This is a genomic window from Methylosinus sporium (assembly GCF_003113265.1).
Classification (GTDB): Bacteria; Pseudomonadota; Alphaproteobacteria; order Rhizobiales; family Beijerinckiaceae; genus Methylosinus; species Methylosinus sporium.
On the sequence record NZ_PUIV01000002.1, the window covers coordinates 1 to 57113 of the forward strand.

The window sequence follows — 57113 nt, forward strand, 5'->3', positions numbered from 1 at the left end:
ACCCCGGACCGCCTATGGCGGTCCGACCCTCCCCTGGAGGGGAGGGGGAAGCGCGTCACGCGATTTGGAAGGGCCGCTCTGGCGCCTCTTTCGGGAAGGTTTCGATCGTCGGACCGAGGCGGATGTATTTCAGCATCAGCCAGACTTCGACGATCGCCAGCGCGCTGTAGAAGAGCACGAAACCGCCGAGGCTCAGCAGAACATTATAGGCCGGCACATTGGAGGCGCCGAGGAAGGTCGGCAGCACGCTGTCGATGATCCAGGGCTGGCGGCCATATTCGGCGACGATCCAGCCGAGTTCGGCGGCGATCCAGGGCAGAGGCAGGCTGTAGAAGGCGAGCTTCAAGAGCCAGGGATTGTCTCTGAGGCGCCGGCGGCTGGCGACGAGGAAGGCCGCCGCGAACAGGAAGATGAAATAAAATCCCAGCGCCACCATGATGCGGAAGGCAAAGAACAGCACCGGCACATTGGGAATGGTGGTGAGCGCCGCTTCACGCACCTGCGCGTCGGTGGCGTTCTCGATGTCTGGCCGGATCTGCTTCAAGAGCAGCGAATGGCCGAGGTCCTTGAAGGCGGGCAGCAGCTCGTCGGGAATGGGAGCGTTCGGCCCGTCGGGACGCGCGGAAAGCCATTCATAGGCGGGCATTCCGGCGCGAATGCGCGTTTGCGATTTCTCGACCAGCGATTTTATGCCCTCGACGGGCGTATCCAGCGAGCGCGTCGCGATCAGGCCGAGGAGATAGGGCGCCTCGACCTTCAAATGCGTCGTCTGCTCCTTGACGTCGGGAATGCCGAAAATGGTGAAGGAGGCCGGCGGCGGCTCCGTCTCCCACATGGCCTCGATGGCGGCGATTTTCATTTTCTGGTTGAAGCTCGCCGTATAGCCGCTCTCGTCGCCGAGCACGACGACGGAGAGCGCCGAGGCGAGGCCGAAGCTCGCCGCCACATTGGCGGAGCGCCGCGCGATCTCGCGATGCTCGCGCTTGTAGAGCAGGTAATAGGCCGAGATGGACAGCACGAACATCGCGCCGGTCACATAGCCGGCGCTGACGGTGTGCACGAATTTCGATTGCGCGACGGGGTTGAAGAACACTTCTGCAAAGGAGGTCAGCTCCATGCGCAAAGTCTGCGGATTGAACGCCGCCCCGACCGGATTGAGCATCCAGCTATTGGCGATGAGAATCCACAGCGCCGAGAAATTGGCGCCGATGGCGACCAGCCAGGTGACGGCGAGATGCGCCACCTTGCTCAGCCGATTCCAGCCGAAGAAGAACAGGCCGACGAAGGACGCCTCGAGGAAGAAGGCCATCAGCCCTTCGATCGCCAGCGGCGCGCCGAAAATATCGCCGACATAATGCGAGTAGTAGGACCAGTTGGTTCCGAACTGGAACTCCATGGTGATGCCGGTGGCGACGCCCATCGCGAAATTGATGCCGAACAGCGTGCCCCAGAATTTGACCGCGTCGCGCCATATGGTGCGGCCGGTCATCACGAAGACGCTCTCCATTATGGCGAGGAGGATCGACAGTCCGAGCGTCAGCGGCACGAAGAGGAAGTGGTAGAGGGCGGTCAGCGCGAATTGCAGTCTTGAAAGCGTCACCACGTCGAGTTCGAACATCATGCGCTCCTGAAAGAAGGATCAGCCGCGGTCTCGAGCGAAGAGCTTCTCCGCCACGGCGGCCGGCGACATATGCGGCCGCTGCGAAGGGGGGAAGAAAAGGACATAGAGCAGGGCCAGGGCCGCGATCTTGAGAGCGATGGCGACGGCGATTTCTCGCCCGAGCCGATGCGTCGCCGAATTGGCCGACATGCGTTTCTCCCCGCCCGAAGCGCCGGGCCGCCGGACACACTATCCCCGAACGGCCTCGCCTTCATGACCGGAAACTCCCTAAAGCCCCTAGGTGGTCGCCGAAGGCTCCGGTCTCGCTATAAAAAGCACAGGACCGCCGCGATTCGAAGGTTCGAACTGTCGCTGTGCGGTTTTGTCGCCGCTGGCGCGGACGGCGGTCCTGGACAGATCCCTGACAAATCCCGCCGCCATCTTCCTTGACTTTGGCCGGCGCGTGCCTTATTCGGCGCCTCTCGCTAGCGCAATGCGTTGCGCCGCGCTCGCGGGGGAGTAGCTCAGTTGGTTAGAGCGCCGGCCTGTCACGCCGGAGGTCGCGGGTTCGAGCCCCGTCTCTCTCGCCATTTCGAATCCGTCGTCCTCATAGCGTCGTGGCCATGGCCCGAGTTCGTCGATTGATCCTGGCCGGGGCTGCGCCTATTCAATGAGCATGACCTCGTCGGCGATAACCTTCGATCGTCTCGCCTATATCGATCGGCTGAAAGAGGCCGGCTTCGACGATAAGCAGGCGCGCGCTCAGGCCGATGCGCTGGACGCGGCGCTGCGCGATTCCGTCGCCACCAAAGCGGACCTCGAAGAGCTGGCCGGCGAGCTGCGCACGGAAATGGCCAATCTGAAGGTGATAGTCTCCGCTGGCTGGTCGTCACGCAGATCGCGCTCGGCGGCGTCATTCTCGCCGCCGTCAAATTCGTGAAGTGAGCGGCGGTCTGTCCCTTCGGCTCCCCAGCAGCCAGCGCGCGCAATCGCCCCGATAGGGCCGGCCCGGGTCACGGAAAAAGCCGAAATGGCCCATGCCCCGCGCCCCGCCCCTCGGCGCGCCATCCGGGAAATGCGCGCGCAGCCGCGGGCGCGCGGTCGATCTCCAGCGCCTCGGAGTCCGGCCGGGATCGAGAATGCAAGGGCGGTTTCCGCGTGTTTTCGACGCCGCTCAGGCCGGCGCGCTGGTCAGCAGAGCGTCCAGGGTCGCGCATTCCTCCGCGGTCAGGGAGAAGTCGAATATCGCCACATCGTCGCGCATGTGCTCTTGCGAGGACGTCCCGGTGAGGCACAGAATGTTTTGCTGCGTCAGGAAGCGGAAGAAAATCTGCGCCCGGCCGCGCCCATATTTTTCGGCGAGAGCGACGAGCTCCGGCTTCGCCAGCGTTTCGGGATTGGCGGTGAGCGTCCAAAAGCTCTGGTAGAAAATCTTGTGCTTTGCGCAGAAAGCGCGAATCTCGCGGTCATAGCCGGTCTTGGCGTAGAAGCGGTTCTGGATCACGGCGGGCTTCACCCGCGCCCTCTTCCACAGCATCTTCAGCCGCGCAGGCTCGTAGCAATTGCTGACGCCCAATTGGCGCACGCCGCCCTGCGCCGCCAGGCTCTCCATCGCGCGCCAGGCTTCCAGAGTGTCCTTGTCCTCTGGGTAGGGGGAGTGCAGCACCAATCCGTCGAGGCGATCCACGCGCAGATTGCGCAGCGAGACCTCGAAGGATTGCCGCACCTGCTCGCCGATCGGAGCGGAGGCGTCATAGGGGATGTTCTCGGGGTCCTGCCCGCCGAAGGGCGTGAATTTGGTCTGCAGATAAATATCCGCGCGGGCGAGCCCGGCGCCGAACGCCGCCGCCAGACCTTCGCCGACGCCCGGCTCATTGTAATGCTTGGGCTGGCAGGCGGTGTCGATCCCGCGAAAGCCGGTCCGCAGCGCTTCTTCCACCAGAGCGGCGGTGCGCTCCTTCTTCCAGGCCGTCCCATAGATGACGCGGGGCATGACGACCCCAAAGGGCGAGACGATCCGGCTCGGATCCTCGCCGCGCGGCTCGGCGCTCATGTTGGGGCTTCCTCTTTCTCAGGCTCCGGCGAAAACCGTCAGCACGCCAGTATAGCCGTAGAGATGATGGCGGGCGATCTCGCCGCCGGCGAAAAAGCCGATCAAGGGCGTCTCGCCTCCCAGCGCCTCGTGAACCATGCGGAATTCGGCGTTGGGCTCGCCGAAATGCGGGCCGCCTCGCCCCGAGCAGCTGATATAGAGCGCGCCTCTCATGCCGCCGGCCGCCTCCGCCTGGGCGCGCACTTCCGCGACGATGCGCAGCAGATCATGCTTGGCCGCCTCGGCGTTGCGCTTGCAGAAGGCGAGCCGCATTCCGTCCTTTATCTGCTCGGCGATCATCAGCAGCCCGCCCTTGCGGCCGACGCCGACAATGTGCCGCACTTCCGTATTGGCGCCGAACTGGCCGGGCTTGGCGGAGACGTCCTCGCCAGTGGCGACGATTCCGGCCAGAGTCTGCGCCAGCTCGAGGCGCAGCGCGGCGTCGTCTATGTCGAGCGTATGCCCCATATCCTCGAGCACGCAGTCGAGCGCGCGCTTTTCGTCCAGGGTCACGAGGTAATTGCCCTGCGCGCGTGTGACCGTGCGCAGCGGGCCGATCGGCTGGCAGCCTTGGGTGACGCGCGAGAACACGGTCGCCTGCGGTCCGAAGGCGACGCCGGTGAGGCCGCCGGGCAGCACATCGTTGGCGAAGCACAGAGCCTTGTTGCGCGCCGAGGAGAGGCCGCCGAACAAATAGCCGGTGGCGAGCCTGGCGCTGGCGGCTTCGAGCTCGGCCTGAAGATCGGGGGTTCCGCCGCTGGCGTGGACGAGCGCCGTGAAGGGCTCGAAACCCTTTGCGGCGCCGTCGAGCTGCGCCGGCGCCGAGAACAGCTCGAAGGAGCCGGCGGGAAGATCTGCCAGCATGATCGCGAGGCCCGGCGCGTCGAAATATTCCACCGCCTCGGCGCCGACGCCGACTCCGACCGTCCCCACCCAACGCACGCCGGGCAGGCGTGCGCGCAGCGCTGACAAAATATCGTTCGCGGCCTGGGTGAAATAATCGGTGAGATAGCACCAGCCGAGATTGGGCGCGGGCGCGTCCGCGAGCCGCCGCTCGATCTGCTCGAGGCAGGAGGCCAAGGCGCTCTTCCAGTCGGCGTCGCCGGCATGGGCGTAAATGAACTTGCTCATGGTCTCGTCCCCCGCGTCCCGACGAGGGTAGCAACGACCGTGCCGCTCGCCGTGTGCATGAGCGCCAAGGTCGCTGGAGCGCTCCAGGGCGGCCGAGCCGGGCGGGAGAGCGGTTCAGAGCGGGTCGTTCAGAAGCAGGTCGTTCAGAAGCAGCCTTGGGCCTTCAGCTGAACGAGCCAAGCGTCGCATTCCGAGCCGCGGCGGCGGCGCTCATGCGGCCTGTGGCCCCACTCGCGCTCATAGGGCCCGCGGCCCCACTCGTCCTCATATTCGTGACGGCGCCGCTCCCGCGCACGCTCGCGCCGCACGCAATCATTGTAATTGTTCTGCATCGCGAAGCACAGCGGCACATTGGGCCCGGCGAGGGCCGCCTTCGGCGCGAGGCCGCCGAGGAAGGAGACGGTCCCGGCCACGAGCAGGAAGAGGAGAGAGGTGCGCGCCATTTTCGAAAAGCCTTTCTGTTGGATAGCTTCTAGCAGATTTGCGCGCGCCGAAACAGCGCCGCGTCGTCCGCGGCGAATTGCTGCGCCCGGACGTCGCGACCATGCGCCTTCGTTCGATCATTGCCGAAAGGATTGCAAACGCAATTGTTCTGAGCCAGTCTTGCGGCGTCGCATTCGTCGATTGTCGGAAATTGCTAGTGCCGAGCATGAGGATTCGTCGGGGGTTGCAGGAGCCTCACGACTTATGAGCGCAGCCGCCGTCGCCGGGCTCCGCGCTCTTTGGAGTCGTTTTATCCGATGTCGCGAATTCGCCATGCGTCGGCCGATCGGTTTCGGCGCGACGCTCGCGGCGATCGTGGCGCTGGCGCGTTTCGCATTGGAGGCGACGATCGGAACGCAAGTGGCGTCGGCGTCTTTTTGCGTCGCCATGCAATTCGCCGCTCTCGTCGGCGGCCTCGCCGCAGTGGGATCGGCGGCGCTCGCCTCCGGCCTATTGGCGCAGATTTTCTTCGAGGCGCTCGACGCTTCCGCTCTGGCCGGACTGGCCATCGCCTTCGTTCTCGCCATTCTGACGGCCGTGATCGTCGACGCTTTGCGCCTTCGCTCGCGCGGCGACGCGCGCGCCGATCGCTGCGCCGACGAGGCCTTGCGCGCCTTGTGGGAGAGCGGGCCGATCGGCGCCTTTTGTTGGGGCGTCGGCGGCGAGGTGACAGAGGCCAATGACGAATTCCTCCGAATGACCGGCTACGGTCGCGACGATCTTATGGCCGGCCGCATCGATTGGCGGAAGGCGACGCGGCTTCGATCGCCGGCCGCGAGCGCGACCGAGACGGAGTTCGCGCGTCGGGACGGCGCGAGCGTCCGGATGCGGCTGCGCTTCGTCGCGCTCGACGAAGGGCGCGCGCGAGGCGTGGCTTTCGCGCAGGATGTCGCGGAAACGCAGGAGCTGCGGCGTCGCGCCGAGCGATCGGGCGCACTGGCGCGGGAGGCGGTCGGCTTCGCCCATGACGTCAATCAGCCGCTCACCGCCGCCGCCGCCTATCTCCAGGCTGCGCGTCGGCGGGCGACTCTCGGCGGCGGCGCGGGATCGGAAGAGCAGCTCGCCGCCATGGATCGCGCCGGCGCGCAATTGCATCGCGCCGCGCGGCTCGTCGCCGAATGGCGCGAGCTGTGCGCTCGGGAGGCGCAGGCGTCGATCGCGCTGCACGCGGCGATCTGCGACGCATGGGAGAGAGTCCGTCTCGATTGCGGCGATAGCGTTCGCGCCGAGCTGCGCCTTCTCGCCGAGCGCGATCTCGTGATCGGCGATCCTCTGCAAATCGAGCGGGCGTTGGTGGATTTGATGCGCGCCGCGGTCGCGGCGGCGCTCGCTGCGCCGCACTCGGGATTGATCGTCGCGACCTCGGCGAGTGGCGACGCGATCGCGGTCGAAATCTACTTCGTCGGCGCGCTTTCCACAGAGACGGGCGGCGCGGCCTTCGAGCTCACCCTGCCCCTGATCGCCGAGCCCTGTGGATAACGGGAGTCTTCAGCGGCCACAGCTGGCGTGTCATCGACAAATGAGCATAATTTCCGGCCCTCGACCGAATCGGTAACGGGGGAGCAACGAATGGCTGCGTTGAAGCATCGTTTCGCCCGAGTGCAAGCGATTGAAAGTAAAACTGCTTATGGCTTCGATTAGTATTAGTACCAAGAAAGATCACTAAAAGTAATTATCCGATCGTATTAGTACTAGTGTTACCTACGAGCCACAGGCGTCGTCTTTCTGCTCGAGATTTATATTAGGTTGTTTCCTTTACGATCGGGGCGCGCTAAAGAAGAGACGTTGTCGATCGATAGTGGATCAATTATTCCCCGACGGAATTTACAACGGCGCAGGGGTTCGGCGTCTGCCGGACCCCTTTTTTCAGACGATCCGTCGGGCGCCGCGAGTAGCGGCGCCCGTTTTCTTTTCAGAAGATCGCTGAATCGATCCGACTATGCCAGCAATGCGCTCCGAAAGGCTCGCGGCCGTCCTTTCGCCGTCGAAAGGCGGAGACGGCGCTCAGAGACCCTGCGGACGACCGGCGATCGACACCAGCAGCTCGCCGTCGCCGAGCAGGCGCTTGGCGACGCGGCGGGCGTCGTCGAGCGTCACCGCCTCGATTCGGCCGTTGCGCTCGTCGAGATAGGAGGGCGCAAATCCGTCGAGCTGGAGATTGACCAGCTGGCCGGCGATCTTCGTCGATGTGTCGAAGCGCAGCGCATAGGAGCCGGTCAGATATTTCTTCGCCTTGTCGAGCTCGTCCGCGCTCGGCCCCTCATTGGCGAGATCGACGAATTGGCTCTGGATCACCTCCAGCGACTCGCGGGCGCGCTCGTTCTTCGTCGCCGCGCCGCCGACCAGCATGGCGCATTTGTCATATTCGTTGAGATGCGAATAGACCGAATAGGCGAGGCCGCGCTTCTCGCGCACCTCGTTGAAGAGCCGCGCCGTGAACGCGCCGCCGCCGAGAATGTGGTTGACCACCACCGCGCCGAAATAATCGGGATCGTGGCGCTTCATGCCCGGCCGGCCGAAGCGGATCGCCGATTGCGGCACGTCGAGATCGATGATGCGGCGCTCTCCGAGCGCGTGAATGCCGATCTCGGGCACAGGGGTGAGCAGGCTCTGCGCCCGCAGGGCGCCGAAGGTCGCGTCCAGCTCGGCGGCGAGGGTCTTCGCGTCTATGGCGCCCACGACGGCGATTTTCAGATCGCTGCGCGCCAGTAGGCGGGTTCTCAGCGCGTCGAGATCATCGCGCGTCAGCGTCTCGAGGCTGGTCGCGTCGCCGCGCACCGGCAGGCCATAGGGATGGTCGGGGAAGGCCGCTTCGCGGAAGGCCTTGGCGACCAGCGCGTCCGGGTCGTTGGCGTCGCGTTTCAGCCCGGCGGCGATCTGGCCACGCACGCGGTCGATCGCCGTTTGCTCGAGCCGCGGCTCGCAGAGCGCAAGGCGCAGCAGCTCGAACGCCTCGTCGCGATTGCGGGCGAGCGTCTGCATATGGCCGGAGATCGAGTCCCGGTCGCAGCCGAAGCCGAGACGTATCGCCAGATCCTCGATGGCGAGGTGGAAGGCGCGCGCGTCAAAGGGTCCGGCGCCTTCGTCGAGCAGGCCGGCGAGCAGCGTCGCGAGGCCGGCCTTGCCGGCCGGATCCTGGGCGGCGCCGCCGCGCATCGCGAATTCGAGCGCGATGAGCGGAACGGCGTAGCTCTCGACCAGCCAGGCTTCGATCCCGCCGGGCGTGACGACGCGCTGAATGGTCTCGGCGCGGCTGCTCGCAGGCGCGATGGCGTGGGCTGTCATTGATTTTGGCTCCGATGTCAGGCGGCGAGCTCGGCGTCTTCGGCTTCGTCCTCGGATTCGAGGAAGCCCGTGACGGCCCGGCGCTTCTGCAGCCATTTGCGGGCTGCGGCGGCGATGTCCGCGGCGGAGACGGCGTCGATGCGGTCCGGCCAGGCGGCGACGTCTTCCACCGCGAGGCCGGTGGCGAGCGATTCGCCATACCAGCGGGCGAGCGAGACCTGGCTGTCCTGCGCATAGACCGCGTCGGCGACGAGGCGATTCTTGGCGCGTTTCAGGTCGGCCTCGGCGATTTCGGCGGCGGCGAATTTATCGAGCGTCGCCTCTATCGCGTCGTCCAGCCGCTGCAGCGAGACGCCCGGCGCCGGCGTCGCGAAGACCCAGAAGCGCGTATCGTCCAAAGCCGAGCCCATGTAATAGGCGCCGGCGTTGACGGCGAGCTTCTGCTCCACGACCAGCGAATCATAGAGCACGCTCGACGGCCCGCCGCCCAGCACATGGGCGAGAACTTCCAGCGTCTCCGCCTGGCCGGGCGCGCCGGTCGTGTAGGAGGGCACGAGGAAGACGCGCTCGTGCGTGGGCTGTTCGACCTTCTCGTCGGCGAGCGTCACCAGGCGATGGGCGCGGGGCTCCGGCTCGCGCGGGCGCTTGCGGCTCGGCGCATCGTCGCGCGCGGGGATGCGGCCATAGGTTCTCTCGGCGAGCGCGCGCACCGTCTCGAAGTCGACGTCGCCGGCGACGATGAGTATGGCGTTCTCGGGCGTGTAGAAGCGATGGTAATAATGCAGCGCATCCTCGCGGCCGAGCGTCTCGATCTCATGGCCCCAGCCGATGATCGGCGTGCCATAGGGGTGATGCGGGAACAGCGCCGCCTGCACCGCCTCGTCGAGCTGGGCGGAAGGATCGTTCTCGGTGCGCATACGGCGCTCCTCGAGCACCACCTCGCGCTCCGGCCCCACCACCTCGTCGGAGAGCACGAGATTGGTCATGCGATCGGCCTCGAACTCCATCAGCGTGCCGAGATGCTCCTTGCCGATGCGCTGGAAATAGGCCGTGTAGTCATAGCTGGTGAAGGCGTTTTCCTGGCCGCCGAGGTCGGAGACGAGATTGGAGAATTCGCCCTGCGGATGCGCATGTGTGCCCTTGAACATCAGATGCTCGAGAAAATGCGCGATTCCCGACTTGCCGCGCGGATCGTCGGCGGAGCCGTTGCGATACCAGACCATATGGGTGACGACCGGTGCGCGGCGGTCGGCGATGACGACGATCTCCATCCCATTGGCGAGGCGCGAATGGACCACTCCGGCGGCGCTCTCGCTTTTGGCGGTCCCGGCGCGCGCGGCGTCGGTTTTGGCGGCGGCGGAGCTGGCGGCATGATCGGCCGCGATCGCCTCGGCCCCCGGCTGTGTCATCGGCATGATAATTTGTCCTCGCTATAGCGCGTTCGACCGCGTCCGGCGCCCGGGCGCGCGCCGGCCAAGAGAATTCGGCGCCAGTTCATCCTCGGGGTCTCGCCCATACGCTTCGACGCGAGCATTCGATCTATATAAGCATGAAAGCGTGGCCTGTCAGGCGCCGCGAAAGCTCGGCCCTCGGCGCCGAGCGTGTCGCCTGGAGCGTTGCCGTAGCCGCGGTTCACAGGCATTATTCGGCGATCCGAATCGTCGGCGCGAAACCCGAGCGCCGCAAGGGGGATCGCATGGCTTTCACGAGACGTTCTTTTCTGGCCGGCCTCGCCGCCTGCCCGCTCTGCGCCGCTGCGGCGCGCGCGGAAGGGGCGCATTGGACCTATGACGATCCGGAACATTGGGGCGCGCACGACGAGACCGCCAAGGCCTGCTCGCTCGGCGCCGAACAATCGCCCATCGACCTCACCGATGCGGTGAAAGCCGACACTCGCCCGCCCAAGCTCGGCTGGAAGCCGCAGGCCTTCGAGATCGTCAATAATGGCCATACGATCCAGGCCAACGCCGCCGGCGGCGTCGCCGAGCTCGGCGGCCGCAAGTTCGAATTGAAGCAATTCCATTTCCACACGCCGAGCGAGCACGCCCTCGGCGGCAAGCGCCTCGCGATGGAGGCGCATTTCGTCCACGCCGGCGACAATGGCGATCTTCTGGTGGTCGGCTCCTTCCTCGTCGCCGGCGCGCCGAACAAGGCGTTTTCCGCGGTGATGGCCGCCGCGCCGAAGGAGGAGGGCAAAGCCGCGCTGAAGGCGCCGCTCGACGCCTCCGCTCTGCTGCCCAAGGGAAAGAAATTCTTCCGCTACGAGGGCTCGCTGACCACGCCGCCCTGCTCGGAAGTGGCGCATTGGAACGTCTTCGCCGAGCCTGTGGCCGTCGCCCAGGCGGATATAGACGCCTTCAAGACGCTGTTCCCGATGAACGCCCGCCCGCTGCAGCCGACGCATCGCCGCATCGTGCTGAGCGGCGGCTGAGCGGCGGGGCGCGAGATCGGCGGCTCAGGAGCCGCCGAAAAGGCTGCCGATCATGCCGATCGGATTGGTCCAGCCCGGCTTTTCTTCCTGTTCCTTGGCGCCCTTGCCGCCCGCGACCTTCTGGCGATAGGCCTGCGGCGGCTCGGTCAGATAGGAGCGGGTCGAGCTCTCTCCCGCGCCGCGGGTCTTGGCCGCGCCGGCGGCGCCGGGCTCATCGGCGTCGGTGGTGACGGTGCAATGGCCGTCCGCCGCCGCGACGAGACATTTGCGCGGGCCGTCATGCTCGCCATTCTTGGAGCCGGCGACATTGGGATTTTCATTGAGCCCCGGCTGGCGCGCCGGCGCCTGGGAGCCTTTGCGGCGGGCGATCTCCTGGTCCACCGGCCAGGAGGCGGGCCGCGCGGTCTCCGCCTGCGGCGAGGGAAGGGCTTGTCGATTGGGCGGGACGACGATCTTGGGATGCTCGCGGAAGACGATCTTCTGATTTTCCTCATCGTCGGAATAGACGCCGATGAAGCCCAGCACCGAAGTGACCGTCGATTTGTCGTCATAGGCCGCGGCCGGCGCGACCCACGCTCCCCCGAGAAGGACGAGCGTGAGACCGACGCATGTCGGCGCCCGACGCAGAGAGGCTGTCGCCCGTTTCATCGCCCAGAACTCCTCCCTTGTGCGCGCCCCGGGACGAAGCGCGCGCGATTCTGATGAGCCGCATTGTTACGGCCCGCTTAACGGCATTTTAGAGGCGCGCGCGCCTCCGGGCCAGCCGAAATCGTCGCTGCGGATCAACCAGCGATCGGGGTGGGCCGCGCCGCATCGGCGCGAAGGCTCTCGAGCAACAGCAGCAGCACCCCGATAAAAATCGCCGCATCGGCGACATTGAAGACGTAATTGGCCAGCGGCCCCACCGGCAAGGCTGTGTGAAAGAAGAAGAAATCGGCCACCGCGCCGCGCGTCAGCCGATCCGCGACATTGCCGAGCGCCCCGCCGACGACGAGGCCGAGCGCTGCCGCGGTGAGCCGCCGCGGCGCCCGCCACAGCCAATAGGCGAGACAGGCGACGATCGACAATTGAAAGGCGATGAGCAGCGCCCGCGTCGGCTCCGTCTGCGAGGAGAGCAGCGAATAGGAGACGCCGAAATTCCACGACAGCACCAGATCGAGAAAGGAGGTGACGTGGATCGGCTGGCGCAGGCCGATGTCGAAGACATGCAGCATCCAGAATTTATGCGCCTGATCGAGCGCCAGAGCGAGAACCACGGCCGCGAGGCCGCAAGCGCGCGGGATGGAAAGCCAGGGGCGATAGATCAAGACATTCTCTCCCGCCATCGGCGCGCCGGCCTCCTCGCTTCGACGATATCGTCACGCCCGCGGCGCCGACGAACGGATGGGCGCGCCGCGCCTCGCCCTCGATATAGAACGAGTTTTTGGCGATTCCAGAAAAATCCGGATCGTCGTCGCGCTTCGGCGAGGCGTTCACCCGTCAATATTCCCATTCGACGCCGACGCCGAGCGAGGATTTGCCGTCGACCTTGGTTTCGCCCTTCACGCGGACATTCTTGGTGACGTCCACGCCGACGCTGACGGCGGTCTGCTCCGGCTTGGCGCCCGTGCGCACGCCGACGCTGATATTGTCGGAGATATAGCGCGAGGCGCCGACCGTCGGCCCGCTGGAGCCGCCGGCCTCGAGATCGAGCGAGTCGACGCCGAGCGCCTTGCGCATTTTCTCGAAGGCGTCGACGCCGGTTCCGGCGCCGGAGAATTGCGCGAGAGCGGTGGCGAGCTGCACCGCCTGAAAGGCCGACAGAGAGCCCGACGCCTTGGCGAAGAGCAGGCGCGAGAGCACCTCGTCCTGCGGCAGCTCCGGCGAGGAGGAAAAGGAGAAATTCGGCAGCGAGGCGGGGCCGGATACTGTGATCTTGGCGGTGACGTCGCTCGCCGTCGTCTCGGCGGTGAAATCGAGCTGCGGGACGAGGCCGCCCGCGAAACTCAATTTGCCGCGCGTGAGATCGATACGCTGGGTCAGCAATTGCAGCTTGCCGCGGCGCAGTTCGAAAGCGCCATTGACGGCGGGCTTTTGGATCGTGCCGTTCAGTTTCAGCTCGCCGCCGAATTCGGCGTCTATGCCGCGTCCGCGCACGAAGATGCGATTGGGCGCGGCGAGCGTGAGATCGATCGTCGCGTCGAAGGGCGAATGCTTGGCGGCGCGGGCTTTCTCCTTGGCTTCCAGCGCCAGCATCTCCTTGGCGAAAGCGCGTGGCGAAATATGCACCGCGCCGCGCGGCGCCTGAAAGGAGGCCGGCAGGCGATCGGGGACGTTGACCTCCATCGTCGTCAGCGTCACGCGGCCGGAGACTTTCGGCGAACGTGCGAGCGGACCGCCTATGTCGAGATCGAGATCGGCCGTGGCGGAGACGAGATCGCTGCTGACGAGCTGCGCATTCTTGGCCTTGATGCGAATGGCGCCGGGCATTCCCGCCTGCGGCTCGACGGCGATACGGCCGGTCGCGGCGATCTGCCCGCCGTTCTTGGTGAGCGCGGTGAGCCGTGTGATGGCGATCTCGCGTCCATGTCCGTCGAGCCTCGCGTCTATGTGGTCGAGATAGACGCCGTTCAGCGGATCGGCGAAGGAGCCATTGGCCAGCGTGACGCCGCCTTCGATCGCAGGCGCTGAGACGGAGCCGGCGATGCGCAGATCGACATTGGCCTTGCCGCGCAGGCTCTGGCCATTAACGGAGAGCGCCGTGTCGGCGAGCTTTGCGTCCGCCTCGCCCTTCACTTTCAGATCGAGCGCGCCGGCGGCGTCGATCGGCGCCGAGCCGGTGATGGCGAAGCGCCCGCCGGCGCCGAGCGCGATCGTCGCGTCGAGGCTGGTGCGCGCGCCGGCGAGCGCGCCACGCGCGTCTATGTCCAGCGGCGGCAGGCCATTGCTGCGCAATTGCGGCGCGGAGAGCTTGGCGATCTTGATCTTCCAATCGCCGCTCGGCGCTTTCTTGTCGCCGGTAATGCGCGCCTCGGCGTCCAATGCGCCCTCGAGCGCGAGGCTGGCGTCGGCGATGGAAGCGATGGAGAGTGGCACGCTCCGCGCTCGCGCGGTGAGATCGAGCCGCTCGCCGATGGTTCCGTCTATGTCGAGCCGGCCTGCGCCGACAGCGAGGGCGACGCCTTTCAGCTCCACCGCGCCGCCGCCGAGGGTGACGCTCGCCGGAGCGGCGAGGGCGATGCGCTTGCCGGCGCGTTGCGCCGAGAGCGTTTTGATGTCGAGCCGCGTCTTTTCGCCCGGCGTCAGCGCGGCGCGGCTCGCAATGGCGAAGCCTTCCGCATCCACGGTCAGGTCGAGCGCCGTGGCGGCGCCGGCGGGCGTCGCGGTGAGACGCGCTTTGGAAATGGTCTTGCCGCCGACATGGAGCGCATCCACGGCGATGTTTCCGTCGAGCGCCGGTCGGCGCAGCAGATCATGGCCGGAGAGCTTGGCGCTGAGCTTCTCGATCGTCGTGTCGGCGGCGCGGATGCGCGCGCCCTGCGCGTCGATCGATATGTTCTGCGCGCCTTGCGCCGCGTCGAGGATGATATCGGCCTTCAGCGCGCCGGAGAGCTTGCGCAGAGTGAGCGCCGAGAGATCGTCGAGATCGGGCGCGGCGAGAGAGAGGCGCCCGCTGGCGAGATTTTGCGCGTCGAGCGTGAGCGCGCCGTGGAGCGCCGCGCGGCCGACCGAAAGATCGAGATTGTCGATCGTCCAGCCGGCGTCTTTGCGCGCATTCAGCTTGCCGCGCGCCGGGGCGCCGTCTATGGCGCCGTCCAGCGTCGCGGTCGCGGTGAGCGCGCCGGTGAGATCGCGCGCGGCGCCGTGCAGCGCGAGCTTTTGGATCGCATGGCCGTCGAGATGCGCGCCTTCCAGCAGCGCCTCGAAATCGGCGTTGGGCTTGTCGGCGGAGCCGGTCGCCTTCACCGAGATTTCCGCGCGGCCGGCAAGGCGTGGGTCGGCGGGCTTCAGATCGGCGATCGAGACCTTTGCGCCGACATCGAGCGCCTCGCGCATCGCGGCGCCGTCGATCTTCGCGGAGAGATGCGCGCCGCGCAATTCGAGTCCGTCGAAGCGCAACCCGCCGCCGGGCAGCGAGGCGACCGCGCCGCCGAGCGTGAGGCGCTCGCCGAGCAGCTTCTCGAGCGCGGGCGCGGAGAGCGCTGGGGCGGCGAGCGTTCCGCTCAGCGTCGCGCTGATGCGCTCGTCCTTCGGCACGCCCTTCAGCGCAATGGAGAGATCGAGCGGCCGCGGCGTATTGTCGGAGCGGCTGCGAATGGCGACATCGCCCTCGAGCGCGCCATCGTCGCGCAAAGTCGCGGCGCCGGCGAGCTGCGTAACTCCTTCGAAGAGCGGTGCTGCCGCCGGCGGCAGCAATGACGCGACACGGACGCCCATGTCGAAATCGAGCCGCCGCGCCGCATCCTTGTGAATAATGCGCGCTGCGCCTTCGGCGTCGATCTTCTCTCCGGCCTTGGCGGCGAGATGCGCGGCGAAATCGTCGAGCGTTCCTTCGCCGGTCAGCGAAATATCGACCGGCGGCAGGCCGGGCAGAGCGGCGAGGCGGGCGATGGCGCCGCCCTCGGGCTCCTGCGCCGTGAGGGCGAGCGTGATCTTTTGGCCGCCCGTCGCGACATCGGCTTTCGCCGTAATGGCGCCCGGCGCGTCGAGCCGGCGAATGTCGAGCGCAAGATGCGCGCCTTTGTCGAGCGCCGCCTCGCCGGTCGCGGTGAATTGCGCCGCGGTTCCGAGAACGGGCGCGCCGAGCGACAGCGTTTCCAGCGCCAGCCGGCCGAGGCGGATGCGAATGGGCAGATCGGGTAGCGCGAAGCCGCCGCCGCTTTTCGGCTTCGTCGTCGTAGCCTGTGCGGGCGCTGGCAGGCGGGCGATGTCGATCGCGCCGATGGCGAGCTTCTCTATATCCAGGCGCAGCGAGAAGAGCGCGGAAGGCGACCAGTCCAGCGCGATCTGGTCGATCTTCAGATAGGGGCCGTCTCTATCGGCGATGGAAATATCGCGCAGCAGCGGATGCGCCGACAGCGGGTCCTCGAAAGCGCCTATGTCGACCTTCATATCGGGCGAGGAGGCGGCGCGCGAGACGAGATCGGCGAGGAAGCTCTTGCCCTCGCGCGTCTGCATACGCAGCGCGAGCGTTCCGGCGACGGCGAGCAGCGCCAGCGCTCCGAATCCATAGGCGAGAATGCGGCGAAAGCGCATCAGAACGACTCCCCGACGCCGATGAAGATCGCGAATTTATTCTCGCCGGGACGCCGGCCGAGCGGCGTCGCGAGATCGAGGCGCACGGGGCCGATGCCGGTGTAATAGCGCAGGCCTATGCCGACGGAGGAGCGCATGGACGATTGGAAGTCGGGGAACGGCGACGAAAAGGCGGAGCCGATATCGTAGAAGGGCACGATCCCAATGTCGCGCGTGACCTTTATGCGCGCCTCGGCCGAGCCTTCGAGCAGGCTGCGTCCGCCGACGGGAAAGCCGAGGCCGGCGTCCGGGCTCAGCGAGCGATAGCGATAGCCGCGCACCGAGCCGCCGCCGCCGGCGAAGAAGCGATGGCTCGCCGGAATATCCTCTATGCTCGCGCCGACGATGGAGCCCGCCGCCACGCGGCCGGCGAGCACATACCAGCCGTCTTCATCAAGAGATTTGTAGCCGGAAATCTGCGTCTTCGATTGCACCATGCCGACGCTGTCGCCGAAGGCCTTCACATAGGGCGTGACATTGGCGATGGCGCGAAATCCGTTGGTGGGCGCGAGGAGATCGTCGGTTCCGTCGTAATTGGCCGAGAGCGGAAAACCGAGCAGCGAATAGTCGTGCGGGCCGAAAGCGTCGAACGTATGCCCGCGCTCGAATTCGAGTCCCGCCTGCACGGACGCCGTATCGCTGAAGCGATGGCGGATCGCCGCCGAGCCATTGCCGTAATAGGCCCAGTAATAATCGGTCTTCTCGCGCACGAAGCCGGCGTCGAGCAGCAGATCGTTGCGCGAGCCGAACAGCGCCGGCTTCACGAAGCTCGCCTTGGCGCGGCCGATGACGTCGTTGAGGCGAATGGAAGAGAGGCCGTTATAGGTCGCCGAGCTGCCGAAGGGCGCAAGGCCGCCTTCGACATCGAAGCGCAGCCGCTCGGCGCCGCCGAAGAGATTGCGATCGGTCCAATAGGCGCGCAGCCCCGGCCCGTCGACATTGGAGAAGAAAGCGTCGGCGCCCACCGCATGGCGCTTGCGCTCGGCGGTCTGCACGAAGATCGGCAGATTGCCATTGGCGTCGAGCTTCTCGCCATCCTCCGCCTTCACCGAGCCGACCGCCTCGAGGCGGCCGATGGATTTGCGCAGCTCGGCGAGCTTCTTCGGACTATAGGGCTCGCCTTGCTCGAGATAGATGTAGGAGCGAATGACGTCCGGATCTATGCCCGGCGAGCCGCTGGTTCTCACTTCGCCTATGCCGGCGCGCGGGCCGGGATCGATCGTCACCACCACATCCATCGCCTTTTCGGGATGGATGATCGTCGGCTTCGCTGTCGTCACTTTGGCGAGCGGATAGGAATTGGCGCGCAGCGCGTCGATCCAGCCGGCCTGCATGGATTGCAGGGCGGCGGCGCGGGCCGGCTGCTCGGGGTCGCGCTCCAGCGATTTTTTCGTGAGCAGCGCTTCGTCGAGCGGCTGGCCGCTACGCGCGTCGAGAAGGGCGACCTTGCGCAAACGGAACAGCGGGCCGGGGGTGATCTCTATGCGGATGGGCGCGAGCGCCTGGCCGCGCAGACGCTCGGCGGCGGCTGCGGCGGCGTCGGCGCCATGCCCGTCCGGCCGCACCGGGACGCCGGCGACCGTCGCCCTTATCTCCGCGTCATAATAGCCGCTCGCCCACAGCGCCTCGGCGAGCTTCGGGAAATCGGCGACGACGCGCCGCGCGAGGCCAGCCCCCGTGGGTGGAGCCTGCAGCCGCAGCCGCCATGCGCTGGAGACGTCCTGCAGATTGCGCGCGAGGCCCTCGGCCTCGTCGAGGCCGGCGAATTCGATGCGATAGGGCAGGGCGTCGCTGCTCGGCTCCGGCGTCTCCTCGGCGGCGCCGAAGAGGCCGAAAAAATCGAATGCGCGGGCGGGCGAGGCCGCCTGCGGGGCGCCCAAAGCCAGGAGCGCCGTCACGCCCAGAAAACGCTTCACATATTTCACTTCGCCAACGACCCGAACCGAGGATTGCCGCACCATAAGCGGAGCTTGGCAAGCGGTCCATCGCGTTAAGCTTAACGATACAACCTATGGTTAAGCCTGTCTTAATGCGCCTCCTCGCGCATCTCAGAATTTGAAGCCGACCTTGGCGAGCACGGTGCGCGGCGCGCCCGGATAATAAATGCCGTTGGCGGAGGTCTGCTGATAATAGCCGCTGCTGATCTGGCCGATATAGGCGGTGTCGAACATATTCATGCAGGTGACGCTGGCGGTGACCGTTCCCCAGTCGATCTTGTGCTCATATTTCACGGTGAGATCGAAGGTGGAGTAGCCGGCGAGCGGCTGATAGCCGGATGTATCGCCGGCGCGCGAGCCGACGATATGCAGGATCGGCGTGATGGTGAATTCCTCTATGCGCAGATCGCCGCCGATCGTCGAGATGAAATAGGGCACGTCCGGCAATTGCTTGCCCTTCACCCGCGTCGACCAATAATTGGCCGCGGAGGCGCCGGGCAGCAGCGGCAGGTCTTCGACGAATTCGGCGCGCTGATAGCCGAGCGAAGCGAAAAGGCCGACGCTCTCCAGCGGGGAATAATGGACGACCGCCTGCGCGCCGTAATTCTGGCTCTCGCCGACATTGGCGCCATATTGCGTGCCGATGCCGGGATCGTAAGAAACGAGCTTGTTGTGATTGCGGGAGTAATAGATCGTCGGCTCCACATAGCCCGAGCCATAGGCGCCGTCGAAGGACCAGCGCAGGCCGAGATCGAGCTGCGTCGAGGTCTCCGGCTTCATCGAATGCCAGAATTGATCGGCGGTGATTCCCTTGGCGAGGAAGGTCGCCGAATTCTGCTGGAACACCGGCCAGGCGTCATAGCCCGGTCCGCCATAGCCGCCGCCGCCGCTGAATTTCAGCAATAGATCGTCGGTCAGCCGATAGGTGAGCGCGCCGAAGGGCAGAAAAGTGCCGATGGTGAAGGGCTTGACGCTGCGATTGGCGATGACTCCGGACGAGAGCGCCAGCGCCGTGTCATAGGGGACGTCGCCTATGCCGGTCGAATTATAGGCGTCTATGCCCGCCATGCGTTCCCAAATATAGCGCGCGCCGGCCTCCACATGCAGCGGACCGAAGTCGCGGCTCGCGATTCCATAGGCGGAATCGAACACATGCGGCGCGGTCTGCTTGCCGAGGATCGCCCAGCTCGGATTGATGAGGCCGCCGCCCGCATTGGGAGCGAAGACTTCCCAGGCCGTCGGCGGTCCGGGGGGATTTTGCACGCCATGCCAGAAGCCGAGCTTGGCGTCCGTGTCCAGCACGCGGGTCTGCAATTCGCTCACCACGCCCCACATGTCGTGGTCGATGATCCATTTGCGGATGCGGCCATTGTTCTGGCCATCGAGATAATAGCCGTCCTCGCGGAAATAATAGGGCTTGAAGACGAAGCGCGTCGTCTTGTCGACCTCTATGGCGATATTGCCGAATGCGGTCCAAGAGTCGAAATGCTGGAGATTATAGCCGTAGTAATTGATTTGGCTGGCCGTCGTCGGGCCTGGATAGGCGGCGAAATCATAGCGGCGGAAGGCGCCGAGATTGCTCGCCTGCTGATAATTCAGTCCCTGATAGCTGTGCTGGTCGAAGCTGCTCTTGGCGACGAAGAATTTCGCCTCCAGCCCATCGACGGGCTTGGTGTCTATGCCGACCGCAAAGCCGGATTTGCCCTGCGGGTCCTTGCCGGAGCCGCGCCATTTGTCGGCGTCGGTGAAGGAGCCGGAGACGAAGAGCTTGGTCGTGCCGTTCAAAATTTCGCCCGAGTCGATGCGGGCGAAAGTGCGCAGGAAGGAGAAGGAGCCGACGCTCTGCGAAATCTCGCCGCCGAATTTCTCCGCCGGCCAGCGCAGGCGGCTGTCGAAACTGCCGCCGGCGGTGAAATAAGAGTTCACATCGGAGGGCATGGGACCCTGCCGCAGCACGATCTTGCTCAGATTCTCATTGTCGATGAGCCAGGTGACGCCGGGCCCGGGATTTATGCCGGAGAGCGGCAAGCCCTCCACTGTGCCGATGCTGTTGCCGTGCTGGCTGACCTCGCCGCGAATGCGAATGCCCTTATTGCCGCCGGGAAGATTGGCGAGGCCATAAGGATCGATGGCCGGCGCATCGACGGAGGGGAGCCAGGAGATGCCGCGGATGGGATTGGAGCCGCCGCCGCCGCTGGCGAGATCGAGCCCGCGCGCATCCGCGGCATAGGCGGTGGATGAAACGGAGTCCGAGCCGATGACGCCGGGCTCGGGCTTTTTCTTCGGCGCGGGGGCGGTCGCCGCGCCGATCGAAATGTCCGGCAGCAGCGTGAAGGGTTCGGCGCTCGCGCTGTCGAGGGCGCCGAGCAGCGCGGCGAAAGACGCGCCGCCGAGAAGAAAGGAGAAGCCGCGTTTCTCGCGCACGCACATCGTCATTGCCGTCAGCCTTTCACCGCCCCGGGCCGACGCGCCGCTCGTCCGCCGCTCGATTCGTGATGTAAGACGATTACGTAATCAGATGCGCTCGTGGCGGCAAGTCTAATCTATTGGCAGATCGACGCATATTGCGTCACCATACGTGATATAGACTGCTTGTCGCATTTGCGATCATCGAGATTTTTTCGGCGTCTCGACGCCGATGGACTCCCATTGTCCATCGCCGATGCGGCGCAATGGCAGCACGGCGCGCCCCGCCGCGAGCTGCGGCCGCAGGCGACCATGGGTGTCGACCCAATCCTGCGGCGCCGGCGCCTCGGCGTCCGTCTCCAGCGAGACGGGAATCACGCCCATCGCTTTCAGTTCTCGCACTTGCACGGCGCGTTCGACGCCGCGCAGCCCGCCGGCGAATTCCAGCCAGCGCCCGGACCATCCGCGCGCTGTCAATCCGACGGCCGCCGCGGCGCCGATGAGGCCGCGGCGTGTGCGCGAGCCCGTGGCCCGCATATCTGCGAGCAGGGGCTCCAGCTCGTCGAAACGAACTTCACGCCGGCTCGCCTCGCAGCCGAAGGCCGCGAGGCTTTCGGCCTCCCCGCCGGCGGCGACGAGGATTCCGGAGGCGCTGGAAGGGGCGGCGTGTGTTTCGACATAGGCGGCGGCGCGCGCGAGGAGAAAGTCGCGCGCATCGGCGCGCTCGCTTTCGACGACGAGGCAGGAGGCCTTGTTGTTGGTCGTCGCCGCGACGCCGGCAAAGAGAATATGGCCGACCGAGCCGATGAAGCGCGCTTCGCCGTCCAGCGTGTCGCCGAATTCGCGCGCCAGCCGCGCCGTGCTCGCCGCCCAGCCGGCGCCGTCGGTGTCGTCTATGCCGATGAGAATGCGCATCAGTCGGCGACCTCCGCATCGCGCGGGCGCTTGCCGAGGGCGATCAGGCGGCCGTCCTCCTTCTCCTCGATCGGCGCGACGGCGCGCCCGCCCCACAGCCGCGGCGACAGCCAGCCGCCCGTATGGATCAGCGCTCGCGGGTCGAGCGCCTGCGCCTTTTTGTCGATCGCGACCGCCTCTATGCCCGCCTCCGCCAGAGCGGCGACCGAGATCGGATCGGGCAGGCGGCGCAGCCTTCCATATTCGAGAAAACGGCCGGACCAGCCATAGGCGGAGAGCCCGACCGCCGCCAATGCGCCGATGATTCCGTCATTGGTTCCGCCGAGGCCGAGCAGCGTGACGCCAGCGCGCGCGGCGACCGCTCGCGCATGATCCTGCGTCTCGATCTCATGCGTGCAGGAGAGGCCGAATTCGACGATTTCGGAAAGATCGTCGGTCTCCCGCGCGACGCAGAGGCCGGGGTCGGAGCCGTCGCTGGCGAACTCGGCGATATGTGCGATCGCGCGCGCGGTGAGCGCGGGAATCAGCGCTTCATCGTCGATCTCCACCACGGCGCAGGCCGGGCTGTTGTGCGAGGTGAAGGGAATGCGTGGATCGATGAGCAATTGATGCCGTAGCGCGCCCCAGAGCCGCGCGCCGTCGGGAAGCTTGCGCTCGAACATCCGCACCAGTCGCCCCGTGCCGATTTCGGCCCCGGCGACGTCGGTGTCGTCGAAACCCATATAGAGCTTCATCTCGGCGCTCCTTCTCGGCGCTCGACGATTGGCGCGAGACGCCGCGCGCCGAAAGGATCGTCGAAAACCGCCACTTCGACGCCATAGAGGCGCCGCATCCGCTCCGCCGTCACCACTTGCTGCGGCGGGCCGTCGGCCTCTATGCGGCCTTCGTGTAGAATAGCGATGCGCGTCGCGATCTGCATCGCATGTTCGGGATGATGCGTGCTGACCAGCACGCCGTGGCCATCGGCGGCGAGCGCCGACAAATGCCGCATCAGCCGCAGCTGATAGCCATAGTCGAGGCCCGTCGCGGGCTCGTCCATTACCAGAAGGCGCGCGCCTTGCGCCAAAGCGCGGGCGATGAGGGTGAGTTGCCGCTCGCCGCCGGAAATCTCCGTATAGGGCTGGTCGATCAGCCGCTCTATGCCGAGCCGCGAGATGATGGATTCGACGATCTCGCGATCTTCCGCGCGGGGCGCGCGCAAGAGCCCGGTCTCCGGCAGGCGGCCGAGCATGACCACCTCGCGCACCGTATAGGGAAAAGGCGTGACATGGCCTTGCGGCACATAGGCGACGCGCCGCGCGATCTCGCGCCGTGAGAAGGAGGAGAGCGGCGCGCCGTCGAGCCGAACCTCGCCGCGCTTCGCCGAGAGAAAGCCGAGCAGCAGGCGGAAGAGCGTGCTCTTGCCCGCGCCATTGGCGCCGAGCAGAGCGAGAATCTCCCCGGCGCCGAAGCCCAGCGTCGCCCCCTCCAGCACGCTCCGCTTTCCGCGCGCAAAATGCAGGTCGAGGCCCTGGAGCTGCGATCGAGGAGAGGGTTCTCTCACGGCCTGCTTCCTCTCCGGCGCTCGACCGCCTCCCGCCTCACGCCCAGGCCCTCCGCGCCCGGCCGAGGACGAGGATGAAGGCCGGAATGCCGAGCAGTTCGGTGACGACGCCGATCGGAATCTCCGCGCGGGTGATATTGCGCGCGACGCAATCGGCGGCGATCAGAAAGGCCGCGCCGAGCAGAGCGCTGGCCGGCAGCAGCCGGCTGTTGGTCGGCCCTATGGCGAGCCGCGCGACATGCGGCACGACCAGCCCCACCCAGCCGATCATGCCGGCGAGCGAGACGGACAGCGAGGAGGCCAGAGTCGCCGCGGCGATGACGCCATAGCGCGTCACATGAACCGGCACGCCGAGCGAGCGCGCCTCGTCGTCGCCCATGGAGAGCGCGTCCAGCGCCCGGCCGGCCAGCGTCAGCGCGCCGACGCCCAAGAGGATCGCCGGCGCCGCGCCCTTCAGCTGTTTCAGATCGACGGCGCCGAGGCTGCCCATCATCCAATAGACGATGGCGGGAAGCTGGTCGTAGGGATCGGCGGCATATTTGACGAGCGACAGCGCCGAGGTGAACAGGGCCCCGGAGATCATGCCGCCGAGCACCAGAGTGACCATGGAGGCGGAGCCGAAGAGATTGGAGATGAGGATGCCGACGCCGACCGCGACGAGCCCCATGACGAAGGCGGAGATTTGCACGGTGAGACTATCGCCCGAGAGCAGAATGCCGAGCGCCGCGCCGAAGCCGGCCCCGCCGAGCACGCCCAGAATGCCCGGCGAGACCAGAGGATTGCGAAACACCGCCTGAAAGGACGCGCCCGAGCTCGACAGCGCCGCGCCGATGAGTCCCGCCGCCAGCACGCGCGGCAGGCGGATTTCGACGATCAGATTGCGCAAGAGGTCGAAGCGCTCGGGCGGCAGATCGACGAGGCCGAGGCAGGCGCCGAGAAAGCCGAGAATATCGCTCGGCGCGAGCGGATAGCGCCCGACCGACAGAGCGATGAGAACGACCGCCAGCAGAAGGAAAGGGAGGAGAGCGAGGCGCATCGAGATCGCCGCTCACTCCATTATGCGCGAGAAATCGGCGTCGGAAATATCGACGCCGAGGAAGAGCCGGTAGAATTTCTTCGTCTCGGCCTTCAGATCGAGCGGAAAGCGGGTCGGATAGAAGAGATTGGCGAGCCATTGGACGCCGAGCGCGCGCATATAGCTCGGCGGACGGTCCAGCCAATTGAAGGGCGAATGCGGGACGTTCACGATGCGGCCGTTCTTCACCGCCTCCACATTGCGCCAGAGCTCGCCGCCCTCGGCCAGTGCGATGAAGCTCTTGTTTTGCGTCAATATCAGCGAGGGCTTCAGCGCGACGATCTGCTCGACGCTGATCTTCTCCATGCCGACATGCGAGGTCTGCTCGCAATGATAGACATTGTCGCCGCCGGCGATGAGGATCGGCTCGGTATGGAAGCTCTTGTCGCAATCGGTCGCGAGCCCGTCCGCGGATTCGGCGTAATAGACGCGCAGCTTCTCGGCCGGGGGAATATCGGCGGTCGCCTTGCGCACGCGGGCGAGCGCGTCGCGAATATAGGCGGCCATCTCATTCGCCTGCGCCTCGCGTCCGAACACGCGGCCGAGAAAGGCGAAGGCCTCCGCATAATCGTCGAGCGTATCGAGCTTCAGGAATATCACCGGAACTTTGATCTTGGCGAAGCTCGCCTCGACCTGGCTCTTCTCCTGATAGAAGCCGAGCCAGGCGATGACGAGATCGGGACGCATCGCCGCGATCTCCTCGAGATTGAGCTGGCGCCCCATGCCCGCATTGCTGCCGAGCACGGGCAGATCGAGCGCTTCCTTGCGATAGAGCGATTTCTCGTCGCCGCGCATGGGCACATTGACGCCGACGAGCCGTTCCGGCGCTATGGCGTAGAGCGTCGCCATGACCGGCGGCGCCGCGCCGAAAACGCGGCGAGGGTCGGCCGGAATGACGACTTTGCGGCCAGCCATATCGGTGATCTCGCGCGTCTCCGCGCGCGCGGGGGCGGTCGCGAGCGCGAGCAGCGCCAGCAGGGCGAAGAGGAAGCGCTCTCGAGAAAGAAGATGCGTCGAGGGCATGGACGGGGCCTTTCGACCTTCGGAGATGGGGGAAGACGCATACGATATGTATACGTCTTATATATATAATGACCATAGAGACCGAAGGCTGCGCCGCGCAAGGCCAAAATCAGCCCCGGCCGTCCTTTTCGACGCGCGTCCGGCTTTTCGGCCGATCGGCGGAAAAGAAAGAGCCAGAAGACTCGCGGCCCGGGGCGGGGATTGGACCACGAGCCGTCCGGCTCGCAGCGAGCTTCCCGAACGATCGTCTTTCGTATCGATATATTCGACGCATATGTTTCTGCGCGGCTGCGGCCATTCCCACGTATCTGCGGCATTCTGACGAGATTATAGGCGTCGCCTATGAAGCGACGATTTGCAGATATTGACAAAAACCTCCCCGTCTATCGTTATGTAATTTTACTACATCAAATCTGTCCGGCCTCGCGGGGACCAGAATCATGAGCCTCATCAAGGAAATCGACTATGGAACGCCGGCTTCCCGATCGCAGAAGGAAGTCACTCTGACCATCGACGGAACGGAGATCACGGTCCCGGAAGGCACGTCGATCATGCGCGCGGCGATGCAGATCGGCATAGAGATCCCCAAACTCTGCGCCTCGGACAATCTCCATTCCTTCGGCTCCTGCCGCCTCTGCCTCATCGAGATCGAGGGGCGCGGCAATCTCTCCGCCTCCTGCACCACGCCCGTCATGCCGGGCATTGCGGTGAAGACCTTTTCGCCGCGGCTCGACTCCATCCGCCGCGGCATAATGGAGCTCTATATTTCCGACCATCCGCTCGACTGTCTCACCTGCCCTGCGAATGGCGACTGCGAACTGCAGTCCATGGCCGGCGCGGTGAGCCTGCGCGAGGTGCGCTATGGCTATAGCGGGCGCAACCATGTGACGGCGCGGCGCGATGGCCGCCGCAATGAGGATTGGAAGCCCAAGGACAAATCCAATCCTTATTTCACTTACGATCCGTCCAAATGCATCGTCTGCAATCGCTGCGTGCGCGCCTGTCAGGAAGTGCAGGGCACATTCGCGCTGACGATCGAAGGCCGAGGCTTCGACAGCCGCGTCTCGCCCGGCGCCGGCGAGGCCTTCATGGAATCCGAATGCGTTTCCTGCGGCGCCTGCGTGCAGGCCTGCCCGACGGCGACGCTCATCGAGAATTCGGTGGTCGAGATCGGCCAGCCGGAACATTCGGCCGTCACCACTTGCGCCTATTGCGGCGTCGGCTGCACCTTCAAGGCGGAGATGCGCGGCGAGGAAATCGTGCGCATGGTCCCGTGGAAGGACGGCAAGGCCAATCACGGCCATAGCTGCATCAAGGGCCGCTTCGCCTATGGCTATGCGCTGCATCGCGACCGCGTGACCAGCCCGATGATCCGCGAGAAGATCACCGACCCCTGGCGCGAAGTGTCATGGGAGGAGGCGATCTCCCACGCCGCTTCCGAATTCAAGCGCATTCAGGCGAAATACGGCCGCCTCGCCGTCGGCGGCATCACCTCCTCGCGCTGCACCAGCGAGGAGACTTTTCTGGTGCAAAAGCTCATCCGCAGCGGCTTCGGCAATAATAATGTCGACACTTGCGCGCGCGTCTGCCATTCGCCGACCGGCTATGGCCTCAGCCAGGCTTTCGGCACGTCGGCCGGCACGCAGGATTTCGACTCGGTCGCCGAGGCCGATGTCGTGCTGATCATCGGCTGCAATCCGACCGACGCGCATCCTGTCGTCGGCGCGCAGATCAAGCGGCGTCTGCGCGAGGGCGCGAAACTCATCGTCGTCGATCCGCGCCGCACCGAGCTCGTGCGCTCGCCCCATATAGAAGCGGCGTTCCATCTGCCGCTGCGTCCGGGAACCAATGTCGCGATCGTCACCGCTCTCGCGCACGTGATCGTGAAGGAGGGGCTCGTCAACGTGGCCTTTGTGCGTGAGCGCTGCGATTTCGACGAATATCTCGAATGGGCCGCCTTCGTCGCCGAGGAGCGCAACAGCCCCGAGCAGATCGAGAAATTCACCGGCGTTCCGGCGCATCTGGTGCGCGGCGCGGCGCGTCTCTACGCCACCGGCGGCAACGCCACTATCTATTATGGCCTCGGCGTCACCGAGCACAGCCAGGGCTCGACGACTGTGATGGCCATCGCCAATCTCGCTATGGCGACCGGCAATCTCGGCCGCCGCGGCGTGGGCGTGAACCCGCTGCGTGGGCAGAACAATGTGCAGGGCTCCTGCGACATGGGCTCCTTTCCGCATGAGTTCCCCGGCTATCGCCATGTCTCTGACGACAATGTGCGCGAGCTCTTCGAGGAGGCGTGGGGCGTTCCATTGGACGGCGAGCCGGGGCTGCGCATTCCCAACATGTTCGACGCCGCCGTCGATGGCGTGTTCAAAGGCATGTATGTGCAAGGCGAGGATATTCTCCAATCCGACCCCGACATCAAGCATGTCTCCGCCGGTCTCGGCGCGCTGGAATGTCTCGTCGTGCAGGACCTCTTCCTCAATGAGACGGCCAATTACGCCCATGTGCTGCTGCCGGGCGCGAGCTTCCTCGAGAAGGACGGCGTCTTCATCAACGCCGAGCGGCGCATCCAGCGCGTGCGGCGCGTGATGAGCCCCAAGGCCGGCTATGCGGATTGGGAGGTGACGCAGCTTCTCGCCAATGCGCTCGGCTGCAATTGGACCTATACGCATCCGAGCCAGATCATGGACGAGATCGCACGGCTGACCCCGACGTTCAAAGGCGTCTCCTATGAGAAGCTCGAGCGGGACGGCTCGGTGCAATGGCCCTGCAACGATGCGACGCCGGAGGGTATGCCGATCATGCATATCGACGGCTTCGCGCGCGGCAAGGGCAAATTCGTCATCACCGAATATGTGCCGACGGAGGAGCGCGCCGGGCCACGTTTCCCGCTGCTGCTGACGACGGGGCGCATTCTCTCGCAGTATAATGTCGGCGCGCAGACGCGCCGCACGGAGAACAGCCAATGGCATCCAGAGGACGTGTTGGAAATCCATCCGCATGATGCGGAAGTGCGGGGCGTGCGCGAGGGCGATTGGGTGCGCGTGCAGAGCCGAGCCGGCGAGACGACGCTGCACGCCAAGATCACCGATCGCGTCGCGCCGAGCGTCGTCTACACGACCTTCCACCATCCTCTGTGCCAAACCAATGTCGTCACCACCGACAATTCCGATTGGGCGACCAATTGCCCGGAGTATAAGGTGACTGCGGTGCAGGTCTCGCCCTCCAACGGCCCCAATGAATGGCAGGAGCGCTATCGCGAAATGTCGGAGAAGAGCCGGCAGATCGTCGGCGCCGGCGAGGCGCGCTAGACGATCGCCCGGAGAGCGAACGCCGGGCGCAGACAGCGGGACGTGATTCGGGAATCGCCGTCTCGATTGTTTCGGCTCGAATGATTCCATTCGATCCTCGCGCCGGCGACGCTCGCGGACTTATCCACAAACAACGCTCTGCGAATCGGCGCCGATTGCGGCGGCGCATCATCGCGTTCCGATTTGGCTACGCTACGCCGATCATGGCGATGCGCCTCCCGCATCGTCCGATCGGACCGCCTTTCATTGTGCGCTGCAATCATTTTCCGAGCGATACCACGATATTGCGCGGCCATGCGCGGGCTCCGGCTTCGGCGTTGCGATCGTGATCGGCGCGAGCGTCCGTCTTTGGCCTTAGACGCCGGCCCGGAGTGACATTTCGAAAATTGCGGGCCAGTTTTCGATCGCATTCGGAGAATCTGCGCCATGCGATTGGCTTCCCCAGCATCGAGAGATCGCAATCATTTTCGAATCGAGACGGCGGATTTGCTGTTGGCGATCACGGCGCCTTTCGTCGCGCTCGCCCTGCGCGATCCCGTCTTGCTCGATCCGGGCGATTTTCCAGCGACCATTCCGGCGCCCTATCAATATGGCTTCGTTTCCGCAGCTTGCGCCATTCTTCTGATTCTCGCCTTTCGGCTCGGCGATCACATGGGGCAGTTCTTCTCGCTGCGCGACGCCTTCGCCGTCTGCGGCGCTTCGGCTTGCGCGGTCGCGCTCGGCTGCCTGCTCCTTTTCGGAGTCATGCGCATCGAGGGCGTGCCGCGTTCGACGCCCTTGATCTTCGGCCTCGTGCTGAGCGCCGGCATGATCGCGATACGCATCGCGGCGCGCGCCTTTCACAAGGATCTCTGGCCCGGGCGTGGGGCCGACCGCGACGCGGCGAAGGCCGATCCGCGGCGCGTGATCGTCGTCGGCGTCGACCGTCTCGCCTCGGCCGCGATCAAATTGACGGATGAGCTGCGGCCGCGAAAGGCGCAGGTCGTGGCGGCGCTCGATGCGCGTCCGCGTCTCCGCGGCCGCAAGATCGCCGGCGTCTCCATCGTCGGCGATCCGCGCGACATCGGCGCCGTCATCGACGAATACGCCATTCATGGCGTCGAAGTCGACGAGGTCTGGCTCGCCGAAGATCCGGCCTCCTCGCCCGTCGATCGCCTCGCTGCGATCGAGTCGCAATGCGCGGCGCGCGGGGTCGTCGCCATCGGAATTTCGCAGGCGTTGAATTTCATCGCTTCGCCGCAGGACGACGCGGCCGCCGCGGCGATCGAGAGCTATGAGACGCCGGCCTACTTCAAAGCGAAGCGGCTCATCGAGTTCTGCGCGGCGAGCGTGCTGCTCGTCGCCATGCTTCCTCTCGCGCTCTGCGTCGCCTATGTCGTCTATCTCGATGTCGGCGCGCCTCTGCTGTTCTGGCAGCAGCGCCTGGGGAGGAACGGCCAGAAGTTCCTGCTCTACAAATTCCGCACCTATCGCGCGCCTTTCGACGCACATGGCCGGCCGGCGCCGGAGAACACGCGACTCTCGCGCGTCGGGCGCTTGATCCGCGCGAGCCGTCTCGACGAGATTCCGCAGCTCTATAATGTGATCGTCGGGCATATGTCGCTGATCGGTCCGCGGCCTCTTTTGCCGCAAGATCAGCCGGACGATCCGGGGCCGCGCCTCAGCGTGCGCCCGGGCGTGACCGGATGGGCGCAGATCAATGGCGGCACCAGCGTCTCGCCGGAGGAAAAAAACGCGCTCGACCTCTGGTACATCAGGCACGCGTGCCTGCGCCTCGATCTCGAAATCATCGTCAGCACGATCCTCGTGGCGCTGACGGGGGAGCGGCTGAATGGGCGCGCGGTCGATCACGCGCTCAGCTGGTATCGACGGGAATTCGAAGCGCCGAGCCGCGACGCCGTCACGATGGGCGAAGCCCCGCGGGATCGCCGCCGGCGCGAGGAGGCCGCCCGCGCCGACAGGCGACGCGCCGTCGGCGCCGTGCGCATCGAATATCCTTATCGCGCCGTCGAGCCCAGCTGATTTCTCCGCCAGGTCGACGTCGCCGAGCTTCAGACGGCGGAGGAGAGATTTTCGATATGCGGCACGATACCGAGTTTCAGCAAAAGGCGCGCGAGGCGCTCGGCCTCGTCGATGTTCCGGGACTGCGATACGAAACCATCGACGAGACGCTGCGCGTCACAATATCCGATCCATCCAATCACAATGCGTTGACGAAATCCGCGATGGACGGTCTCTATGAGACGCTTCGCCGCTTTCGCGCGCTTCCTTTCGATAGGCTGGAGATCGATTTCGATACGGCCTCGGGCTCGGTCGCCTGCGCCGGCCTCAATCTCGAGGATTTCGAAGCGGCCGCCCGCCGATTGCGTCCCGGCGACGATCTGCTCGGAGCTGACAATTATTTCGTTCGCGCCGCCGCGGCTCTGCGCGGCCTGGGCGAGACGGTTCCGACGCGCGCCGTCGTCCGCGGGCACCTCGTCGGCGCCGGCGTCGAATTGGCGCTCAGCTGCGGCGAGATCGTCTGCGCGCGGGCAGACGCCAAAATTCTGCTGCCGCATTTGCGGATCGGCGTCCCCTATCATACTTCCGGCCTCTGCCATATGGCCGGCGTCATTGGCTGGGACGTGATGTCGCGCGCGATGGTGACGGATGCGATTCCGATTTTGCTGTCCGACGTTCTCGCCGATCGCGGCAAGGTTGAAGGGGCAACGCCCGCCGAGCGCATCGCCGACGCGAAAATCGCGCTCCAGCGAATGGCGGCGGTGTTTCACGGCCGGCCTGCGCGAATCGGCGACGCCTTTTTCGCCGTGCAAGATCGCACCGGAAGGACGCGCCATATCGCCGAAGCGCATCTGATGCAGATATTGTCGCATATCGCCTTCGCCGGCGAGATGGATGCGCTGCCCGATGCGCTGAGCGAGATCATAGACGCGCCGCGCCTGCGCGCCTCCTCGAGCGCCGAAGGCCGGCTGGCCGAGTCGATCGCGGCGCATCGACAAACGCCGAAGCGCCTCAATCGCCATTTTTCGAAAGCCATCGGCGCCAGCCTCGCCTCCGAGGAGCCGGGCGGCGACGAAATCACATTGTCCTTGTCCGATTGACGCGCCGCGGCTGCTCGATCGCCGGTGAGACGAAGAGGAGAATCGCAATGGAGGCGATCGGCCTCGAACGAGGATTGCGCGAGCGAAGGGCGATACGACATTACAGCGATTCGCGGGTCGACGACGCTCTGCTCGCGGAAATTATCGAGCTCGCGTCATGGGCTCCCTCGCCCGGCAACACGCAAGCGTGGAAAGTGATCGCGCTCGGTCACGACGCCTCGAAGGATGTGATCGCGCGTTTCGAGCTGGCCGGATGGGAATCCGTTTTTCCGGTGCTGGAACAGGTGTTGCGCAATGGCGCGGCGGAGCGCGCCTCGATCGCGCCGAAAAGCGATTTGGACGATGTGAGCCCGGCGACGGCCGACGAATGGGGCCGGCGCGTGATCGCCATGTATCGACAGCGCTTCGAGGTGCGCGGCTCGCCGAGGCTGGTCTTCGTATATCGCGTCGCCGATCGAAAGCGATATGTCGATCTCGCCTTTCTGTCTTTGTCGGCGCTGATCCGACGATCCCTTCGCAAGCCTTCGCCACTCGGAGCGATGCGCTGCTTTTTCGCAGCTTTGCGCGACATTCCCGTGCTTTTGCGCGTCAATGCGCTGACACGCACTTTCGGACTGGCCAATTTCACTTACGCGCTCACGCTCGCCGCCCATTCGCGCGGACTTTCGACCTGCATTCAATCCAATTATCTCAATGTGCAGCGCGATCTTCGACGCTATCTCGGCCTCGGCGCGGATGTCGATATCGTCGCCTCCATTTTGATCGGCTATGAGGCCGACGACGCGCCGCCGGCGCCCGAGATGTTCCGAACGCGCAAGCCCGTCGCGGTCGATTGGATCGAGACGACGCCCGGGACCGTCGCAGCGCGTCGCGGCGAGCGCGTCTTCGAGGCGGCGGAATGAGCGGGACGGCTCAGCCGCCCTTGCGCATCAGCATTCCTTTGGCGGGATCATAGGCGATGAGCGCGCCGGCGGAGAAGAGAATCGTATAGGCGGCGACCGCCGCGAGCGATTCCCAGGAGATTTTTTCATAGAAGGCGAAGCGGATCAGCTCCACCGCATGGGTGAAAGGATTGACGACGGAGAGCCAATAGAGAACCGGGCTCGACTCCTGCACGCGCCACAGCGGATAGAGAGCGGAAGAGGCGAAGAACATCGGGAAGATAACGAAATTCATCACGCCGGCGAAATTCTCGAGCTGCTTGATCGCGGAGGAGAGCAGCATTCCGAGCGCGCCGAACATCAGCCCCGCGAGCATGAGCGCAGGAAGAACGGTGAGATAGCCGAACGGCGTCGGCGGCTCGATCTCCCAGAAATAGGCGATGACGAGATAGGCGTAGACTTGCAATATCGAGACGGCGACGCCGGCGAAGAGCTTGGCGCCGAGCAGGAACCAGCGCGGAAAGGGCGAGACCAGCAGCGTGCGCATATTGCCCATCTCGCGGTCATAGACCATCGACAGAGAGGATTGCATTCCATTGAAGAGCTGGATCATCGCCATCAGGCCGGGCGTGATATAGACCTCGTAGAGAACATAGGTCTCATAGGGCGGGATGATGGAGACGCCGAGCACTTGGCGAAAGCCGGCGGCGAAGATCAGCAGCCACACCAAGGGACGCACCAGAGCGGAGACGAAGCGCTCGCGCTGATGCAGGAAGCGCAGAGCCTCGCGCCAGATCACGCCGGTGAGGCAGATGGCGTATTGGCGCGCGGTGAAGCCGCTGGTTTCGGTCGTCATCGAGATTCCATTCTGAGAGCGAGCCGTCAGGCTCGCATCGCAAGGGCGTCATGCCGCGTCCCGCGCCTTGGCGCCGGTCAATTGCTCGAATGCGGCGCCGATCGACTCTGTCGATGTCGCCGCCATTATATTCGCCGATGTGTCGGCGGCGAGAACCTTGCCCTGATGCAGCACGACGACATCATCGCTCGGCGTCACCTCGTCGATGAGATGCGTGGTCCACAGCACGGCGAGCCTGCGCTCGGCGACGAGCGTGCGCACTTGCGCGAGAATATCGGCGCGCGCCTTTATGTCGAGGCCGACGGTCGGCTCGTCGAGCAGCAGCAGGCGGGGCTCATGCAGCAGCGCGCGCAATATTTCGACGCGGCGCATCTGCCCGCCGGAGAGATCGCGCGCTTTGTCCTTGGCGCGATCGGCGAGGCCGGCGCGCTCCAGCAGCGCGGCGCCGCGGCGCTTCGCCTCCGCGGGGCCGATGCCGTGCAGCGCCGCGTGATAGATGAAATTCTGCGTCACGCTCAATTCGAGATCGAGCGTGCGCGCCTGGAAGACGACGCCGAGCCGGCGCAGCGCCGCGCCGCTCTCGCGCGCGACGTCATGGCCGAAGATCTCGATTTTGCCTTCGCGCGCGGCGTAGAGGCGCGTGATGAGCGAGAACAGCGTGCTCTTGCCGGCGCCATTGAGGCCGAGCAGGACGGTGAAGCTCCCCGCCGCGACGGAGAAGCTCACATCGTCCAGCGCGCGCCGCGCGCCATAGCTATGGCCGATATGCGCGACGTCGAGCGCGAGCGGTTCGGCGCTCACTTCGTCGCCACCGCAATGCCCCAGGGGAAGGCTCCCACGGGGATCGACTTCAGCACTTTCAGGCTGGCGGCCTCGACGATGGAAATATCATTGGAGACGCCATTGGCGGTCAAAAGATATTTCTCGTCCGGCGTGAAGGCGAGATGCCAGACGCGCTGGCCGACGAGCAGATATTTCTCGATTTTTTTCGTCGCCGTGTCGATGACCGCGACGCGATTGGCGGGGCCGAGAGCGACAAAGGCGCGCTTTCCGTCATTGGTGAAGGCGATGCCGATCGGCTGGATCGCCTCCTTGGAGAGGCCCGGAATCTCGAAGCGGATTTTCTGCGTCACCTTATGGCTCTGCGGATCGATGATCGCGACCGTGCCGCCGATCTCCGACGACACCCATAACTCGGAGGCGTCCGGCTTGAAGGCGGCGAAGCGCGGGCGCGCGTCGACCAGCACATTGGCTATGATCTGTTTCGTCTGCGTGTCGATGAGATGCGCCATATTGGTGGTCTCGGACGTATTGACGAGAATGCGTCCGTCCGGGCTCACCGCCATGCCTTCCGGCTCGACGCCCACAGGCACGTCGCCGATCCGGCGTTTCGTCTTGGTGTCGATCATGGTGACGAGATTGTCGTTCTCGTTCGACACATAGACGGTCTTGCCGTCGGGGCTCAATATCATCAGCTCGGGGTCGGGGCCGGAGGGCAGATTGCCGGTGATCTTGAGCGTCTTGGTGTCGAGCACTTGAATCGTGTCGTCGTCGCCGGCGCAGATATAGACCTCGGAATTGTCTTTCGAGATTTCGATGCCGCGCGGCCGGCGGCCGACTTTCACGGTTTTGATCGCCTCCATCTTGTCGGTGTCGATGACGGTGACGCTATTGCCTTTCTCATTGCTGACATAGGCGGTGAAGGCGTGAGCGGGCGAGGCGAGAAGCAGCGCCGCGATCGCAGCCGAGCGGAACGCGCGCGCTCGCTCCCACTCGAGGGAGAAGGCGTGCGAATGCGCGACGTTCGGGGAAGCTTCGAGGGCCCTCATCCGACCCCGTTTCGTGGGGCCACCTTCTCCCGCGAGCGGGAGAAGGAGTCGCGCACGAAGGCTATTGGGCAGCGTCGTCATTTTCATTTCAGCCTGCATTTGGTTTCGGGCTTGTCGACGCCCAATGTGTCGAGCTCGGAGGTCTGATGCAGGAAGCCGTCCTGCGGCGACACCGAAACAATCATGCGGCCGTCGCCGAGCAGGATAGGCTGGCGCAGCTGAAGATTCCAGGGCCGCAGCGACAGGCGCACGCCCTTGAAGGCCGCTATGTTGAAATCCGGCCCGGTGAGATAGGCGGCCAGCGTCTTCGGATCGGCGGAGGAGGCGCGCGTGACGGCTTCGCCGATCATGCGCGCGGCGATCCAGGCCTGATGATCGCGGGCGTTCATGCCGCGATGAAACTGCGCGCGGAAGCGGTTTTGCAGCTGCACCGCGCCCCATTGCTCATGCGAGGCGTCCCAGCTCGTCGGAACGAGGCCGGCAGAGCCGACGACCGGGCGAGGATCGAAAGTGCGATAGGGCAGATAATTGCCGAACACCTCGCTCTCGTCAGCGGCGATCAGCACGTCATAATTCGCGCCTTGCGTCAGCGGCGGAATCAGCCGCTGCGTCTGCACGCTGCCCGAATCGGAGCGGCGTCCGCCCTCCGTGTCGACATAGACGCGTTCGTCCACGATCTTCGCGCCGAATTTCTTGGCGCTGGCGCGATAGGCGGCGGCGAGCAACTCGTCCTGCGGATGCGAGCCCTTGATGATGAGCCAGCGGCGCCATTGCTTCCAGACGAGATATTGCGCGAGGCCGTCGGTCAGCATGGAGCGCGTCGGCGCGACATGAATCACATTGGCCCGGCAGTCCGCCTCGCGCAGCCGCTCGTCGGTCGCGCTCACATTGAAAAGCAGCGTCTCGCGCGATTTCAGCGTATCGGCGACATGCAGGAGGTCATCGGCGGGAAGATCGGCGAGAATGGCGACGGCGCCCTGGTCGAGCAGCTTTTGCGCGGCGGCGACGGCGTCATCGCCGGGCGCGAGCTTCTCGTCGATGGCCTCATAGCTCTGGCCCGTGAAGCGGCCGGTGGTGTTGTCGTCGGCGACGCCGATCAGCGCGCCGGCGAGCGTGTCGTCCTCGGCCGGCAGGTCGAGGATCGACAGAGTTTCGCTCGAATGTTGCTGGCGCAGCACGCCAAATTTCATCCGCAGCGGCTCGGCCGCGGCGGGCAGTATGGAGAGGATGGCGGCGACCGAAACGCCGATGACGCAACGCTTGATCATGACGCTAGTCGGCCGCTCCTTTTTTCGCTCAGCGAATCAGCTTCAGCAGCGCCTTGCCCGCCTTGGACTTCAGCTCCTTGGCGTCGAGCGTGCCTTCATCGTCCTTGTCCGCTGCTTTGAACAGCTTGCCGACGAGGGCGAGATATTCCTCTTTCGTGAGCGTTTTGTCATCGTCCGGATCGGCGGCGGCAAATTCTTTCTTGCCGATGCGCGCGCCGACCTCCTTGCGGTCGACGGTGCCGTCATTGTCCTTCTCGAGCTTGTCGAAGACGGCCGCGGCGGCCTTGCTCACTTCGGCGATGTCGAGCGTGCCGTCATTGTCCGTATCGAAAGTCTTTATGGGCGAGGGCGCGGCGATGGCCGGCTGCGCGGCGATGGGCGCGGCGAGGCAGAGACCTGCGCCGAGGGCGATCATTTGAAATTTCGAAACCATATGCGCCTCCTTGTCCTGTCGTAAATCGCGACAAATCGGAAATCAGAATCTCCGATTTTTCCCAATATAGACAGGCCCGGCGCTTCGCACAAAGGGGCCCGACGACAAGGTTGCGCTACAGATCGTCGCCCTCGCGCTCCTCGGCCTCGGGAAGCTCCTCCACTTCGGGAAGCGGCAGCAGCACCTCTATGCGCGTGCCGCCCTCCGGCCGGCGCTCCATGCGCATCACGCCGCCGAGCGTATGGACACGCTCGCTCATGCCGATGAGGCCGAGGCCGAATCTGTGCTCTTCCGGCAGGCCGACGCCATCGTCCTCCACCACCACGCGCAGCGCTTCGGCTGCGCCGGCGAGCTCGGGCGGCGCCTCGACGAATTCGAGACGCGCTTCGGCGTTGGCGGCGGAAGAGTGGCGGAAAATATTGGTGAGCGCCTCTTGCACCACGCGATAGGCGGTGAGCGCCGATCTTTCGTCGAGGCAGGAGAGATCATGGGCGATGCGCAGCGACAGCCGCACATCGGCGCGGCCGTCGCTCCAGGAGGCGACGAGTCCGCGCAAGGCGGTCTCGAGGCCGAGCTCGCTCATCGCCGGCGGGCGCAGTCGCTCGAGCATACGCCGCAGCAGCGTCTGCAACGCCTGCCCGGCGGCGTCTATATTGGCGCAGCTTCGCTGCAACAGATCACGATCGGGAAAATTTCCCGAAGCCGCAGCGGCGAGCGTCGCCGCGCCGGCGCGGATGGAGAAGAGGCAGGGGCCGGCTTCGTCATGCAGATCGCGGGCGATGTCGCGGCGCTCGGAATCCTGCACGGCGAAGAGGCGCTCGATGAGCGAGTGATTCTCCTCCTGCACGCGATCGAGCGTCGACGCCAGCGAATTGAGCTTTTGGGAAATATCCCTGAATTCGGACGCGCCGCGCAGATCGAGTCGCACCGCCGTCTCGCCCGCCTCGAGCCGCGCCAATCCACGTCCGAGCGAATCGAAGGGAGCGAGCGTTCGACGCAGCAGCGCCAGCACCAGCGCCAGCATCAGCAGCGTGACGGCGAGGCTGATCGCGCCGAGCCACAAAAGATCCGACCAGATTTCGGCGAGCTCGTCGACCGGATTGAAAATAATGGCAATATTGCCGTATTGCACGTCGCCGACGCGCGCTGGAATAATGTCCACTTTCGGCGCTGGCGCGACGAGGCTGACGAACCAATCCGGCACGCCGTTCTTGATTTCGGAGCGCAATTGCGAGTCGAAATTCGGCGCCGTGTCGTCATTCGGCAGAATCTCGATTTCGATGTGGCGCAGATTGCGCAGACTGTCGAAGAGCCGCCGCAGCGATGGGATCGGGTTCTTCGTCTCCTGTACGCTCGCGAGCGCCGTCTCGACCAGCTCATGCGACAAATGCTCTATGCTCTCCGCCTCGGCGCGCACGCGCGGGCCGGCATGGCCGATCATGATCGCGACATTGACCGCCAGCATGGCGGTGAGGACGATGGCGATGAGCCAGCCGAGCCTCGCCTTCAACGACATGGAATGCTCCCGGTTTCGCCGTGGACCCCGCGCGGGCCGGCGCGCGGGCCGGCGATTGACAAAGAAGATTTTGTATTCCCATAGTAATCTCGCTTACCAAGAGTGGCTATGCCCGATGCGCGTGCTGATCGTCGACGACCATCCCATGGTGATTGCCGGGTGCCGCGGCATGTTGTCCGGCCAATCGGACATTGAAGTGCTGGAGGCGCGCGACGCCGACGCCGCGCTCGAGGCGCACGCTTCCGCGCAGCCGGACGTCATCGTGCTGGATATAAATCTGCCGGGGCTTTCCGGATTCGAGCTGCTGCGACGAATGCTCAAGCGCAAGCCGGACACCAAGGCGATCGTCTTCACGATGAATGACGACCCCGTCTTCGCCGCGCGCTCCATAGAACATGGAGCCAAGGGCTATCTCGCGAAAAACGAAGATCCCGCGCAATTCCTCAAGGCGGTGCGCATGGTCGCCGCCGGAGAGCGCTATCTCTCCAACCAAGTGGCGCAAAAGCTCGCTTTTTTCGATCAGAAGCACGGCGCCAATCCGCTCGAAGGGCTCAACGGCCGCGAGCTGGAGATTTTGCGCCTGCTTGCGGAAGGCAAGGGCATGGCCGAGATCGCGCACATCATGCGCGTCTCCTACAAGACGGTGGCGAACAGCTGCTCTCTGCTCAAGCGCAAGCTCGGCGCCCGCTCGCGCGCCGATCTCATCCGCATCGCCGTCGAAAATAAGCTCGCGAAAGAATTGGTCTGAATCTCGGTGTGAGCTCCTTCTCCCGCTCGCCGGAGAAGGTGGCCCTCGCGTCAGCGAGGGTCGGATGAGGGCTCTGCGTGTTCAGAATTGCCGATTTATCCGGGAATTTTTAGACATTTCGTGCCGGAAAATTTAGAAAGAAAAATCCACGGACCCTCATCCGACCCCGCCTTCTCCCGAAGGCGGGAGAAGGAAGAGTCCCTCTCCTTCACGCCAATCGCTGCTCTATCGCGATGCGTACCAGATCCATCGGCGTGCGCGCGCCGAGCTTGCGCTTGAGCAGCGAGCATGTGTTGGCGATCGTCTTGTAGGACACATGCACAGCATCGGCGATTTCGGTCATGCTCGAGCCCTTGCCGAGCAGGCGCAAAATCTCGAGCTCGCGCGAACTCAGCTCCGCCAGCGGATTGGCGAGCGCGGAGGTTTTGTCGAAGGCGAGGCGATTGGCGAGCTTCGGCATCAGGAACATGCCGCCCGCCGCCACCTCGCGCACTGCGTGCAGCAGCAGAAACGGATCGTCGTTCTTCGTCACATAGCCGCGCGCGCCGGCCTCTATCGCCCGCGCGGCGAAGATCGGATCGTCATTCATCGAAAAAATGACGATGCGCGCCTCCTCGTCGTGACGCAGCATTCGGCGCGTCAGCTCGAAGCCCGAGGCGCCGGGCAGATTAATGTCCACGACGGCGACATCCGGCCGCCATTCCACGAAGAGCGTCAGGGCCGTCTCGGCGTCGCCGGCGTCGCGCGCTTCTATGTCGCCCTCGCCGGCGAGCATTGCCGCGCAGCCGGAGACGATGATCGGATGATCGTCGACGATCAGGACACGCATCTTTTTTTGAGCTCGCGACGCTGTGTTTCGAGGACGCTACGGCCGGAAGCGTCGGGACGGATTGACCAAGCGCTACCCTTACGTAAAGTCGCCGCGCATTGCAAAGGCGGGTCCCCATGCTGGAAAGTTTATCCTTGCGCGCCAGGCTGTTGGCGCTGCTCGGCGCGACGCTCGCGACCGGCCTCGCCCTCGGCGTCGGCCTGCTGATGCTGCACGCCGCCTCGCGCGTGCGGGCCGAATCGGACAGCACCGCCCGCCTCGCGCGGGAATTCGTGGCGACGGCGCTGGCCAGCGTGGCGGAGAGCGACGATCCGCTTTCCGCCCTTCGCGCCCGGCTCGCCGAGGTGGAGCGGCTGCGGCACATTCATATTTTCATGGCCGGCTCCGGCGCGGCGGGCGCGCCCGCGGGGGAGGGGCGGCGCGCGCCGGCCTGGTTCGCGGCGCTCGTCGCCGGGCCGCCGAGCGAGACGCGCATCGCCCTGGACGGCCGCGGCCGCCTGCGCGGCGAGCTGGCGCTGGCCGCCGATCCGGGCGACGAGATCGACGAGATATGGGAGGAGGCATGGCTGCTGGCGCTGGGCGCGGCGGCGCTCGCGCTCGCCGGCTTCGGCGTTGTGTCGATCGTCGTCTCGCGCGCGCTCGCGCCCGTTTCGACGCTCGCCGAGGCGCTGCATCGGCTCGAGCGCGGCGATCGCAGCGTGCGCATGGCGGCGGGCGATGCGCCGGAGTTCGTCGCCATCGCCTCGAGAGTGGATGCGCTGGCGCAGACGCTCGCGCGTCTGGACGCGGAGAATCGCGCGCTCGTCGAGCGCATCATCCATGTGCAGGACGCGGAGCGGCGCGACATCGCCCGCGATCTGCATGACGAGATCGGGCCGTTTCTGTTCAGCATTCGCGCCGGGCTCGGCGCGCTCGCGCGCAAGCTCGAGGGCGCACGTCGGGAAGATTGCCTGACCATCGACGCGCAGCTCGGCGCATTGCAGCAGGTCAATCGCCGCATCCTCGGCCGGCTGCGGCCGGCGGCGCTGGACGAAATGGGTCTCGAGGGGGCGTTGCAGGCGCTGGCCCAGGGCTGGCGCGATCTCGAGCCCGAGGTCGCCGTCGGTCTGCATGTCGCCGAGACCGGCGAGCCGCTCGACGAGACCATCGCGCTCACCGCCTATCGCATCGTGCAGGAGGGGCTGACCAATGTGTTTCGCCATGCGAGCGCCGCGCGGGTCGATGTGACGGTCGAGCGCATCGTCGCAGGCGCAGAGAGCGAATTGCGCATCCTCGTGCGCGACGACGGCGCCGGCGTTTCGGCAGGCGTGCGCGAAGGCATCGGCCTGCGTGGAATGGGCGAGCGCGTCGCCGCGTTGGGCGGCCGACTGACACTCGAATCGACATCGCCGCGCGGCGCCGCTCTGCAAGCGCGTCTTCCTCTGCCGACCGGGACGTCGCTCGAAACATTGTGCGACGCAAAATAGGATTGCGCGGCGCAGCAGTCATTTTATTTCGCGCTTACGCTCGCGGAGAGAAAAGCATTCGTGGCCATTTCGTGACTTTGTCTCGGCGCGACGTTCTGCCTCTCGCCAAGCCTCTTCGGATAGTTTATGTAGCAAAACGCACAAAGCGGGAGCAGCGCGGTCCGATCGCGCGGCAGTCCCGCGGGGCCAAGAGTATCGGCCCCCTATCGTGGTATGAAGGGTCGTCACATGAACTATCGGCGCTTTTTCGAGACGGCGGTCACTCGTCTCCAGGAGGAACGCCGGTACCGGGTCTTCGCCCATCTCGAACGCTGCGTCGAAACCTTTCCGCAGGCGGTCTGGCACCGGGACGACGGCTCCACCCGCGACGTGACGATCTGGTGCTCCAATGATTATCTCGGCATGGGCCAGCACCCCGAGGTGATCGCCGCAATGGTGGAGACCGCCTCGCGCGTCGGCGCCGGCGCCGGCGGCACGCGCAACATTTCCGGCACCAGCCACGCGATCGTGGAGCTCGAGAGCGAACTCGCCGATCTTCATGGCAAGGAGGCCGCGCTCGTCTTCACCTCGGGCTGGATCTCCAATCTCGCCGCTATATCGACGATCGCCGATCTTCTGCCCGATTGCGTCATTCTCTCCGACGCCTCCAATCACAATTCGATGATCGAGGGCGTGAAGCGCTCGCGCGCGGAGCGCAAGATCTTCCGCCACAATGATCTCGCCCATCTCGAGGAGCTGCTCGTCGAGGCCGGAAATCGGCCCAAGCTCATCGTCTTCGAGAGCCTCTATTCGATGAACGGCAATATTGCTCCGGTCGCCGAGATCGCGGCGCTCGCCGAGCGCTATGGCGCGATGACCTATATCGACGAGGTCCACGCCGTCGGCATGTATGGCGCGCGCGGCGGCGGCATCTGCGAGCGCGAGGGCGTGATGCATCGCATCGACGTCATCGAGGGCACGCTGGCCAAGGGCTTCGGCACACTGGGCGGCTATGTGGCGGGCGACCGCGTCGTCATCGACGCCATTCGCAGCTATGCGGCTTCCTTCATCTTCACCACCGCTCTGCCGCCCGCCGTCGCCGCCGCGGCGACGGCCGCCGTTCGTGTGCTCAAGGCGCGCTCCGATTTGCGCGCTGCGCATCAGCGCGCCTCGCATATCACCAAACATGCGCTGGCGGCGGCCGGCCTGCCGGTGCTGGAGAATGGCTCGCATATCGTGCCGGTGATGGTGCGCGACGCCGAGCTGTGCAAGGCGGCGAGCGACATGCTGCTCGAGCGCCACGACATCTACATTCAGCCGATCAATTATCCGACCGTGGCGCGCGGCTCGGAGCGTCTGCGCATCACGCCGACGCCGCGCCATACGCCGGAGCATATCGTCGCTCTGGTGGAGGCGGTGGCGGATGTGTGGCAGACGCTCGGCATTCCCTTCGTCGAGCCGCCGCAGCATCTGCATGTCGATCAGGAGAGCCGCGAGCGCTGTACCTATCCCGAGATCAAGCTCGCCGCGCAGTGAGCGGCGAGTTCTCTCGGGACAGATCGATCGAGATTTTAGGAAGGTTCGCGCCTTCCTTCTCCCGCCTGCGGGAGAAGGTGGTTCCGCGAAGCGGGGTCGGATGAGGGCTGCTGCGGGCTCTCAGGCGCGAAGACGGTTTTCGAAGAGGTCGCCTCGGCGGCGCGAACCCTCATCCGACCCTCGCTGACGCGAGGGCCACCTTCTCCCACGAGTGGGAGAAGGATTCGCGCCGAATGATTGCGCCTTACTGCACCAGCTTGGGCTGGCTCGGGCGGGGCGTCTCGTTCTCTTGCAGAATGCCGAGACGGCGCGCGACTTCCGTATAGGCCTCGACGAGGCCGCCCATGTCGCGGCGGAAGCGGTCCTTGTCCAGCTTGTCGTTGGACTTGATGTCCCACAGCCGGCAGGAGTCGGGGGAAATCTCGTCGGCGACGACGATGCGCATCATGTCGCCTTCCCACAGCCGCCCGCACTCCATCTTGAAGTCGACGAGGCGGATGCCGACGCCGAGGAAGAGGCCGGAGAGGAAATCATTGACGCGAATGGCCAAGGCCATGATGTCGTCGATCTCCTGCGGGCTCGCCCAGCCGAAAGCGGTGATGTGCTCCTCGGAGACCATCGGGTCGTCGAGCGCGTCGTTCTTGTAATAGAACTCGATGATGGAGCGCGGCAGCTGCGTGCCCTCCTCCATGCCGAGGCGCTTGGACAGCGAGCCGGCGGCGACATTGCGCACCACGATCTCGAGCGGAACGATCTCGACCTCGCGAATCAGCTGTTCGCGCATGTTCAACCTGCGGATGAAATGCGTCGGCACGCCGATATCGTTCAGATGCTGGAAAACGAATTCCGAGATCCGATTGTTGAGGACGCCCTTCCCGTCGATGACCTCGTGCTTCTTGGCGTTGAACGCGGTGGCGTCGTCCTTGAAGTGTTGGATCAACGTCCCGGGCTCCGGGCCCTCATAGAGGACCTTGGCCTTGCCTTCGTAGATGCGGCGGCGGCGATTCATCGGGATCAACCGGGGCTTGAGAAAATCCATTACGGGCCCGTGGCTCCTCGGTTCGGCTCCGGCGGCCGCCGCCTCGGCCAGAGCGGGAGCTCGGGAAAAGGGACGTTCGTCCGAAGCGGGCGTTGGTGACGGCCGCGGATGGAACCGGGTCCTATCCTGTTCCGGCGGTCGTTACAACCCGCGAAGCGAGACTAGCCGAATCGAGTGGCCGACACAACTTGACTGAAATTTTCGTTAATTGCGTGAACGTCACTGGATTTTCGACCGAATCGCCTACATCCAGACTTGCGCCGGGCCGAACGAGGCCGACGAAACATCCGAGGGTTGCAATGAGCACGTTCGACAATCGGGAAGAAGCTTTCGAGAAGCGCTACGTCCATGATCAGGAAATGGAATTCCGCGCGGCGGCGCGGCGAAACAAATTATTCGGCCTGTGGGCGGCCGAAAAGCTCGGCAAATCAGGGCCGGAAGCGGAGGCCTACGCCGAGGCGCTGGTGACCGCCGAGACGTCCGCCAATGCCGATGAGCTGGTTTTTTCCAAGGTGAAGGACGATTTCGCCGCCGCCGGCGTCGAGCAGTCCGACCATCAGCTGCGGCGCACGCTCGACGAATTGCTGGAGACGGCGCGGCGAGAGCTGACGAAGGGCTGACCCTTTACCCTTCCTTTATCGGCGCGCGCCACCACTTATGCCATGCGCGATTCCCCAAGAGCCGCAACCAAAAGATCGGGCGCCGCCTTTCTGGCGGCGCCCGATATCGTCTCGGCGGCCGAATCTTGGCTGGAGCATCTCTCCGGCGAGCGGCGCTGCTCGCGCCACACGCTCGACGCCTATGCGCGCGACACGCGGTTTTTTCTCGCCTTTCTCGCCGAGCGTCGCGGCGCGCCCGCCGACGCCGCCACATTGAGCGCGCTCGCTCCCGCCGACATACGCGCCTTCATGGCGCAGCGGCGGACCGAGGGGCTGGAAAATCGCTCGCTGCTGCGGGCGCTGGCCGCGGTGCGCTCGCTCATGCGCTTCCTCGAGAAAAAGGGCCTTGCCAAGACCGATGTCTTCGGCGCCGTCCATGCGCCGAAAAAGCCGCACAGCCTTCCCAAGGCGCTGAGCGTCGCCGACGCGCGCGATCTCACCCGCGCCGAGACCCGCGCCGGCGAGGCCCGCGAGCCCTGGATTTTGGCCCGCGACGCCGCCGCTCTGGCGCTGCTCTATGGCGCCGGCTTGCGCATTTCGGAGGCGCTGTCGATCGAGCGCGACCGCGCGCCCATCGGCGTCGTCGATCGCGTCTCCATCACCGGCAAGGGCGGCAAGACCCGCGTGGTCCCGGTCATCGAGCCCGTGCGGCGGGCCATAGAAGACTATATTTCGCTGTGTCCCTATCAGCTCGCCGGCGGGCCGCTCTTCGTCGGCGCGCGCGGCGGGCCGCTGTCGCCGCGCATATTGCAGCTCGCCGTGGAGCGAATGCGCGGCGCGTTGGGCCTGCCCGCGAGCGCCACGCCCCATGCGCTGCGCCATTCCTTCGCGACGCATCTGCTGGGCCGCGGCGGCGATCTGCGCAGCATTCAGGAGCTGCTCGGCCACGCCTCGCTCTCGACGACGCAGATCTACGCCGCCGTCGATAAAGCGCGGCTTCTCGACGCCTGGCGCTCGGCGCATCCGCGCGGCGCCCGCGTTTCGACGAAATCGAATTGATTTTGCTTCGATTGCAATCGATCTCGTCAAGCGCTTCCTCGCCGAAATTTTGATCTCGAGCGAGGTCTCGCCTTTTCTCGTCCCCGCCCTTCCTTCCTAGCGAACCTGCCGCCTTTTCGCTTCGTGCGCCCGCGCACGCGGACGTTTTTCGGGCTCGGGCAGGTTGCGGCGTCCGTTGAGGGGACGGGCGCCGGCGATCGGCAGGAGGGGAAAATGGGTCATACGCCGAGATTGTCGCTGCTCGGAGTCGTTCTCGTCATGGCTTTCGCCTATGGCGTCTGGATCATCGTCACATCTGGGCAGGCGGCTTCGGCCGACGCCTGTCTCGGCTATGCGCTCTGCCGCTGAGCGGCGGAGCGAAATGTCGAGCGGCGGAGCGAGATCGTCATGCCGCGCCGCGGCGGCGGACGAGAGCGCGCAGCAGGGCCAGCTTGCGCAGGAACAGCGAGCGGCCCTCCTCGCCCAGAGCGCGGGACAGCTGCGCCTTCAAATAATCCTTCGACTCGCGAATTTTCTGCTTGAACGGCTCGACCCGCTCATGCGCCCAGCGGCTGACGCGCAGCACGGCCGCATAGAGCTTCGCGAACCAGCCGATTTGCAAGAGCTTCTCGCGGCTGGCGTCGAAGAGGAAGGATGTGACGCCGAGCGCCAGCGTCTTGGCGGCGAGGATCACCGTGATCCCCGTCACCACATGGCCATGGGCGATGGCGGCGACCGCGAGCAGCTTCAACGGAAAAATCGTGATCGCCGGAAGGGCGAAGACGGCGAGCGTGGCGATGGGCGATAGGCCGGCGATGAATTCGCGCAGCCGCGCCTCCAGCTCCTTCACGCCGAACGCGGCCGCGAGCCGCAGGATCCATAGTTTCACATGGTCCCACAGCCAGCTCTCGATGAGGAAGAGAACCGCCAGCGTGAACCAGAAGGCGCGAATGAGGCGTTGCTTGACGGATTCCATCGGGCGTTCTTCTCCTATTGGGCCTCGAGCGCCATTATCGCGCGCCGGCCGTTTCTGCGATCCTCGCCGCCTCGGCCAGCGATTCCCCGAGACGAAGCCGCATTCGCGCGTCGAGCGCTGCGTCCCGCTCACGCGCTTCGCGGTCGAAAGCGAATTCGAGAAGCAGAATATAAGCGCCGTTCAAGGCGGCGCCGAGCGCTCCCTCGGCGTCGAAGCATAGCGCTTCCACTTCCTCGACGCTCGTTTCGCCGCCGTCGACGATGCGCATCAGCAAGCCGACGATGTCCTTCACATCCCGAACAGCGCGCATGTCGGCGTCTCCTGAGATCGCGACAGAAATATGCCGTCTCGGCAGGTTTCGCCACAAAGAGCCGGCCGATCGATCAGCACTCGCTCACGCTTGCTGCTAGCATATTGTTTTTAAAAGTTTATTCGGCATTGGCCTTGCATCTTTGTCGTGGTCGAACCTATCGTTCTCACGCGATCGAAGAGGAGGCGTCTCATGGCGTCGCGCGAATTTCGCCGTATGCTCGAAGGCTATGGGCTGACGACGGCCAATATTTTCTATCGTCTGCCCGATCACCCCGCGATCATGCAATCGTACATCTGGCAGGAATACGATTTGCAGCCCGAATTTCCGCAATTGCGGAAGTTTCTGGATTTTTGGCAGAGGAGCCTCGACGGCCGGCTCCATTCGGTGCAGGTGGCGCATAGCGGGCTCATTCGCCCGGCGGAAATCTCCTTGGTGGACAAGGAGTTCCGTTTGCACTGAGGGCGTAACTCCTTCTCCCGCAGGCGGGAGAAGGAGTGCGCGCTCTTCACAAATGGATCGAGCGCTTGGCGACGCCGAGCGCCGCTTCCTTGATCGCTTCCGACAGCGTCGGATGCGCATGGCAGGTGCGGGCGAGGTCTTCCGCCGCGCCGGAGAATTCCATCAGCACGCCGCCTTCGGCGATCAACTCGCCGGCGTCCGAGCCGAGAATATGCACGCCGATCACGCGGTCTGTGGCGGCGTCGGCCAGCACTTTGACGAATCCCTCCGTCTGCCGACTGGCGCGCGCGCGGCCATTGGCGGAGAAGGGGAATTTGCCGACATTATAGGCGATTCCGGCCGATTTCGCCTCTTCCTCGGTCAGGCCCACCCAGGCGACCTCCGGCATCGTATAGACCACAGACGGAATCACCCCGTAATTCACATGTCCCGCCTGACCGGCGAGGATCTCCGCCACGGCGACGCCCTCCTCCTCGGCCTTATGGGCGAGCATGGCGCCGCGCACCACATCGCCGATGGCGAAAATGCCCGCCACATTGGTGCGGAAATGCTCGTCGATGACGATTCGCCCGCGCTCGGTGGCGACGCCCGCCTCCTCGAGGCCGAGGCCCGCCGTATAGGGAATGCGCCCTGTGGCGATCAGCACGGCGTCGGCCGTTATCGGCGTGCCGCCGCCGCCCTTGGTGGAGGCGTAGGAGACGGAGACGCCCTCCGGCGTCTTGTCGATCTTGGTGACCTTGGCGGCGAGATGGAAGGCGAAGCCCTGCTTCTCCAGAATTTTCTGGAAGCGGGTCGCGACCTCGGCGTCGGCGCCCGGCAAAATGCGGTCGAGATATTCGATCACCGTCACCTGCGCGCCGAGCCGTCGCCAGACCGAGCCGAGCTCGAGACCGATGACGCCCGCGCCGACGACGACGAGATGTCTCGGAACCGATTCGAGCTCCAGCGCCCCGGTGGAGGAGAGGATCGTCTTCTCGTCGAAGGCGATCTCCTTGCCGTCGACATCGCGCAGCGGCGCCACGGCGGAGCCTGTCGCTATGACGATATATTGCGATTCGAGATTCTGCGTCGCGCCATTCTCGCCCGTCACCTCGACGCGCCCGGCGCCGAGAATGCGGCCGACGCCATGGAACGAATCGATCTTGTTCTTCTTGAACAGAAAGGCGACGCCGCCGACATTGGCGGCGACCGTGTCGGCCTTGTGCTTCATCATTTTCTCGAGATCGAGCCGCGGCGGCTCGACGATGACGCCGAGATCGGCGAGGCCGTGGCTCGTCTCCGCGAACATATGCGAGGCGTGCAGCAGCGCCTTGGAGGGAATGCAGCCGACATTGCCGCAAGTGCCGCCATGGGTGGCGCGCTTCTCGACGACGGCGGTCTTGAGGCCGAGCTGCGCCGCGCGAATCGCGCAGACATAGCCGCCCGGGCCCGTGCCGATGACGATGAGATCATATGCCATCCGCCAACTCCTTTGTCGCGCTGCGATCGATCCCTAGAATGTTTTTATGAAAGGAGAATATCCGGTTCATGGGGGTGAGGTCGAACCATTTCTTCCGCAGCCGCGTCACAGCGCGCGTCCGATGAGCAGCCGCTCATAGGCGTCGAGCGTCGCAGCGCACATGCGCTCGACGGAAAAATGCGACTGCACATGCCGCCGCGCGCGCGCCGTCAGCGCCTCGCGGGCGGAGGGGCGCAGCTCCAGCGCCTCGCGAATCGCCTGCGCCAGAGCGGCGGCGTCGCCGGCCGGCGTGCGCCAGCCGGTCGCCTGCGTCGCATCGACCTGCGGCGGCGCCAGCACGGTCTCGATCGCCGCGCCGAAATCGGAGACGATGACCGGCGCGCCCATCGCCTGCGCCTCTATGGCGACGCGGCCGAAAGCCTCGGGCGTCGTCGAGGGCGCGACGGCGACGGCGGCGGCGAGATAGGCGGCCGGCATATCGGCGCAATAGCCCGGCGCGCGCATGATTTCCTCGAGCCCGGCGCGCGCGATATGCGCCTCCACATTGGCGCGAAACGCGGCGTTGGGCGCATCGCCCGCCAGCACGAAGCGCACATCGGAAAATCCTTCGGCGAGGAGCAGCTTCGCCGCGTCGACGAGCGCGAGATGGCCCTTGCGCGCCGAGAGCCGCGCCGGCAACAGCACGACGCGCTCGTGTCGCGCGACGCCCCATGAGGCGCGCACGCGCTCGACGCGGGCGGGCTCGACGGCGGAGGGCGAGAAGGCGCGCAGATCGAGCCCGCGCGCGATGACGACGATGCGCTGTGTCGCCTGCGGATAGAGCTCGGCGATATGGCGGGCGGTGAAATGCGAATTGGCGATGACGAGATCGCCCGCCGCCATGATGGAATTATAGCGCTGCTTGATGGCGGAGGCGCCGCCGTAGATGCTGTGGAAGGTGGTGGCGAAGCGCGCGCCCGCGCGCCGCGCCGCGTGATGCGCGACCCAGGCGCAGGCGCGCGAGCGCGCATGGACGATATCCACGCGCTCCTCGCGCAGAATGCGGGCGAGGCGGAAGGAGTTCAGCGCCATGGCGAGCGGATTTTTGGTCGCGGCGGGAAAGGGCAGCCACACGCCGCCCTTGGCCTGCAGCTCGCTGACCATGCGGCCGCCCTCCGAGGCGACGAGCGCCCGGGCGCCCGCCATATGCAGCGCCTCGGCGATGTCGATGGTCGTACGTTCCGCGCCGCCCGATTGGAGATCGGGCACGATCTGCAAGATCGTCCGCCCGGCGAGAGGGCGGCTGGTCGAAGGGAAGGCGTGGAAATTCTCTAGCATGGAGCGATCTTGCCCAGTAAACGAGAACCTCGCCGCGGTCGAGAGAGGCCGGGGCCCTCTTCGCCGTAGAAATGAGCCAGCAATAAGGCCCGGCCGCCTCGGCCGCTGGAGCATGACTTTGAAGAAATGCACATTTTTCGTTAATAGCGAGAGCGGGCGCATTCGCCCGGCGGGGAGACGATGGCTGTGGACGGCGTCGAGGAGGGGCTGAGCTTCATCGAACTCGCCCTCGAGGGACGGGAGCCCTGGCGCATCGCCCGGCGCCTTCGCGCTGCGCATGGGGCTGGGGCGGAGCGTCCCGGCGTGATGCTGCTCGGCGGTTTCAAATCCGACATGCTGGGCTCCAAGGCCGCGCATCTCGACGCATGGGCGGAGCGCGAGGGGCGCGCTTTTCTGCGCTTCGATTATTCCGGCCATGGCGAATCGAGCGGACGCTTCGAGGATGGAACGATCGGCGATTGGCTGGCGCAGAGTCTCGCCGTCTTCGACGCTTCGACGCGCGGCCCGCAAATTCTCGTCGGCAGCTCCATGGGCGGCTGGCTCGCGCTGCTGATGGCGCGCCGACTCGCCGAGCAGGGCCGCCGCCTGCACGCTCTCGTGCTGATCGCGCCCGCCGTCGATTTCACCGAGGAACTCGTCTGGAACAATGCCGACGACGATATTCGTCGCGCCATTCTCGAAGAGGGCGCATGGTTACGGCCTTCGCCCTATTCGCCGGAGCCGACGCCGATCACGCGCCGGCTCATCGAGGACGGTCGCGCGCATCTCATGCTGGACGACGTCATCCGTGTGAATGCGCCCGTGCATATCTTGCAGGGGATGCGCGACGAGGATGTGCCCTATCGCCATGCGCTGCGGCTGATGGATTGTCTCGCGAGCGATCCCGTCGTGCTGACCTTGGTGATGGAAGGCGATCATCGCCTTTCGCGCAGCGAGGATCTCGCGCATCTCACAGCTACGATAGAGGCGCTCTGAAGCGCGTGCGCGAGCTGAGCAGTACCGCGCATTAGGCATAACGGCTTCTTTGCGAAGCGCGAAAGCATTCAATAAACATTGTCCCATTAACCTCCATTCTTAAGGAAGGCGCCATGTCAGGCGCACTTGATCGAGAGACGCGAATGTAACGCGGTCATTCCCGCGCGCGCCGTTCGATCGGGCCTGGGAATGAAGAGTCATGATGCTCTCGAAAACGGCTCTGCCGCTCGCATTGTGCGCGGCGCTCTGCTCGACGGCGCGCGCTGCCGATTGGTATACGGGCGTTCCCGCCGAGGCGCCGCCGCCGCCGGCGACGCCTCGGCCGACGGTCTCCATCGATCTTTCCGTCGACGGAACGTCGCGCAATTCGATCGCCGGCGCCGCCATCGGCAAGATCGCGCCTTTCGGATCGCTCGTGGAGAGCGGTCCACGCATTCGCGTCTCCACCGTCATCGGCAAATATGCTTATGACGCCAGCGATCTTCCGGTCTACATCCCCGTCGGCGCCGCTTTCATTCCCAGCAATTCCGGCTATGGCCGCGTGAATGGAACGCTCGAGGACGGCTCCTTCATGGTCGGCTACGAGGTCGTCTCCAATCAGGGCGGCGTCGCTTTCTATGTCGGCCCGGATGCGATGAATCACAGCCTGTCGCCTTTCGATCCGGGCAATCAAGTGCGCGGCGTTTCGGTCGGCGCCAAAGTCGGCGTCGAGGCCTTCGCGCGGCCGACCGAGTCCACCATGGTCGCGCTCATCGCCTATTATTCGACCGTGCATAATTCCTATTACACGCGGCTGAAATTCGGCCTGGAGCTCGCCGATTATGTCTATGTCGGACCGGAGGCGCTGGCGCTCGGCGATAATTATTTCGCGCAATGGCGCGCCGGCGCGCATCTCACCGGACTGAAATTCGGCGCGCTGCAGATCGGCCTCTCCAGCGGCTATCTGCGCGATCGCGTGCGCGGCGGCGGCGCCTATGGAATTCTGGACACGCATATCGCTTTCTAAAATCGACGGCCGCAGATTTCACGGCCGTACATTTTCATTGTTCGTCTTTGCTCGAAGGCGTCGCCATGTCTCTCTTGCGCTTCCTCTCCTTTCTCCTTCTCGGCGCCGTCGCCGTCGCGCTCGCCACACAGCCGGTCAGCGTGCAGGCGCAGCTGGCGACGAGCCTTTCGGTCATCTTCCTGCTGGCCTTTTTGTGGAGATTCGCGCGCGGCGCGGAAGCGCGCCAGCTGTTCATCGCGCTCGCGCTGTTCGTGGTGCTGCGCTATGTCTATTGGCGCGTCACCTCCACTCTGCCGCCGCTCTCCGATCCTGTCGGCTTCACTTGCGGCTCCATATTGCTCGCCGCCGAGCTCTATTGCGTGGCGATGCTGCTCCTCACCCTCGTCGTCAACGCCGAGCCGCTGAAGCGCGAGCCGGCGCCGCAGATAGAGGACGAGGCTCTGCCGGCGGTCGATGTGCTGGTCCCGAGCTATGACGAGAGCGCCTCCATTCTCGCGACGACTCTCGCCGCGGCGAAATCCATGGATTATCCCGCCGACCGGCTGAATGTCTTTCTGCTCGACGACGGCGGCACGGAGCAAAAATGCGCGCATCCCGATCCCGAGATCGCCGAGCGCGCCCGCGCCCGCCGCGCATCCTTGCAGGAGCTCTGCGCCGCGCTGGGCTGCTATTATCTCACCAGAGAGCATAACGAGCGCGCCAAGGCCGGCAATCTCAACGCTGCGCTCGAGCATATCGATGGCGACATCGTCGTCGTGCTGGACGCCGATCACGCGCCGTTTCGTTCTTTTCTGCGTGAGACGATCGGCTATTTCTTCGAGGATGATCGGCTCTTCCTCGTGCAGACGCCGCATGTCTTCCTCAATCCCGATCCGATCGAGCAGAATCTGCGCACCTTCCGCCATATGCCGTCCGAGAACGAGATGTTCTATGGCGTCACGCAGCGCGGATTGGACAAATGGAACGCCGCCTTCTTCTGCGGTTCGGCGGCTCTGCTGCGCCGCGCCGCGCTGGACGATGCCGGCGGCTTCTCCGGCGTCTCCGTCACCGAAGATTGCGAGACGGCGCTGGAGCTGCACGCACAGGGCTGGACCAGCGTCTATGTCGACAAGCCGCTCGTCGCGGGATTGCAGCCTCAGACTTTCGCCGCCTTCATCGGCCAGCGCGTGCGCTGGTGCCAGGGAATGCTGCAAATTCTGCTGCTGCGCAATCCGCTGCTGAAGCGCGGCCTCGAGCCCTTGCAGCGGCTCGGCTATCTGTCGAGCATGAGCTTCTGGTTCTTTCCCTTCCCGCGTCTGGTCTTCATGCTGGCGCCGCTCGCCTTCATTCTCTTCGACGTCAAGATTTTCGTCTCCAACATAGAAGAGGCGATCGCCTATACGGCGACCTATGTCGTCGTGAACGCGATGCTGCAGAATTATCTCTTCGGCCGCGTGCGCTGGCCCTGGGTGTCGGAACTCTACGAATATTGCCAGGGCGTGTTTTTGTCGAAAGCGATCCTCTCTGTGCTTCTGCGGCCGCACAGCCCATCCTTCCGCGTGACGGAGAAAGGCGCGACGCGAGCGCAGGATCGTCTCTCGGAGCTCGCCTGGCCTTTCTTCGCCATTTATGGGCTGCTCGCCATCGGCGCTGTCGTCGCCGTCTATCGTTGCGTGGCCGAGCCCGGCGTGCGCCAGCTGATCGTCTTCGTCGGCCTATGGAACTTCTTCAATCTCGTCACCGCCGGCGTCGCGCTCGGCGCCGTGGCGGAGCGTCGCCGCCGCGAGAAGCATCCGAGCCTTCCCGTCGAGCGGCGCGGCGCGCTCGCTCTCGGCGAGGAGCATGTTCGCGTCGCGATAGAGGAAGTCTCCGCCGGCGGCTGTCGCCTGCGCGCGGCGACAGAGGCGGACGCCGAAGCGCTCGCCGCGGCGAAACAGACGGAAGGGCGCCTCTTCATCGACTCGGTCGTCGACGCCGCGCGCCGTCCGAGCCTTTCCGCGCGCATCGTCGGCGTCGCGGCGGATGGGCGTCGCCACCTCGTCTTCGCGCTCACGCAGCCGCAGGATCATCTCGCGCTCGCCGATCTCATGTATGGCGACGCCACGGCGCTCGAGCGCTTCCAGGCCGCGCGGCGCAAGCATAAGGGCATTGTCGCCGGCACGGCGCAATTTCTCTGGTGGGGCGCGATCGAGCCCTTGCGCGCCTTCGCCTATCTGCGCCCCCGCGCAGGCGAGGCGGCGCGGAGCGAGCCGCCGCCCATCGCCGAGCTTCCGTCGATCTTCGGCCGCCGCCAGCCTCGCCTGCGGCCGCCGTCGAAAGTGAAAACGCCGCCCGCGATAGAGCGCGAGCGCTCCGTGAGACACGAAAGCGTCTGATCCTTTTCGCAAGTCCCTTCTCGACGACACGACCATTCTCGTAAAAATGAGCGCCAAAATGCAGTTCCGAGTCCTCGCCGCTCTGCTCGCGGCCACGACGGCGCTGACGCCGGCCGCGGCCTCCGCCCAGGCGATCTTCACGACGGCGCCGCAAGAGCAGCTGTTCCATCTGCAAGTCGAGCGGGCGCGGCCGGCCGCGCCCCGCCTCCAGCCCATCATCCCCGCGCGTTTCGCCGCGCGCGAGCCGTCCCGCATCGCGGCGGTGGAAACGCCGGCCGCAGCGCCTGTCGCGCCGCCGCGGCCGATCGTCGCCGGCGCGATGCTGCGGCATCTCACCAATAATATTCAAGGCTATCGCCTCGCCGGCGAGATCGGCTCGTCCGAATGGCCGATCTATGTCACCGAGGCGCAGGCGTCGCGCCGTCTGCAATTTCGCATCGGCTATCTCGCCGCCGTGTCGGTGATGCCGGAGGCCTCCGCGCTCACTCTGACGATCAACGATCAGACGATCGGCGACACGCCGATCCGCGCGGTGCAGGAAGTGGAGACCATCGTCTTCGACATTCCGCCGGGCGTGATGCGTCCCGGCTTCAATTCGGTGCGCATCGCGACGAGCCAGCGCCATCGCGTCGATTGCTCGCTCGAGGCGACCTATGAATTGTGGACGCAGATCGATCCGACCGAGACCGGCCTGGTGCTGCCGGAGGACGATCCGGGCGTCGTCAGCCTCTCCGATCTCGGCGCGCTGCCGCCGGACGAGCAGGGCGCGCTGCCGATCCGCGCCGTGCTCGGCGCCAACGCCAAGCCTCTCGAGATCGAGCGCATGTTGCGCGCGGCGCAAGCGATTTCGCTCGCCGGCCGTTTCGAGCAGCCGGTCGTCGACGCCGGCCCCGCCGCGGGCGGACGCTATGGCGTCAATCTCTTCGTCGGCGCCGCCGCCGAGTTCGCCGGCCGCGTCGATCTTTCGCGCGCCGGCCCCATAGACGAGCCGCGCGCCTTCGTGCTGCCGGCCGCGCCCGGCCGTCGCGCCGGCATTGTGGTGACGGGCGCGACATCCGCGCAAGTGGATGAGGCGATCCGCCGTCTCCTCGTGTCGGCCGCGCCCAAGGGATCGCCGCAGGGGCTGCGCGCGTCCGCCGCCTTTCCGGGCTATCGGCTCGACGGCGGCCGCAAGGTGAAGCTGCGCGATCTCGGCGTCGCCAGCGAGGAGTTCACCGGGCGTCTCTATCGCGCCGCCTTCAACATCGTCATGCCGCCGGATTTCTATGCGGCCGATTACGGCAATGCGCTGCTGCGCCTCGCCGGCGGCTATGCGGCGGGGCTCGACTCCAATGCGCAGATCGTCGTCAAGGTGGACGAGCGCACGGCGGTGAGCCTCAATCTCCTGAAGGCGTCGGGCGACGTCTTCCGCGACAATCCGCTGCCCTTGCCGCTGGGCTTTCTGAAGCCCGGCCTCAATCGCATCGAGATCGAGGCGCATGTGCCGACGCGTCAGGACGCCGATTGCGATCCGCTGGCGGCGATGCGCGCGGCCAAGCGCTTCCTCTTCCTCGACGAGACGGAGATCGAGCTGCCGCCGATCGCCCGCATCGCGCAAATGCCCGATCTCGCGGTGACGGCGTCCGGCGGCTTCCCTTATGCGGGCGCCAAGGGACGGCCGAAGCTCTATATGCCATCGCTCGATTCCGACGCTGTGGGCGCGGCGGCGACGATCGTCGCGCATTTCGCCATCGCCGCCGGCAAGCCGATCGATTTCGAGATCGTCGATACGCCGCCCGGCGAAGGCCAGGGGCCGACGCTCGCCGTCGCGCCGCTCGATTCCTTCGACGCCGCGCTGCTGCAACGTCTCGACATGCCGGCCGACACATTGCGCGAGGCATGGGGGCCGCATCTGACCGCCGATCGCCGCAAAGCGTCGGAGAAGCGGCTGTCGCCGCTCGAGATCGCGGCGCGCAATCGCTTTGTCCTGCAGCGCAATTTTCCCATGGCCTGCTATGCGCCGCGCAACATGCTCGACAAGACGATCACCGCGCAGTCGGGAGGAGCGAGCGCGCCGCCGCCTCCCTCCGGCGAGGCGGAGCGCGTCGATTTCGCGCCCGTCGGCACGGTGCGTGGCGGCCGTCTGGAGCGCCCTGATGGCGAGCGGGACCTGCTCGAGGCCTGGCGCGACGATCTGCGCCGCGAGGGCCATTGGGGTTATGGCGTCGTCGAGCGGCTGCGCGTCGCCGGCGTGTGGAGCGCGGCGCGCGTCGCCGACGCCGCGCAATGGCTGCGCGCCGGCTTCGAGGCGGAGGCCGCCGACCGCGTCGCTCCGCAGCACGCCTCGCTGGCGATGAGCCAGACGATCCTCGGCGACACGGCCAAGGATGTCTGGACCATCGTCACCGCGCCCAACGCCGCGACTCTGGCGGAGGCCTCCGCCTGTCTCGTCGATCCACGCGTCTCGCGCCGCGTGCAGGGCCAACTCGCGATGCTCGACATGACGGACGCCGCCGTCGCGGCGAGCGGCGCCGGCAGTCCGCGCTTCATCGTCACGCGGCCTTTGTCCTTCGGCAATCTTCGGCTCATCGCCGCCGGATGGATGTCGCTGCATCCTGGCGTTTATGTGGGCCTCGCAATTCTCG

47 protein-coding genes and 1 tRNA gene (1 of these 48 running past the window's edge) are annotated in these 57113 nt (G+C 65.5%); 19 read left to right on the top strand and 29 right to left on the bottom strand.

The features are described from left to right. Nucleotides 1–55: 55 nt before the first annotated feature. Nucleotides 56–1618 (bottom strand): cytochrome ubiquinol oxidase subunit I, encoded by a 1563-nt coding sequence (locus tag C5689_RS02140; RefSeq protein ID WP_108915815.1) that lies wholly within the window; start codon nt 1616–1618, stop codon nt 56–58. A 21-nt stretch (nt 1619–1639) separates the two neighbouring features. Further along, nucleotides 1640–1810 carry a cytochrome oxidase putative small subunit CydP gene (gene cydP, locus C5689_RS02145; protein ID WP_108915641.1) on the bottom strand — a complete coding sequence of 57 codons (171 nt, stop codon included), beginning with the start codon at nt 1808–1810 and terminating at the stop codon, nt 1640–1642. Between the two features lie 303 nt (nt 1811–2113). On the opposite strand from cydP, the gene C5689_RS02150 reads away from it, so the two are divergent. Continuing rightward, nucleotides 2114–2190, top strand: a tRNA-Asp gene (locus tag C5689_RS02150). 80 nt (nt 2191–2270) lie between these two features. After that, nucleotides 2271–2540, top strand: coding sequence for a hypothetical protein (locus tag C5689_RS02155; protein ID WP_244594544.1), 270 nt, complete (start codon nt 2271–2273; stop codon nt 2538–2540). A gap of 234 nt (nt 2541–2774) precedes the next feature. Here C5689_RS02155 and C5689_RS02160 read toward each other — a convergent pair whose 3' ends face one another. The 3 genes from C5689_RS02160 to C5689_RS02170 all read right to left on the bottom strand — a co-directional run bounded on the left by C5689_RS02160 (nt 2775) and on the right by C5689_RS02170 (nt 5266). After that, complete coding sequence (locus C5689_RS02160) at nt 2775–3653, bottom strand: aldo/keto reductase family protein (protein ID WP_108915642.1); 879 nt, start codon at nt 3651–3653, stop codon at nt 2775–2777. Nucleotides 3654–3671: 18 nt separating this feature from the next. Next, nucleotides 3672–4823 carry an FIST signal transduction protein gene (locus C5689_RS02165; protein ID WP_108915643.1) on the bottom strand — a complete coding sequence of 384 codons (1152 nt, stop codon included), beginning with the start codon at nt 4821–4823 and terminating at the stop codon, nt 3672–3674. Nucleotides 4824–4966: 143 nt separating this feature from the next. After that, complete coding sequence (locus C5689_RS02170) at nt 4967–5266, bottom strand: hypothetical protein (protein ID WP_108915644.1); 300 nt, start codon at nt 5264–5266, stop codon at nt 4967–4969. 313 nt (nt 5267–5579) lie between these two features. Here C5689_RS02170 and C5689_RS02180 point away from each other — a divergent pair, with 313 nt between their 5' ends. Beyond that, nucleotides 5580–6785: a PAS domain S-box protein gene (locus tag C5689_RS02180; RefSeq protein WP_158271731.1), complete on the top strand. Its 1206-nt coding sequence runs from the start codon at nt 5580–5582 to the stop codon at nt 6783–6785. Between the two features lie 525 nt (nt 6786–7310). Here the strand turns inward: C5689_RS02180 and C5689_RS02185 are convergent. Further along, nucleotides 7311–8591, bottom strand: coding sequence for a M16 family metallopeptidase (locus C5689_RS02185; protein ID WP_108915647.1), 1281 nt, complete (start codon nt 8589–8591; stop codon nt 7311–7313). A gap of 17 nt (nt 8592–8608) precedes the next feature. After that, on the bottom strand, nt 8609–10006 hold the full coding sequence (locus C5689_RS02190) for a M16 family metallopeptidase (RefSeq protein ID WP_108915648.1): 1398 nt from the start codon (nt 10004–10006) through the stop codon (nt 8609–8611). A gap of 281 nt (nt 10007–10287) precedes the next feature. Here C5689_RS02190 and C5689_RS02195 point away from each other — a divergent pair, with 281 nt between their 5' ends. Then, nucleotides 10288–11022 carry a carbonic anhydrase gene (locus C5689_RS02195; protein WP_108915816.1) on the top strand — a complete coding sequence of 245 codons (735 nt, stop codon included), beginning with the start codon at nt 10288–10290 and terminating at the stop codon, nt 11020–11022. 24 nt (nt 11023–11046) lie between these two features. Here C5689_RS02195 and C5689_RS02200 read toward each other — a convergent pair whose 3' ends face one another. The 10 genes from C5689_RS02200 to C5689_RS02245 all read right to left on the bottom strand — a co-directional run bounded on the left by C5689_RS02200 (nt 11047) and on the right by C5689_RS02245 (nt 25195). After that, complete coding sequence (locus C5689_RS02200; RefSeq protein ID WP_108915649.1) at nt 11047–11670, bottom strand: hypothetical protein; 624 nt, start codon at nt 11668–11670, stop codon at nt 11047–11049. 134 nt (nt 11671–11804) lie between these two features. Beyond that, complete coding sequence (gene lspA / locus C5689_RS02205) at nt 11805–12347, bottom strand: signal peptidase II (protein ID WP_244594545.1); 543 nt, start codon at nt 12345–12347, stop codon at nt 11805–11807. 154 nt (nt 12348–12501) lie between these two features. Continuing rightward, nucleotides 12502–16257, bottom strand: a complete 3756-nt coding sequence (locus C5689_RS02210) for a translocation/assembly module TamB domain-containing protein (protein WP_108915650.1) — start codon at nt 16255–16257, stop codon at nt 12502–12504. Next, complete coding sequence (locus C5689_RS02215; protein ID WP_244594546.1) at nt 16257–18212, bottom strand: autotransporter assembly complex protein TamA; 1956 nt, start codon at nt 18210–18212, stop codon at nt 16257–16259. The genes C5689_RS02210 and C5689_RS02215 overlap by 1 nt, the downstream gene beginning before the upstream one ends. Nucleotides 18213–18344: 132 nt before the next feature. Then, nucleotides 18345–20669 carry a TonB-dependent receptor gene (locus C5689_RS02220; protein WP_108915652.1) on the bottom strand — a complete coding sequence of 775 codons (2325 nt, stop codon included), beginning with the start codon at nt 20667–20669 and terminating at the stop codon, nt 18345–18347. A gap of 171 nt (nt 20670–20840) precedes the next feature. Beyond that, nucleotides 20841–21554, bottom strand: coding sequence for a hypothetical protein (locus C5689_RS02225; protein WP_108915653.1), 714 nt, complete (start codon nt 21552–21554; stop codon nt 20841–20843). Further along, on the bottom strand, nt 21554–22288 hold the full coding sequence (locus C5689_RS02230) for a hypothetical protein (protein ID WP_108915654.1): 735 nt from the start codon (nt 22286–22288) through the stop codon (nt 21554–21556). The genes C5689_RS02225 and C5689_RS02230 overlap by 1 nt, the downstream gene beginning before the upstream one ends. Further along, nucleotides 22285–23097, bottom strand: coding sequence for an ABC transporter ATP-binding protein (locus tag C5689_RS02235; protein WP_108915655.1), 813 nt, complete (start codon nt 23095–23097; stop codon nt 22285–22287). Before C5689_RS02235 ends, C5689_RS02230 begins: the two co-directional genes overlap by 4 nt. 37 nt (nt 23098–23134) lie before the next feature. Next, a complete protein-coding gene (locus tag C5689_RS02240; protein WP_108915656.1) occupies nt 23135–24133 on the bottom strand; it encodes a FecCD family ABC transporter permease in 999 nt (332 codons plus the stop codon). Nucleotides 24134–24145: 12 nt separating this feature from the next. Beyond that, on the bottom strand, nt 24146–25195 hold the full coding sequence (locus C5689_RS02245) for an ABC transporter substrate-binding protein (protein ID WP_108915657.1): 1050 nt from the start codon (nt 25193–25195) through the stop codon (nt 24146–24148). A 440-nt stretch (nt 25196–25635) separates the two neighbouring features. Between C5689_RS02245 and fdhF the strand changes: the two genes are divergently transcribed. From fdhF to C5689_RS02270, 4 genes are all read left to right on the top strand, one after another. Beyond that, nucleotides 25636–28512 carry a formate dehydrogenase subunit alpha gene (gene fdhF, locus C5689_RS02250; RefSeq protein WP_108915658.1) on the top strand — a complete coding sequence of 959 codons (2877 nt, stop codon included), beginning with the start codon at nt 25636–25638 and terminating at the stop codon, nt 28510–28512. A 492-nt stretch (nt 28513–29004) separates the two neighbouring features. Next, the gene (locus tag C5689_RS02260; protein WP_244594547.1) at nt 29005–30534 is read left to right on the top strand and encodes a sugar transferase; all 1530 of its coding nucleotides are present in this window, start codon (nt 29005–29007) and stop codon (nt 30532–30534) included. A gap of 56 nt (nt 30535–30590) precedes the next feature. After that, nucleotides 30591–31613 carry an enoyl-CoA hydratase/isomerase family protein gene (locus tag C5689_RS02265; RefSeq protein ID WP_108915660.1) on the top strand — a complete coding sequence of 341 codons (1023 nt, stop codon included), beginning with the start codon at nt 30591–30593 and terminating at the stop codon, nt 31611–31613. Between the two features lie 47 nt (nt 31614–31660). Then, nucleotides 31661–32515 carry a nitroreductase family protein gene (locus C5689_RS02270; RefSeq protein WP_108915661.1) on the top strand — a complete coding sequence of 285 codons (855 nt, stop codon included), beginning with the start codon at nt 31661–31663 and terminating at the stop codon, nt 32513–32515. Nucleotides 32516–32525: 10 nt separating this feature from the next. On the opposite strand, the gene C5689_RS02275 is transcribed toward C5689_RS02270, so the two are convergent. From C5689_RS02275 to C5689_RS02300, 6 genes are all read right to left on the bottom strand, one after another. Beyond that, nucleotides 32526–33350, bottom strand: coding sequence for an ABC transporter permease (locus C5689_RS02275; RefSeq protein WP_108915662.1), 825 nt, complete (start codon nt 33348–33350; stop codon nt 32526–32528). 48 nt (nt 33351–33398) lie between these two features. After that, nucleotides 33399–34151, bottom strand: coding sequence for an ATP-binding cassette domain-containing protein (locus tag C5689_RS02280; RefSeq protein WP_108915663.1), 753 nt, complete (start codon nt 34149–34151; stop codon nt 33399–33401). Further along, nucleotides 34148–35179 (bottom strand): YVTN family beta-propeller repeat protein, encoded by a 1032-nt coding sequence (locus C5689_RS02285; RefSeq protein ID WP_244594548.1) that lies wholly within the window; start codon nt 35177–35179, stop codon nt 34148–34150. The genes C5689_RS02280 and C5689_RS02285 overlap by 4 nt, the downstream gene beginning before the upstream one ends. 83 nt (nt 35180–35262) lie before the next feature. Beyond that, nucleotides 35263–36447 carry an ABC transporter substrate-binding protein gene (locus tag C5689_RS02290; RefSeq protein ID WP_108915664.1) on the bottom strand — a complete coding sequence of 395 codons (1185 nt, stop codon included), beginning with the start codon at nt 36445–36447 and terminating at the stop codon, nt 35263–35265. Nucleotides 36448–36475: 28 nt separating this feature from the next. After that, nucleotides 36476–36880, bottom strand: coding sequence for a lanmodulin LanM (gene lanM / locus C5689_RS02295; RefSeq protein ID WP_108915665.1), 405 nt, complete (start codon nt 36878–36880; stop codon nt 36476–36478). Nucleotides 36881–36995: 115 nt separating this feature from the next. Further along, nucleotides 36996–38396: an ATP-binding protein gene (locus C5689_RS02300; protein ID WP_108915666.1), complete on the bottom strand. Its 1401-nt coding sequence runs from the start codon at nt 38394–38396 to the stop codon at nt 36996–36998. Nucleotides 38397–38511: 115 nt separating this feature from the next. On the opposite strand from C5689_RS02300, the gene C5689_RS02305 reads away from it, so the two are divergent. Next, the gene (locus tag C5689_RS02305) at nt 38512–39144 is read left to right on the top strand and encodes a response regulator transcription factor (RefSeq protein WP_108915667.1); all 633 of its coding nucleotides are present in this window, start codon (nt 38512–38514) and stop codon (nt 39142–39144) included. Between the two features lie 208 nt (nt 39145–39352). Here the strand turns inward: C5689_RS02305 and C5689_RS02310 are convergent, their stop codons facing one another. Further along, a complete protein-coding gene (locus C5689_RS02310) occupies nt 39353–39973 on the bottom strand; it encodes a response regulator transcription factor (RefSeq protein WP_108915668.1) in 621 nt (206 codons plus the stop codon). Between the two features lie 116 nt (nt 39974–40089). Between C5689_RS02310 and C5689_RS02315 the strand changes: the two genes are divergently transcribed. Beyond that, complete coding sequence (locus C5689_RS02315) at nt 40090–41439, top strand: histidine kinase (RefSeq protein ID WP_108915669.1); 1350 nt, start codon at nt 40090–40092, stop codon at nt 41437–41439. A 228-nt stretch (nt 41440–41667) separates the two neighbouring features. After that, entirely contained in the window at nt 41668–42954 is a 1287-nt protein-coding gene (gene hemA, locus C5689_RS02320; protein ID WP_108915670.1) for a 5-aminolevulinate synthase, read from the top strand. 244 nt (nt 42955–43198) lie between these two features. Here the strand turns inward: hemA and purC are convergent, their stop codons facing one another. Next, nucleotides 43199–43993 (bottom strand): phosphoribosylaminoimidazolesuccinocarboxamide synthase, encoded by a 795-nt coding sequence (purC, locus tag C5689_RS02325; RefSeq protein ID WP_018267133.1) that lies wholly within the window; start codon nt 43991–43993, stop codon nt 43199–43201. Nucleotides 43994–44292: 299 nt separating this feature from the next. Here purC and C5689_RS02330 point away from each other — a divergent pair, with 299 nt between their 5' ends. The 3 genes from C5689_RS02330 (at nt 44293) to C5689_RS18930 (ending at nt 45999) form a co-directional block, all read left to right on the top strand. Beyond that, entirely contained in the window at nt 44293–44613 is a 321-nt protein-coding gene (locus tag C5689_RS02330) for a DUF1476 domain-containing protein (protein ID WP_108915671.1), read from the top strand. 42 nt (nt 44614–44655) lie between these two features. Then, a complete protein-coding gene (locus C5689_RS02335) occupies nt 44656–45651 on the top strand; it encodes a tyrosine recombinase XerC (RefSeq protein ID WP_108915672.1) in 996 nt (331 codons plus the stop codon). Nucleotides 45652–45864: 213 nt separating this feature from the next. Then, nucleotides 45865–45999 (top strand): hypothetical protein, encoded by a 135-nt coding sequence (locus C5689_RS18930; RefSeq protein WP_255461765.1) that lies wholly within the window; start codon nt 45865–45867, stop codon nt 45997–45999. Between the two features lie 37 nt (nt 46000–46036). Here C5689_RS18930 and C5689_RS02345 read toward each other — a convergent pair whose 3' ends face one another. Both C5689_RS02345 and C5689_RS02350 read right to left on the bottom strand, forming a co-directional pair. Beyond that, nucleotides 46037–46606: a hypothetical protein gene (locus C5689_RS02345; RefSeq protein ID WP_108915674.1), complete on the bottom strand. Its 570-nt coding sequence runs from the start codon at nt 46604–46606 to the stop codon at nt 46037–46039. A 34-nt stretch (nt 46607–46640) separates the two neighbouring features. After that, nucleotides 46641–46916: a hypothetical protein gene (locus C5689_RS02350; RefSeq protein ID WP_108915675.1), complete on the bottom strand. Its 276-nt coding sequence runs from the start codon at nt 46914–46916 to the stop codon at nt 46641–46643. Between the two features lie 192 nt (nt 46917–47108). Between C5689_RS02350 and C5689_RS02355 the strand changes: the two genes are divergently transcribed. Beyond that, on the top strand, nt 47109–47378 hold the full coding sequence (locus tag C5689_RS02355) for an usg protein (protein ID WP_108915676.1): 270 nt from the start codon (nt 47109–47111) through the stop codon (nt 47376–47378). A gap of 46 nt (nt 47379–47424) precedes the next feature. On the opposite strand, the gene lpdA is transcribed toward C5689_RS02355, so the two are convergent. Together lpdA and C5689_RS02365 are read right to left on the bottom strand one after the other, a co-directional pair. Next, nucleotides 47425–48837 (bottom strand): dihydrolipoyl dehydrogenase, encoded by a 1413-nt coding sequence (lpdA, locus tag C5689_RS02360; RefSeq protein WP_108915677.1) that lies wholly within the window; start codon nt 48835–48837, stop codon nt 47425–47427. A gap of 105 nt (nt 48838–48942) precedes the next feature. Then, nucleotides 48943–50154, bottom strand: a complete 1212-nt coding sequence (locus C5689_RS02365) for a glycosyltransferase family 4 protein (protein ID WP_108915678.1) — start codon at nt 50152–50154, stop codon at nt 48943–48945. A gap of 180 nt (nt 50155–50334) precedes the next feature. Between C5689_RS02365 and C5689_RS02370 the strand changes: the two genes are divergently transcribed. From C5689_RS02370 to C5689_RS02385, 4 genes are all read left to right on the top strand, one after another. Continuing rightward, nucleotides 50335–51129, top strand: a complete 795-nt coding sequence (locus C5689_RS02370; protein ID WP_108915679.1) for an alpha/beta hydrolase — start codon at nt 50335–50337, stop codon at nt 51127–51129. Nucleotides 51130–51328: 199 nt separating this feature from the next. Beyond that, nucleotides 51329–52135: a cellulose biosynthesis protein BcsS gene (gene bcsS / locus C5689_RS02375; protein WP_108915680.1), complete on the top strand. Its 807-nt coding sequence runs from the start codon at nt 51329–51331 to the stop codon at nt 52133–52135. 65 nt (nt 52136–52200) lie between these two features. Then, entirely contained in the window at nt 52201–54489 is a 2289-nt protein-coding gene (gene bcsA / locus C5689_RS02380) for a UDP-forming cellulose synthase catalytic subunit (protein WP_108915820.1), read from the top strand. A gap of 58 nt (nt 54490–54547) precedes the next feature. Next, nucleotides 54548–57113, top strand: the 5' portion of a protein-coding gene (locus tag C5689_RS02385; RefSeq protein WP_108915821.1) for a cellulose biosynthesis cyclic di-GMP-binding regulatory protein BcsB. It continues 65 nt past the right edge of the window; only the first 2566 of its 2631 coding nucleotides appear in the window; its start codon is at nt 54548–54550; its stop codon lies beyond the right edge, outside the window.

What these genes read in the sequence shown, in the direction of transcription:
- C5689_RS02245 (WP_108915657.1), bottom strand. Translation starts at nt 25,195, where the DNA reads ATGCCCTCGACGCATCTTCTTTCTCGAGAGCGCTTCCTCTTCGCCCTG.
- C5689_RS02310 (WP_108915668.1), bottom strand. Translation starts at nt 39,973, where the DNA reads ATGCGTGTCCTGATCGTCGACGATCATCCGATCATCGTCTCCGGCTGC.
- C5689_RS02190 (WP_108915648.1), bottom strand. Translation starts at nt 10,006, where the DNA reads ATGCCGATGACACAGCCGGGGGCCGAGGCGATCGCGGCCGATCATGCC.
- lanM (WP_108915665.1), bottom strand. Translation starts at nt 36,880, where the DNA reads ATGGTTTCGAAATTTCAAATGATCGCCCTCGGCGCAGGTCTCTGCCTC.
- C5689_RS02370 (WP_108915679.1), top strand. Translation starts at nt 50,335, where the DNA reads ATGGCTGTGGACGGCGTCGAGGAGGGGCTGAGCTTCATCGAACTCGCC.
- C5689_RS02140 (WP_108915815.1), bottom strand. Translation starts at nt 1,618, where the DNA reads ATGTTCGAACTCGACGTGGTGACGCTTTCAAGACTGCAATTCGCGCTG.
- C5689_RS02270 (WP_108915661.1), top strand. Translation starts at nt 31,661, where the DNA reads ATGGAGGCGATCGGCCTCGAACGAGGATTGCGCGAGCGAAGGGCGATA.
- C5689_RS02170 (WP_108915644.1), bottom strand. Translation starts at nt 5,266, where the DNA reads ATGGCGCGCACCTCTCTCCTCTTCCTGCTCGTGGCCGGGACCGTCTCC.
- C5689_RS02315 (WP_108915669.1), top strand. Translation starts at nt 40,090, where the DNA reads ATGCTGGAAAGTTTATCCTTGCGCGCCAGGCTGTTGGCGCTGCTCGGC.
- C5689_RS02210 (WP_108915650.1), bottom strand. Translation starts at nt 16,257, where the DNA reads ATGCGCTTTCGCCGCATTCTCGCCTATGGATTCGGAGCGCTGGCGCTG.
- C5689_RS02230 (WP_108915654.1), bottom strand. Translation starts at nt 22,288, where the DNA reads ATGAAGCTCTATATGGGTTTCGACGACACCGACGTCGCCGGGGCCGAA.
- bcsS (WP_108915680.1), top strand. Translation starts at nt 51,329, where the DNA reads ATGATGCTCTCGAAAACGGCTCTGCCGCTCGCATTGTGCGCGGCGCTC.
- cydP (WP_108915641.1), bottom strand. Translation starts at nt 1,810, where the DNA reads ATGTCGGCCAATTCGGCGACGCATCGGCTCGGGCGAGAAATCGCCGTC.
- C5689_RS02240 (WP_108915656.1), bottom strand. Translation starts at nt 24,133, where the DNA reads ATGCGCCTCGCTCTCCTCCCTTTCCTTCTGCTGGCGGTCGTTCTCATC.
- C5689_RS02330 (WP_108915671.1), top strand. Translation starts at nt 44,293, where the DNA reads ATGAGCACGTTCGACAATCGGGAAGAAGCTTTCGAGAAGCGCTACGTC.
- C5689_RS02335 (WP_108915672.1), top strand. Translation starts at nt 44,656, where the DNA reads ATGCGCGATTCCCCAAGAGCCGCAACCAAAAGATCGGGCGCCGCCTTT.
- C5689_RS02195 (WP_108915816.1), top strand. Translation starts at nt 10,288, where the DNA reads ATGGCTTTCACGAGACGTTCTTTTCTGGCCGGCCTCGCCGCCTGCCCG.
- C5689_RS02285 (WP_244594548.1), bottom strand. Translation starts at nt 35,179, where the DNA reads ATGAGGGCCCTCGAAGCTTCCCCGAACGTCGCGCATTCGCACGCCTTC.
- C5689_RS02225 (WP_108915653.1), bottom strand. Translation starts at nt 21,554, where the DNA reads ATGCGCATTCTCATCGGCATAGACGACACCGACGGCGCCGGCTGGGCG.
- C5689_RS02200 (WP_108915649.1), bottom strand. Translation starts at nt 11,670, where the DNA reads ATGAAACGGGCGACAGCCTCTCTGCGTCGGGCGCCGACATGCGTCGGT.
- bcsA (WP_108915820.1), top strand. Translation starts at nt 52,201, where the DNA reads ATGTCTCTCTTGCGCTTCCTCTCCTTTCTCCTTCTCGGCGCCGTCGCC.
- C5689_RS02305 (WP_108915667.1), top strand. Translation starts at nt 38,512, where the DNA reads ATGCGCGTGCTGATCGTCGACGACCATCCCATGGTGATTGCCGGGTGC.
- C5689_RS02365 (WP_108915678.1), bottom strand. Translation starts at nt 50,154, where the DNA reads ATGCTAGAGAATTTCCACGCCTTCCCTTCGACCAGCCGCCCTCTCGCC.
- hemA (WP_108915670.1), top strand. Translation starts at nt 41,668, where the DNA reads ATGAACTATCGGCGCTTTTTCGAGACGGCGGTCACTCGTCTCCAGGAG.
- C5689_RS02345 (WP_108915674.1), bottom strand. Translation starts at nt 46,606, where the DNA reads ATGGAATCCGTCAAGCAACGCCTCATTCGCGCCTTCTGGTTCACGCTG.
- C5689_RS02275 (WP_108915662.1), bottom strand. Translation starts at nt 33,350, where the DNA reads ATGACGACCGAAACCAGCGGCTTCACCGCGCGCCAATACGCCATCTGC.
- C5689_RS02155 (WP_244594544.1), top strand. Translation starts at nt 2,271, where the DNA reads ATGAGCATGACCTCGTCGGCGATAACCTTCGATCGTCTCGCCTATATC.
- C5689_RS02355 (WP_108915676.1), top strand. Translation starts at nt 47,109, where the DNA reads ATGGCGTCGCGCGAATTTCGCCGTATGCTCGAAGGCTATGGGCTGACG.
- C5689_RS02185 (WP_108915647.1), bottom strand. Translation starts at nt 8,591, where the DNA reads ATGACAGCCCACGCCATCGCGCCTGCGAGCAGCCGCGCCGAGACCATT.
- lspA (WP_244594545.1), bottom strand. Translation starts at nt 12,347, where the DNA reads ATGGCGGGAGAGAATGTCTTGATCTATCGCCCCTGGCTTTCCATCCCG.
- C5689_RS02290 (WP_108915664.1), bottom strand. Translation starts at nt 36,447, where the DNA reads ATGATCAAGCGTTGCGTCATCGGCGTTTCGGTCGCCGCCATCCTCTCC.
- C5689_RS02165 (WP_108915643.1), bottom strand. Translation starts at nt 4,823, where the DNA reads ATGAGCAAGTTCATTTACGCCCATGCCGGCGACGCCGACTGGAAGAGC.
- C5689_RS02300 (WP_108915666.1), bottom strand. Translation starts at nt 38,396, where the DNA reads ATGTCGTTGAAGGCGAGGCTCGGCTGGCTCATCGCCATCGTCCTCACC.
- C5689_RS02180 (WP_158271731.1), top strand. Translation starts at nt 5,580, where the DNA reads ATGCGTCGGCCGATCGGTTTCGGCGCGACGCTCGCGGCGATCGTGGCG.
- C5689_RS18930 (WP_255461765.1), top strand. Translation starts at nt 45,865, where the DNA reads ATGGGTCATACGCCGAGATTGTCGCTGCTCGGAGTCGTTCTCGTCATG.
- C5689_RS02265 (WP_108915660.1), top strand. Translation starts at nt 30,591, where the DNA reads ATGCGGCACGATACCGAGTTTCAGCAAAAGGCGCGCGAGGCGCTCGGC.
- C5689_RS02350 (WP_108915675.1), bottom strand. Translation starts at nt 46,916, where the DNA reads ATGCGCGCTGTTCGGGATGTGAAGGACATCGTCGGCTTGCTGATGCGC.
- fdhF (WP_108915658.1), top strand. Translation starts at nt 25,636, where the DNA reads ATGAGCCTCATCAAGGAAATCGACTATGGAACGCCGGCTTCCCGATCG.
- C5689_RS02160 (WP_108915642.1), bottom strand. Translation starts at nt 3,653, where the DNA reads ATGAGCGCCGAGCCGCGCGGCGAGGATCCGAGCCGGATCGTCTCGCCC.
- lpdA (WP_108915677.1), bottom strand. Translation starts at nt 48,837, where the DNA reads ATGGCATATGATCTCATCGTCATCGGCACGGGCCCGGGCGGCTATGTC.
- purC (WP_018267133.1), bottom strand. Translation starts at nt 43,993, where the DNA reads ATGGATTTTCTCAAGCCCCGGTTGATCCCGATGAATCGCCGCCGCCGC.
- C5689_RS02220 (WP_108915652.1), bottom strand. Translation starts at nt 20,669, where the DNA reads ATGACGATGTGCGTGCGCGAGAAACGCGGCTTCTCCTTTCTTCTCGGC.